Genomic DNA, 57,671 nt, shown 5'->3' with positions numbered 1-57,671 from the left:
TGGCCAAAAAATCTCACCCTGTGCGTAACGACGGCCCAGCGGATCTGACCCTGTGGGAAGTCTTGGCAACTGCTTTTGCTGCGCGCGGTGAAGACCTCACTCGTTCGGTTTGGGACGCTTACCGCGATCCTTCTGGGCAGTGGGTTGTCAGTGTGAAGTGGGGCCCAGAACTAGGCGAAACGGTAGCCGAATGGTCCTATCACCGGCACGGCACCAGCGCTGCTACTACTGTTGCACGCAATGCGGTTGCAGCAGACCTCATCGATCCGGAGTTCTCGCAACCAGTACGCTCATTATCTGCTGTTGCGACAGGGCGACCACACTTGGTTTCTGCAGAAAGCGAAGCAGAACAAACTCGCGACGACCTCATGGCTATCGACGACTCCGCATCTGCACCTACCGATACCCAAGAACCAACCACAGAGGTATCCGGTGATGACTTCGCACAGCACTCCCAAGATGAACACAAACAAGGTGGCAAGAGGCGTCGTAAAGCAGTGACCCCGCACTGGGAGGATGTGCTTTTGGGTGTTCGTACCAATACCAAGCGACCACGGAAGTAACTTGAGGGGACTCACGAGCCATGGAAAATGCGCCACAACATAGCGCCGTTGTCACGCTGTGGTTTGTCACCACTGCCCATCCCGAAGCGGTCATCGCCGCTTCCCCGCGTGCCGACCGTGGTTTCGGGCGCAAATTATTGGCGCAGATGAATTCCCGTTGGCCGATTACCCCCATCGGACAATTTTCACTCAACCGCTCTGCGCAAGCCTCCCCAGGCGAGTTTTATATCGCAGGTTTTCCAGGCCTTTCTGTAATTCAAACTGTTATCACCGATGCCCGCGATATTTCAGCGATTGACTCCAAACTACGAGGTGCTATCCCCGCAGCAGACGTCTACGCCTTCGCGGTCAACTCAGAATCGGGTTTGGGAGCCTTCGCTCACTGGTCTGGAGACACAGTCAAGCGTGCGTTTTCGGCGCGCCGCGAACGCGTCTACGAAGACACCGGCCTGCCCGAACCTTTTGAAAATGCTTACTGGGCCGGCGAAAAAGCCGAACAAATCGGCGGCATCGCACTACCATTCCAGCCGATCGACCTTGTCGCTGAAGCGCAACGCCATTGGCTAGGCTTTGATATCGATGCCGCCCAAGATATCAACGTGGTGGCCTATGCCATTGACGGGCGCCCCGAGCCGAAACTGGTTACCCACCCAAACAAAAAGAAATTGTCTGCCGATCGTATTGCGCACCAAGCATCTGCAAAACTGGGGCTTGGCGAATCGCGACGCGACTACGACGATTACGAAGAACACAACGATTCCACAACGGAAGTTGAGCTGGTCCGTTTCGCGGATGCTGCCGAAAATACATATCGGCGCACCCGTCGAATCTTATCGGTAGCGTCGGACGTGGCGGTGAAAAAGTACCGCGCCTTTATCCATGTGCTACGCCACACAGATAAGCCATCATCTGATTAACGTAGTGAGCGATCCCGCTCATAAAAAGCAATCGCTGCCGAGGTTGCAAGGTTGAGGGAATCAGTACCTGGTGCCATGGGAATGCGCGCGCGTTGATCCGTTGCCCGCATAGCGTGCTCGGTAAGCCCTGGCCCTTCTGCCCCGACGAGTAGTGCAACCTTGGCATATGGCGCACCGTTGGTATCAACTAAGGCGTCTGCTAGATGGTCGGCTTGCGGATTCGGAGTCAGCGATACGATATGGAATCCAGCATCGCGAAGTTCTTGCAGTTCACGCTGCCACGTTGTGGATTTTCCGCCAAAATGCGCGAATGGTGTGCGCAGGACATGCCCCATTGATACTCGAACCACACGACGATAGAGCGGATCCGCACAGCCATTGCCAAAGAGCACAGCATCGACGCCCATACCTGCGGCGTTTCTAAACATCGATCCAATGTTTTCGTGATCGCCCACGCCCTCGAGAATGACCACGGTGCGCGCGCCGTCAATAGCTTGCGCAATGCTCATTCCTGCTACTCGGTCTGCAGAGGCAAGAAGACCACGGTGCATGTCAAAGCCAGCTACTTGTGCGAGAGTTTCTCGGTCCACGGAGAACACGGGGACGCCGACAAGCCGGGCACGCAGGTGTTCATTAGCGAGGAGTTTTTCCAGTTTGTTGGGAAAACCTACAAGGCAGCGCACTGGAAAACGGGAGTCGACTAGTCGTGGGATAACCAGTGGTCCTTCAGCGATGACGAGCCCTTTGCCTCCCGGTAGATCGGGGCGATTATCCGAATGGTTAAGATCACGGAAATCATCCAATCGTGGATCAAGGGGATCGGTTAGGTGCTCAATATGGATGTCAGGGCTAATCACGGTGACTATGTTAGTGAGACTGCCCGCTAAATACACGAATCCCCCTTCCCAGTACGCTCCGTGGCTGCTTGCAACCGCATGTTGAGAAGGGGGGTTCGGTGAAAAGGCTACTGATTATGAACCGATAGCGTTCAAGATTGGATCCATGGCAAAGTACACCACGAATAGTGCCGAAATCAGCCACATGATCCAGTGGATCTGCTTAATCTTTCCAGCAAATACTGCCAGCAGGGTAAAGGAGATGAATCCGACGCCGATACCGTTCGCAATCGAGTAGGTAAATGGCATGATCACGATGGTCAAGAATGCTGGCAACGCGATATGGAAGTCGGTGAAGTCGATGTCTCGGATCTGGCCGATCATAAGAGCACCGACAACCACGAGAACAGGTGCGGCAGCCTCGATAGGTACGATCTCATACAGCGGTGTCAAGAACATAGCCAGCAAGAACAGTACGCCTGTGACCACGTTGGCAAGTCCTGTGCGAGCGCCATCTGCAATGCCTGCTGCGGAATCCACATAGACAGTATTTGAGGAAGCTGACGCTGCGCCACCGATGATTGCACCGGTGCCTTCGATGATCAGAGCCTTCTTCATGTCTGGCAGCACGCCGGAATCGTCGACAAGCTCAGCTTGCTTACCCAGTGCGGTCATGGTGCCCATGGCATCGAAGAAGTTAGCCAGCACAAGAGTAAATAGCAACAGTGTCGCACCAAGTGCGCCGACGCGAGTAAATGCACCGAAGAGGGAGATGTCACCGATCAAGGACAAATCTGGCAAGCCGCCCAAGCCCTCAGGTGTGGTAGGAACAGCGAGGCTCCAGCCGCCGGTTGGGTTATCTACCGAGGAGCCAGCGCCAGTAATGGCCTCGACGATCATGGCGATGATGGTGGTAACAACAATGCCAAGGAAAAGACCACCGCGGACGCGGCGAACAACCATGAAACCGCAGATGAGCAAGCCCATGATGAATACGAGGGTTGGCCAAGAAGAAATAGATCCGCCGGTGCCAAGCCCCACGGGGACTGTGGTGTGAGCCGCGTCTGGGAGACGGCGAACAAAGCCTGCGTCGACAAGGCCGATCAAGGCGATGAACATACCAATGCCGACACTCATGGCGGCGATCATTGGCTTCGGGATGGCAGAAAATACAGCGGTGCGGAAACCAGAGATCGCAAGCAGCACGATGATGATGCCGTCGAGGACAACAAGACCCATGGCCTCTTCCCACGACAGGCCTTCGGTTGCCACCATGGTGACTGCCACGAGGGTGTTAATACCAAGTCCTGCCGCAATACCGAAGGGGTAGCGCGCGATCAGGCCAAAGGCGATGGTGGCAACACCGGCGGCCAGTGCCGTTGCCGCTGCTACCTGAGGAATCCCCAGCACTTTGCCGTTGATGTCCTCACCCGTTCCTAGGATCAACGGGTTAAGGATGATGATGTAGGCCATCGCGAAGAAGGTCACTACGCCTGCGCGAACCTCGGTGCCTACTGAGGAACCGCGTTCACTGATTTTGAAGTATCGGTCAAGCGCGCTGCGCGGCTGCGAGGTGCTAGCCGTGGGCGCTGAGGTTTGCGACTGAGGGGCCGTCGATGCCATCTACTTTTGCTCCATACAAGTACAGGGGGAACCGGAATTTCATCCGCATTCGTAGATAGTGGCATGCATTTGACCTGCAATCAAACCGAAAACCAGTACCAGACAAGCCCTTGTTATAACCAGTTGCCCGACGTGGCCGCCCTCTCCCCCGCCCCCAACGCCTTCGGAAGCACCTAAGAAATGGTGTCTACACTTACTGGGTGCTCATCATCAAAAGGCCGTAATTCCACTACACCGAGGGGTTCTACAGGCGGAGTATCAGTATGAGCACCGCAGCCATATCGAGAGTGAACGATATGACCATCCGCCGAGTACTCATTAGTACAGACCCCGAAATTTTTTCCTACCGGATCCGTCATAGGAACGTAAAAAGCGCAGGTATAACACGGAAGCTTCGCTTTTTCCGCATACTCAGACCGCGGGCCAAAAGCTCCGTTTTGCCACCGAACTTTGGTTCCGTTAAGCCCTGCCTTCGAAAGCTTTTTCGTGGTACCAAAATCCATCGCCGCAGTCTGCTCGTCCGCGGTGAGGCGGGGGTCGTCGTCACGCGGCGGCATGACGTCGTTAGGCCCTAGATCACCTGGGCGCACTCGTTCGTGATATGGCACCCACCGTGGCGGCTGGAGCGCAGATCCACCTGGTACCAATGCCACTTCGCTCAAGGTCACGTATTTCGAGCCGGGAACGCACGCTACCACTGCATTCCACTCCCAGCCGTCATACCCAGGCACTTCCGCCGCAAAGCGGTGGGTCGCCGATTCAAGGCTCACCTGCTGAACACCAATATGCTCACCGACTGCGCCCTCCCCGAGTTCTTCAAGCCCACGTCGCGCAACTGCGACCGCATTCTTGCCGATGAGTGGCGTGGACGGCATACCCTTTTTACGCCGTTTGGTATGGCTTCTCATTCTTTTCTTTCGGGGTGACACGTCCCCCATTATTCAACACCCCGTTACTATTTCTGCGATCAACCACGCATGCAATGCATGATAGATGCTATGCGATCGATCTTCTCGTTAATATCTCATGCCACTTTAGCGCTTGCAGGATCACTTGCCGTTGCAGGTTGTAGCCTATCACCACAGCCCAACCATGATACCGCAGCTACAACCCCAGAACGTTTAGAAGCACGCATCCACAAAGTTCACCGCTTTGACCCGCAAGCTTTTACCCAAGGGCTCGAACTCGATGGCGACCGCCTCCTAGTCAGCACCGGTTTTTATGGCGAAAGCGGCATGTTTTCCATGAAGGTTGGCAACAGCCCACAGCAGCGCACCCCACTCACCCCTGAACTTTTCGGCGAAGGAATCACAAAAACCGGCGACCACATTTGGCAATTGACGTGGCGTGATGGGATCGCTTTTAAACGTGACGCCACCACTTTTCAGCAGCTCAGTACCGTATCTTACGAGGGCGAAGGCTGGGGTCTTTGCCACTTTGATGATCGCATAATCATGTCCAACGGCTCCGATGAGCTCATCATCCGCGATCCCGAATCGTTTGACGAGCGCTCTCGTATCCAGGTAACCAACCAAGGAAACGGAGTTTCCAATCTCAACGAGCTCGAATGCGTCCCCAATGACCCGGCCACCGGTAAGGACACCATCTACGCCAACATTTTCCTCAGCACCGACATCATGCGTATCGACGCCACCACCGGTGCGGTCACCGGCATTATCGACGCCTCCAACATCCCCAACAATGCCGTCGCCGATAGCAATAACGTACTAAATGGAATCGCTTGGATCCCAGATTCGGATCGCTTCTATATCACCGGCAAAAGGTGGCCGGACCTCTACGAGGTCACATTTGTTAGTAAGATGAACGACCATGGCCAGTCGTAAGACCCGACGTAAGAATCTCATCCAACTGTTGTCACTCGTTATCGCCGTTGTGGTGGTAGTGCTGTGCTCTATTGCGTTCCAAAGCTGGTGGAATAGCCGCCCAGGCCCAGAACCCAACACGGTGACCATCACCGTATCCTCCGGAGACGTTTCCCAAGACATCACCCCGTTTAGTGTCTGCGAACCAGGTGTACCGTGCGATGAAAACGAGGTGCCGAATATCGCTGTAGATAAAGACGGCGAGCTTAAAATCAGCGTGCCTAAGGAAGTATCGGACCATGACTGGTCACTGTTGAAGATCTACGATGATCCAGCTGCCAACGACCAAAGCTTCTTTGGGGCCAACGAAGCAACAGAGGCGACAGTGGCGGGATCTGTCGATCCCGTGGGGAAGAAAGACGACAAGCGTCCTCGCCTCGTCGTTGCTGAGGTGACCTCGGTTCTTATCGGACATGATGCCCAAGGAGTAGAAACGCCTTACACCGTCACATGGTCGGTTTCGGCAAAGTAATAAGCGTTTTTGTCTCTCATATGAATAAGAGCGGGACATCGCGCCTACAGTTTGTAGGAGGATGTCCCGCGTTTGTTATATGTAACCCTCTTAATCACACGGGGAAGCTACATATCGAGTTCTTTGGCAACAGCGCGCAAAATGTTAGCAACCTGTCGACCTTCTTTACGGTCGGGGTATCGCCCGGCGCGTAGCGACGGCTGCACTTTGATCTCCAGCAGTGTAGCCAGATCAGAGATCATGCTGTTGAGCTCTTCGGCAGAGTACTTATGTTGTGCTGGGCGGCGAAGCCTAGGGGTGTCTAGGACCTTGATGCGCAACGCTTGTGGACCACGACCACGCGCAACGTAATCGAATTCAACGCGCTGACCTTTTTCTAGCTTCTGTACGCCTTGAGGCAAAACGTCCTTGCTGACAAAGCAGTCGTCTCCTTCGGGGTTGGACACAAATCCGAATCCCTTATCAACGTCGTACCAAAGCACCTTCCCTTGAGGCACTGCACTCCTCTCCCTTCTTTACGATCCCATGAGCCCAGTGCACCTTAAATAAGGTACAGGAGATCCGGCTTGGATCCACGGCTGCAATTAATAGTCGTGCATAGTTTTTAAGGATCTGGGGAGTTCACTTACACCGAAGATCCTCACATTTAGCAAACTAAAAACTATAGCCCATTATTCCGTTAACCAAAACCACTATGCCGCCCCATCACTGTCCAACCTCATGAGTTGCAAATAATCACAGCAAAAACATCGACTGCGTGCACCTTTAAACACAACGGCCGAATATAACGAATTGTGACCTAAAATTTCAAAACCCCTCAACGCCGAAACGACCTGCGGTTTTTCCAACAGTTTTCTAGATTTTCTAGCGCATCACCAAAGAAAAACGTGACAGAAACGTTATAAACCGCTACCGTGGGTGAACAAGCACAGCATCGTGCCATACGTGAATATCTTCGCCAGCCACTGTCTGGATATTTTCCGGTCGATGCATTATGTGCACGAGTACATGCCCACGTTCGAAGCAAGACAATCGTTTTGCCGACTACCAAAACACTACTCAGCAGACAGTGGCCCAACACGTGTAGACATTCACGTGCGCATCGCATTCTCGGTGCCATGTCATGGTGCACACTTTCGTTGGTTTTGGGCGGCAATTCGAGAGGAAAACAACCCTAATGGCACGTCACGCTCGCAAGACCGCTTCCACGAAGGCAAAATTCGCAGCTTCTACCGTTGCATTCGGCACCGCCGCAACCCTTCTTGCCCCTACCGCTTCCGCAGCACCAGATTCCGACTGGGATCGCCTCGCAGGATGCGAAGCCGGCGGCAACTGGGCTATCAACACCGGCAACGGCTTCTTCGGTGGCCTGCAATTCACCGCTAGCACCTGGAACGCCTACGGCGGCGGACAGTACGCTCCAACCGCCAATGGTGCTACCCGCGAACAGCAGATCGCTGTTGCAGAAAAGGTCTTGGCAGGCCAAGGCTGGGGCGCATGGCCAGCATGCTCTGCAAAACTGGGACTGAACTCTGCCCCTACCCCACGCGACGTTGTTGCTAACGCACCTGCGCCCGTCCAAGCCGCAGTCGCCGGCGCACAAGAGTACGCAGCTCAGGCAGGCCTTAACACCGAAGAGCTCGCAGTCGACGCCCTCTATAACGCCATCAAGGCACGCTTGGCAGGCATTGGCCTAGGTATCCCACCTCAGATTGAGGCTTTCTACCAAGCTAACCGCGCTAACTTCAACGGCTTCTACATGGCTAACCGCGGCGCTATCGACTTCATCTTTGGCATGTAACTTTCAAAGCTGATCCGCTTGTTCAAAGAGGGGGTTTCTCGTATTTGTACGAGAAACCCCCTCTTCTTGTGTTTCCGCATCTAGACCGCGAACAGGGCAAGGATTGAATCAGTCGAAAGCACTCCTGCGAAGCTAATACAAAAAGGTGGGTGTCAGCTCGTTAAAAACTGGCACCCACCTTCCAAGCAATACTGCTTGAGGTTGGTTTTACTTGTTCACACGGGTGTAAGGGTGAACGTAACCGGTCTGCTCCGCAGGAACAGGGAATTCGATATCGCCCCAAGGGCTGTTGGCGCCAGCAACCTTAGCAACCATCTCAGTAACAGCGTGACCGCCACCAGGGACGTGCTTTGGCCAGCCCGGATCGACGTAACCTTTTTTCTCCATGTTTGACATAGGCTCTATTGTTTCAAATCCGCTGGCCAAAGTCACCTGAACAACCAACTAAACTATGGAGTCATCATGACCAGTTCCAACGATTCCACCTCAACCACTGCGATTTTCCGCCAATGGCTATACAACTTAGACGAGGATGCACTCCATCGCGTCCTTGAGCACCGTCCCGATACGACACATCCGCTACCTCCGGGAATCAGCTCTTTAGCAGCACGTTTATCCCTGCGGGCGTCGATCATGCGAGCTCTGGTGCGGTTAAATGCACGCGAACTCGCTGTGCTCGAGGCTGCCAGCATCGTCGGCGCAGAAATCGAACCTGTGGATGCCCCCAAACTGGTGGAACTCGTGCGTTCATATAGCGAGCAGAATACCCACGGAACCGACCACTGGATCCCTAGTGGGTCTGAACTGCTAGCGACAATAGACACCTTGCGCGACTACGCGCTACTTTTCGGAGAATTGGCTGCGCTACGAATCGCCCCCGGCGTTATGGACGCACTGCCAGCGGGATGGCAGCTTTTGCCCTCAGCACACGTGCCCAACGCCACCGAGCTTCCAGAGATACTCGAAGGCCTCACCACCAAACAACGCAGCATCTTGCGCACCCTCGCGCACTCTGGTGGCACCGGCGTAACAAAAGATGCAGCAATCGATGCTGACCCCACCCGACCAATCCCGCAGCTTATAGCTCTCGGCTTGATCACCCGACATAACAGTCACACGGTTACTCTTCCCATGTCAGTGCGTTTTGCACTCAGTGGTAAACCTGCGCCCATTTTGCCGCTGTGCCCAGTAGCAGTATCAGAGGAAACCTCCTTGAAACAACGAGTCGAAGCACAAAGCACCGCAGCAGGTCTAGAAGCGGTACGACTCACACGTGTTCTTATCGACGTCCTCAGCGATTCCCCCGTTGCCTTATTAAAAGACAATGCCGTGGGAGTACGCCCTGTAGCAACGCTGTCGCGTGCACTGGGTGTAGAAGAAACCACGCTCTATCGTATCATCGCTGCTGCTATGGGAGCTGGGCTTATTGCCAAAGGCGTGCCCGATCCGCTTCCAGCCAACGACACCGGCGGAAACTACCTAGCGCCCACCGGACGTGCCGACGAATGGAACGCCCAGCCGCTATCTGTGCAATGGGCATGGCTCATGCTCGGTTGGTGGGAGCACGCAACGCTCAATGTTGCAGCAATTGGGCAACCAGACGAGAAGAACAAACCACATCGTCTGCTCAGTGCCGCAACCATCTTAGATAAGTTGCCTAGCACTCGCGCGCTTGTCCTACGCTCCGCGGCTGCGCATGCGTTTCCCCACGGAGGAGATAAAGGCGTCTTGCTAGCAAACTTCGGTTTCGATTCTCCTATCAGAGCTTCACGGCTTGCTCGCGACGTTTTTGATGACATCACGGACACTGCTCAATTCTTGGGAATTCTTGGGCCTCGGTGGGAACCCACCACAGTGCTGCTCCTCCTTGCTCACAAAGACCATCATGAGGATCCTCTAGGGCAGCTCTGCGAAGCCACCGCGGGCCTCACCCCCGCTGAATCCGATCAGCTGATCCCCCAAGGTGACATGACCATCTTGGCACCAGCACCGCTTCCTTTCGAGGTCCACACCATGATGGCGCTCATGTCAGATACCGAATCCATGGGGTTGGCCACCGTGTTTAGGCTCAATAGCACCAGCGTCCGCCGTGCTTTGGACGCTGGTAAAACGGATACGGACCTTGTCGGATTTCTCAAAGACCACACGATCGGCGATCTGCCACAATCCTTGGTCTACCTGATTACCGACACCGCACGCCGCCACGGGGCACTTCGCGGCGGACCAGCGCTGAGCTATGTACGTTGCGACGACCCTGCGCTCCTCCTAGAGGTTTCTCGCATTGAGGCCGCAGACGATCTAGGTTTTCGAATCATCGCCCCGACAGTCTTGATTGCCCAGGCCCCGCTGGCACAAGTACTAGAGGCAATCCGATCAGCAGGTTTTGCACCCGCCGCTGAAAACGCCCAAGGGCTCAGTATCGACATCCGCCCCCACCCCACGCGAGTGGCAACCCCAACCATGCGCTCGACTGCGCCACAGGAAGATTCGGGGCACATTCGACAAGCACTGCTCACGCTGCTTCGGGATCGCCACACTTCCCGTGGGGAAACTCATGGCATTGAAGGTTCCGACGCCGTCAGCGTGCTCCATTCCGCCATGCGGGCTAATCGTCAGGTCCACGTGGGAATCGTCGATAAGCAAGGCCAAGCGTTGCGCTACACCGTAACGCCGGTGACGATCACAGGCGGGCACGTCAGCGCAGTCGACGCAGTCTCAGGCGAGGTCATTCACTTCATGTTGCACCGCATAACGGAAGTCGCACTCGATTCCGGTGCATAATAGAGTGTTCATCAACTCACATGTTCTAGTTTCAGGAGATACTCCGTGGTACTTGGCGACGGCCCGCTGATCGTCCAATCTGACAAAACCGTGCTGCTTGAGGTGGATCACCCCCGCGCACAAGAAGCCCGCATCGCTCTAGCGCCTTTCGCTGAGCTCGAGCGCGCTCCCGAGCACGTCCATACCTATCGAATTACTCCGCTGGCGCTATGGAACTCCCGCGCAGCTGGTCACGACGCCGAACAAGTAGTACACGCACTTGAAACTTATTCGCGTTTCCCCGTCCCCCAGGCCCTGCTTATCGACGTCGCCGAGACGATGTCACGCTACGGCCGAGTGCGCCTGCACAAGCACCCCGCCCACGGACTGATCTTAGAATCCGAAGAACCAGCAATCCTGGCCGAGCTTCTTCGCCACAAAAAGATCAAACCGATGCTGGGTGCTCGTATCGACGACCAATCCATCATCGTCCACCCCTCCGAACGCGGACGCTTAAAACAAGAACTCCTGAAAGTCGGTTGGCCAGCAGAAGACCTAGCAGGCTACGTCGACGGTGAGGCTCACACCCTCGCATTGTCCACCGAACATGAGCAGTGGGAACTTCGCGACTACCAGCGCATGGCTGCAGACTCCTTCTGGGAGGGCGGCTCCGGAGTCGTGGTACTGCCCTGTGGCGCTGGAAAAACCATGGTCGGTGCCGCTGCCATGGCAAAAGCCCAAGCCACCACACTGATCTTAGTGACCAATACCGTAGCCGGCCGCCAGTGGCGTGACGAGCTCCTTCGCCGCACCACCCTCACCCCCGAAGAAATCGGGGAATACTCAGGCGAGAAAAAAGAAATCCGCCCCATCACCATCGCCACCTACCAAGTAGTCACTCGCAAAACGAAAGGCGAATACCGCGCACTCGAGCTCTTCGACTCCCGCGACTGGGGACTCATTATCTACGACGAAGTCCACCTCCTCCCCGCCCCCGTCTTCCGACTAACTTCAGACCTCCAATCACGTCGCCGCCTTGGACTTACCGCAACACTCGTCCGCGAAGACGGACGCGAAGGCGACGTATTCTCATTTATCGGCCCCAAGCGTTACGATGCCCCATGGAAAGACCTAGAAACCCAAGGTTTTATCGCCACCGCCGAATGCACCGAAGTGCGCACCACCATGACCGAATCAGAACGCATGGTCTACGCCACGGCCGAAAATCAAGACCGCTACCGCCTTGCAGCCTGCGCTGCCAGCAAACTGCGCGCCGTCGATAAGCTCGTAGCGCAACATGCAGGACAGCCCACCCTCATCATCGGCGCCTACGTCGACCAACTGGCAGAAATCGGTGAACGCCTGCACACCCCCGTGGTTGATGGTTCCACGTCCAATAAAAAGCGCGAAGAACTCTTCTCTGCCTTCCGCAACGGTGAAATCACCACCCTCGTTGTGAGCAAAGTAGCAAACTTCTCCATCGACCTGCCCGAAGCCGCCGTAGCAATACAAGTCTCCGGAACCTTCGGATCCCGACAAGAAGAAGCCCAACGACTCGGCCGCCTACTACGCCCCAAAGCAGACGGTGCCCACGCCCATTTCTACACAGTGGTAAGCCGCGATAGCCTAGATAGTGACTACGCGGCCCACCGGCAACGATTCCTCGCCGAACAGGGCTACGCCTACCGCATCATCGACGCCGCCGACCTGCCCGCACTCACCAAGGACTAACACCATGGCACACTTCTCCTTCCCCATCGACGCCGACTTCGCCGCAAAAAACAACGAGCTGCTCAAAGACACCAAACGCCTCCAACTCTCCGCTGGTCTATTTGGAATCATTCAGATCCTCATCGGCGTGGGCCTTTACTTCTGGCTCGGTGGTGCATTCGGCATCATCTGTCTTGCAGTATTCACCATCATGGCACTGATTAGTTTCGCCATGATCTTCGTTGTGCCCAAACAAGTAGGAAACGCACAACACCTCTACGACAACTACGACCTCGTCCCCGCCATGATCGCCGAAGTCAACCCCCGCGACATGGTTGTGATGGCACTGGTCAACACCAACGTCGACCCCACCCTTCCACCCCGATGGGCACTTGCAACGCGCAACATCACCGCAATCCCAGGCATCGAAGGCGACACCCGAAAAGTAGGCACCCGCATCCCAGCAGTGGCCGTCACCGGCCAACGCTCCGTGGGGAACCAAGACTCATGGGACCAAATTTCCCCCATGCCCATTGCATGGGCTACTCCAGATTCTTCAGTGATTGCTCGGGCAGAATCGACGATTCCTTCCGAACAATGGACCACATTGAGCAAGAACCTGAATAAGCTAGATCAAGTACGCGAAACAAAATTTGATCTACTGGAGTTGTAACTCAATGCCCCACCCCGTTGGAATCCATCGTCTCGCTGAATTCGGCGAGACGATTTTTGCTACTATGAGCACCCACGCGCAACAACACGGTGCCATTAATCTAGGTCAAGGCTTCCCCGATTATGACGGCCCCAAGGACATGCTGGGCATAGCCTGTGACCAAATCGCACGAGGAAATAACCAATACGCACCAGCACAAGGATTTCCAGTACTACGCGAAGCAGTTGCACGACACCAACGCGATTATTACGGCATGAGTGTGGACCCAAATACCGAAGTCCTTATCACCGTAGGAGCCACAGAGGCGCTTACAGCTGCCATTATCGGACTTGTGGAACCGCATGAGGACGTGATCGTCTTCGAGCCGTATTTCGACTCCTACGCCGCAGCCATTGCATTAGCAGGCGCGCACCGTATCGCAGTGCCTTTAGTCCCCAACAATAATTCGTGGGACCTTGATATCACAGCGCTTCGCGACGCCATCACGCCCCAAACGCGAATGATCATCGTGAACTCGCCACACAATCCTACTGGGGCTGTATTTAGCACGGCAGCAATTACCGAGCTTTGCGCCCTAGCAATTGAACACGACCTTATCGTGGTCAGCGATGAAGTCTACGAACACATGCTTTTCGACGACACCACGCACCGCCCCATTGCTACCTACGAAGGTATGCGCGAAAGAACAATAACGATTTCTTCTGCAGCCAAAACCCTGTGTGTGACAGGTTGGAAAACAGGCTGGGCAATCGCTACCCCACCATTAATCGCAGCGATCCAACGCGCGAAACAATACCTCAGCTTTGTCGGTGCTAGTCCGTTCCAACCAGCCGTCGCTTACGCCCTAGATAACGAGCGCGAATGGATTGCTAACCAACAACGGATGCTCCAAGGCAACCGCGACTTATTATCGCATGCGCTCAAAAACGCCGGATTCCAAGTAAGCAACACAAAGGGAACGTTTTATATCGTCGCAGATTCTTGTGATTTATCTACTAGCGACGGTCCGGACTTCTGTTACAACCTAATTACTGACTACAACGTCGCCGCTATCCCTATTTCTGTGTTCACCGACCACCCAGAACCATGGCGTACCAAACTTCGTTTCACCTTTGGTAAAAAGCAAAGCGTCATCGAAAAGGCTGCTCAAGCTCTCATTAGTGCCAGCCGATAAGAACCACGGATTTTACGAAGTCTCTTTACGAAAGGGGGCGGTGTTTGCATAAGCACCGCACTTAACAATCAACCGAACACACACCAAGGGCTGTTTCTGGTGTTGGTGGTGTGTTTGGAATCTCCACCACGAATCCGTGATCACGAAAACCCCAACACCACCCCACCCACACCCCAGCCCGGCCATGGGTTTACGTAGTCTCGAATACGAGAACACGAAAAAACCAACCCACCCCTTACTGCGGGCATAAAAAAAAGGGGGCGCACCCCGCACACCCCCACACGTGTGGGTGCACAAAAAAATGGTGTAGCAAGCAAAACACACTGCTTCTCTTGCTACACCATCAACTATCATTTTTTAAGTTTTAGGTTGGCGGCGACCTACTCTCCCACACCCTCCCAGGTGCAGTACCATCAGCGCAATCGGGCTTAGCTTCCGGGTTCGGAAAGGGACCGGGCGTACCCCCGACACAATAACCACCAACACACACAACCAACCACCCACACGAAGAAGGCGTGTCATGCCAGACACTGCACAGCAGACGCGAGAAACACTTTCATACCTTCACTATCACCCAACAGGTGACACGCTCAATAATGCTATATATTTTTGCTCGTTACACACAATGTTATTACTCGGTCATATTAGTACCAGTCACCTTAACGCATTACTACGCTTCCAGATCTGGCCTATCAACCCCCTAGTCTAGAGGGAACCTCAAAAGAAACCTCATCTCAAAACAGGCTTCCCGCTTAGATGCTTTCAGCGGTTATCCCTCCCGTACGTAGCCAACCAGCCCTGCCACTGGCGTGACAACTGGCACACTAGAGGTACGTCCGTCCCGGTCCTCTCGTACTAGGGACAGCCTTCTTCAAGTTTCAACGCGCGCGGCGGATAGAGACCGAACTGTCTCACGACGTTCTAAACCCAGCTCGCGTGCCGCTTTAATGGGCGAACAGCCCAACCCTTGGGACCTACTCCAGCCCCAGGATGCGACGAGCCGACATCGAGGTGCCAAACCATCCCGTCGATATGGACTCTTGGGGAAGATCAGCCTGTTATCCCCGGGGTACCTTTTATCCGTTGAGCGACACCACTTCCACAAGTAGGTGCCGGATCACTAGTCCCGACTTTCGTCCCTGCTCGACCTGTCAGTCTCACAGTCAAGCTCCCTTGTGCACTTACACTCACCACCTGATTGCCAACCAGGCTGAGGGAACCTTTGGGCGCCTCCGTTACACTTTAGGAGGCAACCGCCCCAGTTAAACTACCCACCAGGCACTGTCCCCAACCCAGATCATGGGCCAAGGTTAAGGTATCCAATCCGATCAGAGTGGTATTTCAACTTTCGACTCCACAACCACTAGCGTGACCACTTCACAGTCTCCCACCTATCCTACACAAACCGAACCAAACACCAATACCAAGCTATAGTGAAGGTCCCGGGGTCTTTTCGTCCTGCCGCGCGTAACGAGCATCTTTACTCGTACTGCAATTTCACCGGGCCTGTGGTTGAGACAGCAGGGAAGTCGTTACGCCATTCGTGCAGGTCGGAACTTACCCGACAAGGAATTTCGCTACCTTAGGATGGTTATAGTTACCACCGCCGTTTACTGGGGCTTAAATTCTCCGCTTCGAACCACAAAAAGTCCTAACAGGTCCTCTTAACCTTCCAGCACCGGGCAGGCGTCAGTCCGTATACATCAACTTCCACGTTTTCGCACGGACCTGTGTTTTTAATAAACAGTCGCTTCCCTCTATTCTCTGCGACCACCACCAGCTCAACCACGTCGGTCACCAGCAATGGTCCCCCTTCTCCCGAAGTTACGGGGGCAATTTGCCGAGTTCCTTAACCACAGTTCACCCGATCGCCTTAGTATTCTCTACCTGACCACCTGTGTCGGTTATGGGTACGGGCCATATATGCACTCGCTAGAGGCTTTTCTCGACAGTACAGGATCACCAACATCAACCAAACGGTCTACGCATCACGCCTCACCCACAATGCGACACGGATTTACCTATGCCACGGGCCACACGCTTACACCACAATCCACTAAGTGGCTCAGCTACCTCACTGCGTCACCCCATCACTTGGCTACTACCAACGAAGATCCCACGCACATCACCACCAACCACACAAAAAGCATGACCAGAAGATCAGCGGATGGTTAGTACCATTGATTCACCACTGGGCGCACATACACGGGTACCAGAATATCAACTGGTTATCCATCGACTACGCCTGTCGGCCTCGCCTTAGGTCCCGACTCACCCTGGGAAGATTAGCTTAACCCAGGAACCCTTAGTCATCCGGCGGAAAAGTTTTCCACTTTTCATTCGTTACTCATGCCTGCATTCTCACTCGCACACACTCCACACCATCAAGTCACCCAGGTGCTTCACAGCAGTGCACGACGCTCCCCTACCCAACCAACAAAAAATGCTGACTGCCGCGGCTTCGGCGGTGTACTTGAGCCCCACTACATTGTCGGCGCAGAACCACTCGACCAGTGAGCTATTACGCACTCTTTCAAGGATGGCTGCTTCTAAGCCAACCTCCTGGCTGTCTTCGCGATCCCACATCCTTTTCCACTTAGTACACCCTTAGGGGCCTTAACCGGCGATCTGGGCTGTTTCCCTCTCGACCAACGGAGCTTATCCCCCGCAGTCTCACTGCCATGCTTAACATTACCGGCATTCGGAGTTTGGCTGACATTGCTAAGATTGTAGTCCCGCTCAACCAACCAGTAGCTCTACCTCCAGCAAGAAACACACAACGCTGCACCTAAATGCATTTCGGGGAGAACCAGCTATCACGGAGTTTGATTGGCCTTTCACCCCTACCCACAGCTCATCCCCTCAGTTTTCAACCTAAGTGGGTTCGCGCCTCCACAACCTCTTACAGCTGCTTCACACTGGCCATGGGTAGATCACCCCGCTTCGGGTCCAGGACATGCCACTAACAACACCCTCATTAGGATTCGCTTTCGCTACGACTACCCCACACGGGTTAACCTCGCGACATGCCGCTGACTCGCAGGCTCATTCTTCAAAAGGCACGCCATCACCCCACAAAAAGGCTCTGACGGATTGTAAGCACACGGTTTCAGGTACTATTTCACTCCCCTCCCGGGGTACTTTTCACCATTCCCTCACGGTACTAATCCGCTATCGGTCATCACAAGTATTTAGGCTTACCGGGTGGTCCCGGCAGATTCACAGCAGATTCCACGAGCCCGCTGCTACTCGGGAACATCATCCACTCGCATGCATGCACTTTCACGTACGGGACTCTCACCCACTACGGCAGGCCATTCCAAACCACTTCCGCTAACACACACATATCACAAGCGAGGAGCCGGCAGCCTCCTCCAACAACGCCCCACAACACCACACACGCAACCCCTGCCAGGTATCACACGCATACGGTTTAGCCTCATCCACGTTCGTTCGCCACTACTAGCAGAATCATTAATTATTTTCTTCTCCTACGGGTACTGAGATGTTTCACTTCCCCGCGTCACCCCCACACCAGCTATGAATTCACTGATGGGTAACCACACATAACCATGGCCAGGTTTCCCCATTCGGACACCCTCGGATCAACGCTCTATTGGCAACTCCCCGAGGCCTATCGCGGCCTTACACGTCCTTCATCGGCTCATAATGCCAAGGCATCCACCGTGTGCCCTTAACAAACAACACGAATATAACAAACAAAACACCAAGAACAATTAAAGAATAAAGATTACTCGCGTCCACTATACAGTTCTCACACAACACACCAACCACAAGACCCCATGACAGCACAACCAGCACACAACCAGCCACACCACACGAAACCACGTGAGTGATCAACCAGAACAACCACGTTGTCCCAGACACCCAACAGCGCACCAACACACAAACCTTAAGAAAAACACACAACAACACAACACACACAACAACCATGACACCCCACACCACACAGTGCAGAAAAACCATCACAGGTCACACGCATCCACCCGGATAAAAAACAAAAACAGGTAACAACTGTCACCCAACAATAAAAACTCCTTAGAAAGGAGGTGATCCAGCCGCACCTTCCGGTACGGCTACCTTGTTACGACTTCGTCCCAATCGCCGATCCCACCTTCGACAGCTCCTCCCACAAAGGTTAGGCCACTGGCTTCGGGTGTTACCAACTTTCATGACGTGACGGGCGGTGTGTACAAGGCCCGGGAACGTATTCACCGCAGCGTTGCTGATCTGCGATTACTAGCGACTCCGACTTCATGGGGTCGAGTTGCAGACCCCAATCCGAACTGAGGCCGGCTTTCAGCGATTCGCTCACCCTCACAGGCTCGCAGCGCGTTGTACCGACCATTGTAGCATGTGTGAAGCCCTGGACATAAGGGGCATGATGATTTGACGTCATCCCCACCTTCCTCCGAGTTAACCCCGGCAGTCTCTCATGAGTCCCCACCATCACGTGCTGGCAACATAAGACAAGGGTTGCGCTCGTTGCGGGACTTAACCCAACATCTCACGACACGAGCTGACGACAACCATGCACCACCTGTATACAGACCACAAGGGAAAACGTATCTCTACGCCGATCCTGCATATGTCAAGCCCAGGTAAGGTTCTTCGCGTTGCATCGAATTAATCCACATGCTCCGCCGCTTGTGCGGGCCCCCGTCAATTCCTTTGAGTTTTAGCCTTGCGGCCGTACTCCCCAGGCGGGGCGCTTAATGCGTTAGCTACGGCACAGAAGTCGTGGAAGACCCCTACACCTAGCGCCCACCGTTTACGGCATGGACTACCAGGGTATCTAATCCTGTTCGCTCCCCATGCTTTCGCTCCTCAGCGTCAGTTACTGCCCAGAGACCTGCCTTCGCCATCGGTGTTCCTCCTGATATCTGCGCATTCCACCGCTACACCAGGAATTCCAGTCTCCCCTACAGCACTCAAGTTATGCCCGTATCGCCTGCACGCCCGAAGTTAAGCCCCGGAATTTCACAGACGACGCGACAAACCACCTACGAGCTCTTTACGCCCAGTAATTCCGGACAACGCTCGCACCCTACGTATTACCGCGGCTGCTGGCACGTAGTTAGCCGGTGCTTCTTATCTAGGTACCGTCACAAAAAGCTTCGTCCCTAGCGAAAGAGGTTTACAACCCGAAGGCCGTCATCCCCCACGCGGCGTCGCTGCATCAGGCTTGCGCCCATTGTGCAATATTCCCCACTGCTGCCTCCCGTAGGAGTCTGGGCCGTATCTCAGTCCCAATGTGGCCGTCCACCCTCTCAGGCCGGCTACCCGTCGACGCCTTGGTAGGCCATTACCCCACCAACAAGCTGATAGGCCGCGGGCTCATCTCGTACCGAAAAAACTTTCCACCACACACACTAAAGCATGGTCCTATCCAGTATTAGACCCAGTTTCCCAGGCTTATCCCGAAGTACGAGGCAGATCACCCACGTGTTACTCACCCGTTCGCCACTCGAGTACCCCAGCAAGCTGAGGCCTTTCCGTTCGACTTGCATGTGTTAAGCACGCCGCCAGCGTTCGTCCTGAGCCAGGATCAAACTCTCCATAAAAAAAATCAGTCAAAAGACCAACCTTCAAGCTGGAACAAGCCCAACCAACTGGCTAAAAACCACCACAAACAACAATTGTTTGCAACTGGCAAAATAAAAAAATAATGATTTGCTCTATCAAACATGGTCACCATCCCTTGACGGGGAAAAAATAACAATGACCACCAATACAACAATTCACAACAACCACAAATGTTATTTACAAGCCATGGCACACTTGCCGGCCGTATGACACATCATGCCTGTTATCATTGCATGTATCTTTTCTTACAATCCAACCCCCACCCAAGATCAATCAAGGATGGGAATCAAAAGTACATTGGCACACTATTGAGTTCTCAAACAACACGCACACACAACACCAACCACCATCACAATGACGATCAGAACTTTGCGGTGAATGAAACGTTAAACCCTGATGAACATAAAGTCAAACAGAATCAACACTATTTCTAAAAATTTTGTCTTATCCGAACAACCTCTCAGCGTCGGCGACTCGCTATAAGTTACACACGTTCATACAAACACACAAACCCGCAGGTAGACAAGCTATCTACGGGATTAAGTAGCGAGTTTCAGTCAAGCAATTTGCGATACCAACGGCGCCCATGGACTGTTGAGGTGGGCGCGAGCCTTCAAATCGCGATTCATCAACATAGCGGCTGGCTCACCAACCTCGGCGGTGCCTTCAACAATAATCGCAACTTTTGGGCGACTTGGTAGGCAAGATCAACGTCGTGGGCGCACACCACAACCGCAATGCCCTCATCCCGAAGCTGATTAATCACAGCCACTACTTCTGCAGTACCTACGGGATCAAGCCCCGCGAAGGGTTCGTCGAGAAGCAAAATGCGAGGTCACATAGCCAATGCGCCTGCCAGTACTACCCGTTTCCGCTGACCGAAGGTCAAATGGTGCGGCACCCTTTCCGCCAAGTGCGCAATGCTAGTGGCTGCCATGACTTTTTGGACACGCAATTCGACCTCATCGGGGCTAAGACCAAGGTTGATCGGCCTATAAGAAACTTCAGCGCGAACCGAAGTAGCGAAAATTTGGTCGTCGGGTTCCTGTAACACGAGGTGAACGTTTCGTCGTATGGTGTCTCGACCTCCGCGAGCATAGCTATACGGTTTACCGTCGAGAGTGAGAATTCCGACGCTCAGCTTCCACGATGCGGAAAGTAGTCGAAAAAGCGTCGATTTGCCCGCTCCGTTTCATCCAAGTAGTGCTGTCACCTTCTACCTACTATTAGGACATAACAACGGGAATAAGACCGACTTCTGCTACGACAATCAAAATGCCGACAATCGCTAGACAACGAGGTAAATGCACTGGTTGATCGGGAACCGTCATGGCCATAGCACTGGGATTTGCACGAAGCTCTAAGCCTTCGCCCAGCCTGCGCGCACGGTCCAAAGAAATTACGAATAACGACGCCCCCCCCCTGCGATGCAATCCAACGCTTACGGCTGGAATGTCCTAAGCGCATAGCTTGGGCCTTCCACATAGTGCGCGAAGTTTACATCAACGTGGTGATCATTCGGTACATCAGTGCAATCACATAAGTCAGGCCTTCTGGCAGTCCACGTTTACCCATCCACGCTAATAATTCCGAGATGGGAGTGATCAGGGTAAACGCCATCATTACGGCCGTCGCAACGATGCTTCTTTACATCACCACAACTGCTGCGGCTGCACCTTCGCTATGAAACGAGTTCCATGTGCACCGACAGTAAACATCAACGGAATAACGCCTAACGTAATAAACGCTGCAGGTGCCGAAACGCAAGCGAAATATAAATGAAGCAGAATGCGAGCCGCAATGACCAAAATGACAATTACCGCAACCACCACAGGAGTCCCCCACTGTGGTGGCAACGTGAGTACCTCGAAAATAAGGTCCAAAAGAAGCAGAAGTTTTTCTCCGACATTAACCTGCGCCCACGGGCTTTTCGCAGCAGCCCCGCTCCAGAGGATTCATAGCTGAGGTTACGCTTGCGTAGTGATGTGATCAGCCGCTTGATCCTGAACAGCGGCATCACCTTTACGACCGCGGTAGAAACCAAGCGCATATCCCAAAAGACCAGCTCCGAGTGCAGCTTGAAGAGCAAAAAGGCCAGATTCGGCCTCACCAGGCAGCTCGCCTACAAGCGGAGAGAACCACGGCTCATAATCAGGGTTATGCTCAGCCACGATTGATTCCGCACCGGCGTACGTACCATCAAATGCTTCCTCAGCATTCGGATCACCCAAGTTGAAAAACATTGGAAACGCAGCAATGGTAATCGCCGCTACGATCAAAGAAATGGTCACGGCTTTGTTGTTCTTTTTCACGGCAATTCCCCTACTTCCTATGCCTTGACCTGTGGTTTAGCTGGCGCCGCAACCGATGGAGATTGCTCAATCCCGAGTTCATCAGCATCTGCAACGCCAAGGCTGAATAGTTCCTTGGCAGCAATAGACTTCAACGAACGAACAATAAAGCACGGTCACGATTGCCTCGACGACAGCCAAAGGCGCCTGTGTAGGCGCATACAGAACTAAGGGGGAGGTAGCTGCACTGCCGACGCTATCTACGTGGTGTGCAAGTGCAAGTTGCAGCGCGGTCACAACATATGTAGACAAATCCGCAGTGAAAACCGCCAAGAAAATGCCGACTTCCAGCCCCGCGCCTAGCTTGCGCGCTAATTTCCATACGCTGTAGCCCACCCATGGACCCACGATCGTCATCGACGTGATATTGGCACCTAGGGTGGTGATTCCACCGTGGGCAAGCAGAATAGCTTGGAAGAGCAAAACGATACTGCCGATAAATACCATCACCGGTGACTTGAACAGCACCGCACCTAAGCCCGTACCAGTGGGATGCGAGGAAGAACCCGTAACTGAAGGAATCTTCAGTGCACTTAGGACGAATGTAAATGCTCCAGCAGCACCTAGGAGCAATCCAGTTTCTGGTTTCTCTTTAATTCTGCTTATTTACTTGCAAAGCACCATGCATAACAAAAGGTGCTGCCACAACTGACCAACCAATAGCATGCGAAACGGGGAGAAACCTCGGCAATATGCATGAGAATTCCTTAGGAGACCACACGCGGCTCCTCGCAGGCGTCTACGAATAGCAATCTCAGCCGGTCTTCTGACTCACGGCCATTACAACGCGCCACCCCTTCCCATCGCACGAGGCGACAGTGGATTCCCGGCGAAACCGATCAGGGCATGTGCAACTACAGCAGCCAAATACAGTGGCGAGGTCCGTTGTCGGGATCTCACCGACATTCTCGATCACTGCGATACTGAAAATGCTAATGCTTAAGTTGTTGTTTCGGGCACTTAATGCAGAAAAACACTCATATTTCCACAAAATCGGAAAAATTAGCCGTCTTAATACACACAATTGGGGCGTTGAACATCAGAAGGAAAAGCTACCCTAATCAGCATAAACGTCTCAGACAAAGAGCTTTTCGACGCCTCCTCTATCTGCTTTATTTAATCATCTGAATCAATAAATGGCGACTATCGACGTACTGGGTGTTTAGTGATGAAAATATTGCACAAACAAACAACTATCGCAGTGTTAAGCACAACAACACCGCTACTAACCGGATGTGGAATTGGCGATACAGCTGTAGATGAATCGGCGACGTAAAAACTACATCCGTTTCTACATCTGCTCCGATGCAACCGAGCAGCATAACGTCGTCTTTAAAAAACGCGACCCAGAACAGCTACCACCAGAAAATATTGTTGACCCCACGCCTCAAGATACGACTTCCGATAGCCCTGCTCAACAGGCCAGCCTAATCTGAACCAAGCCAGGAGCAGGGTTCCAGTGTGGCGGAACCGACGCTGCAATTCCAGTAGAAAAGGCAATGCGTGATCCGAGCACAGTCCCCTACGCTGAAGGTGGAACGATTGCATGAACACAAACACTGCCGAACACTATCTCGCCAATGATCCCTACCAATAATCACGTCGAGTCCATGATGATTGAACCTGAGTTACAGGGAACAAATGAGGGATATCTTGGCGGTTTTGAGGGATAAGACTGCGACCCATGGCAGTATTATTCACCCTACTGTTCACCACCGAAGCCGCAGTTAGGAGCCTAAAATTCAAGAAAACCCCCAGCTAGAACTATGTCTAACTGGGGGCACTTGGTGGAGCTGCCGGGAATTGAACCCGGGTCCTACGTCACCTCGCTAGGGCTTCTCCGTGCGCAGTTCGCGCGTGGATCTCTACTCGGCTCTCCGGCTTGGACGAACACACCCGGATGATGAGCCCAGTCATCGGTGAAAGTCCCAGTTTGCCCCGTTGACACAACAAACCAGCAAGTCTCTTAATCGATGCCAGACACTAAACCAGAGACGAATCTAGGCTGACAGACACGCAGGTCGCTGCAAATTAGGCAGCGAGGGCGTAGTCGCGCTGAGTGTTCTCTGCGCTTATATATTTGCTACGACGCTTAAAATCGGTGGTCTCTAGCCTGCACCGGCACGCTTCCCCTAGCTTAATGCACGCAGTCGAAACCAAAATCAGCCCCGTTGGTGCTTCTACAGTTGGGTCGCCGTACAACGAATAACTGTAGAACCGCAATGTTAGCTGGCTGGAGTGAGCTTTTCAACCCCTGCTTCTAAGCGTGGATTCCCTTGACACGACGCCCCAGATCGCGAACCACTTCGCGTTCTTCGGTGCGACGCTTGATGTCTTGGCGCTTGTCGTAGTCTTGTTTACCCTGTGCCAGTCCAAGCTCCACTTTGAGTCGCCCTTCCTTGAAGTACAAGGACAATGGAACCAGAGTTTTATTTCCGTCACGCACCTTGCCCATGAGCGAATCAATTTCGCGTCGGTGCAGAAGAAGTTTTCGGGTGCGCATTGGTGAGTGGTTGGTCCACGATCCGCGGGAATAGATCGGGATATTGAGATTACGGATCCAGGCTTCGCCTTCATCGATAGTGGCAAAGGAGTCGGTGAGGGATACTTTGCCCTCGCGGATCGACTTGATCTCGGTTCCCAGCAGCACGATTCCGCACTCGAAGGTGTCCAAAATCTTGTAGTCATGCCGCGCTTTGCGGTTAGAAGCAATAACTGGATTGCTATTCTTCGCCTTTTTCTTCTTTGCCATAGTGGCCTCGATAGTACCCGTAAATACACCACATCCCCAAGAAATTCCACGGTAAAGATACGTGGTTTTCTTGGGGATGTGCAGCGCGTACAAGAATGCAGTGGTTACTTACGCACGTACCACCGTAATGTTGCCTGAGCAGTGATAGCCGCAAAGATAATGCCAATGACTGCAACGACAGGAGCCACTGCCCAAATATCGGCATTGCTTACTCGTGCGATGAGCTGCGAATCATAAAGACCTTTGAGGGTCTTATCAACCACCCACACTTTGCCACCGAAAAGCGCAAAGCCAGACAAGATTGCACCGAACAGCGCTGCCACCATTGCTTCGATCACAAAGGGAGCTTGGGTGTACCAGCGGGAAGCACCCACCATGCGCATGATGGAGATTTCTTCACGACGATTAAATGCGGCGATCTGGACCATGTTAACGATCAGGAAGATGGCGGCAATCGCTTGGATAGCAGCGAAAATGAAGGTGGAGTTTCTAATCGCGTCGAGATTGTCAGTAGCACCGCGAAGGTCATCGACTTGGTCGACGATGGTGTCTACCTGCTCCATGTCGCGAACCTGGTCAAGAGGCTTTGTGTCTAGGGGGTCTTCGAGACGAACGTGGAGTGCCGCGGGAAGCGCGTCTGGTGAAGTTTCTGCGACCAGCTGGGGGTCGGTGTCTTTGAAAACTTCAACGAAACGGTCATAAGACTGTTGACGGGAACGATAGGTTACTGTCTCGATACCCTCGGCACCATCGAGCTTATCTCGCACGTCACGGCACGCTTGACTTGAACAATCCTTGTCATTAGCGGAGATGTCCTCGTTGAGCTGAACCATGACCTCCACACGGTCAAGGTAAATATCTTTCGTTTCTTTGGTCATGTTGGTAACCAAAAAGCCGGTTGCCAGCAGCGCGAGCGAAATCGCGGTGGTAATGATCAACGCAATGGTCATCGTGATGTTTCGGCCGAGGCCTCGGAACGCTTCACGGAATACAAATCCAAGTTTCATCGTGTGCACTCTCCTCCTACTGTGCCTCGCCGTAGACGCCGTGGGCGTCGTCACGCACGAGCGTGCCCAAATTGAGCTCGATCACGCGTCGACGCATGTCGTTCACCGCTCGTGCATTGTGTGTCGACATAACTACTGTCGTTCCGGTCTTATTGATCTGGTTGAGCAACACCATGATGCCGTCGGAAGTTTCGGGATCAAGGTTGCCGGTGGGCTCGTCAGCAAGCAAAAGAAGCGGTCGGTTAACAAACGCGCGCGCGATAGCTACTCGCTGCTGTTCGCCACCGGAAAGCTCATGCGGCATACGGTTGGCTTTGCCAGAAAGGCCCACGAGCTCAAGGGTTTCTGGGACGAGCTTGTCGATGCGCGCCTTCCGTGTACCGATGACCTCGAGCGCGAACGCTACGTTGTCATAAACATTTTTTTGTTGGAGCAATCGGAAGTCTTGGAAGACGTAGCCGATATTTTGACGCAGCTTGTTAATTTGTCGGCCGCGAAGTTTATTCACATGGAAATCCGACAAGTACAGGTCGCCGCTGGTTAGATTCTCCTCTCGGATCATCAGCTGCAGAAATGTGGACTTCCCGGAACCGGAAGGCCCAATGAGGAAAACAAATTCGCCCTTATTAATGGTGAGCGAAATGTTGTTGAGCGCTGGTCGGGTCGAGGTCTTATAGAGCTTGGTGACATTGTCGAACGTGATCACAAACGTCCACCTTAGCTAACATCCCCACCAATGGAAACAACAGTCACAATTTTTACATTCACACTGCTCTGTCATCGACTCCGGGGAAACACCCCCGCATAGCAAAGCCTATGACCATCGTCACATCATCGCCGGTACACTGGCGGGCATCATTGTTGCCGACGATCGGAGCCCAGAAATGAGCACGACCACGACCACACCGCCCCACAAAACTGCCCCTTCTGGCTTTCTTGGGCGAATAGAACAGCTAGGCAACCGCCTACCAGACCCCTTTTGGATATTCGTCTTCCTCGCCATCACTGTGGCAATAAGCAGCTGGATGGGATCGACCATCGGCATGACTGCCGTTAACCCTCAAGACGGATCGACAGTAGAAGTAACCAACCTGCTGACCAAAGAAGGTGCCACCAAAATGGTGAGCGAAGCAGTACACAACTTTGTTGCCTTCCCACCATTAGGCGTCATCATTACCGTCATGTTGGGCGTTTCCGTGGCCGAACACTCCGGCTTTATCAGCGCACTAGTACGTGCCATGGTAGCCAAAGTCGGCCCGAAGACCCTGACATACGTTGTCGCACTGGCAGGTGTTACAGGCTCAATTGCCTCCGATGCTGTCTATGTGATCCTCATTCCGCTTGGTGCCATGAGCTTCCGTGCCCTCGGCCGCTCCCCCATCGTGGGCGCCATGGTCGCCTTTGCCGCCTCGTCAGCGGGGTTTAATGCCAGCTTGATTCTCAACATCACAGATGTTCTCCTTGGCGGAATTTCTACCTCCGCAGCGCAACTGGTTGATCCGGAATATCACGTTTCGCCCCTTGCCAACTACTTCTTTGTTGTCGCTTCCGCCCTCGTCCTTGCGTTGATTATCACCGCAGTGACAGAACTGTTCGTTAAAAACAAGGCACGCCAGCTTGTCGATCACGACCACATCGATCACTCGGAATTAAGCTTTCGCGACGACGACCATCCAGATCCCGGTACGAAAACCGATGAGGAACTAGCCGAAGAAATAGCACTGCATTCAGGTGAAATCCGTGCACTAACAATTGCAGGTGTGGCCTTTATCGGCATGTTAGCCGTATATTTTGCACTGCTGTTTGTGCCTGCCTCGCCGTTTTATTCTGAGGAATCAGCGATGTCGAGTCCCCTCGTCAAGGCTGTTACTGTTCCAATCTCCTTGATGTTTTTAGGCCTTGGTGTTGTTTATGGGATCACGATAAAAAGCATCACGTCTCTAGGGGACATTCCGACATTTATGGTCAAGGGTTTGACCACTTTAATTCCCATGGTCGTGTTGTTCTTTATGGTTGCCCAATTCCTCGCTTGGTTCCAATGGTCCAATTTGGGCATTTGGACTGCGATTAAAGGCGCCGAGCTGTTACAACGTTGGGATCTGCCGGTCTATGTTTTATTTGCTGCCGTAGTGCTTGCTGTGGCGATTCTTAATCTCACGATCACATCGGGCTCTGCGCAATGGGCATTAATGGCACCTGTGATTGTGCCGATGATGATGTATGTAGGCATATCCCCTGAAGTCACGCAGATGCTGTTTAGGATTGGTGATTCTCCCACTAACATCATCACTCCGATGAGCCCTTATTTTGCACTCGCGTTGACATTCTTGCAGCGCTACTACAAACCAGCAGGTGTGGGCACCTTAGTGTCGCTTGCATTGCCGTATTCCATCGCGATGATTGTTGGCTGGTTTGTCTTCTTTATCGTGTGGTACGCACTAGGGATTCCGCTGGGGCCTGGAACCCCTATGCACTTCCAACAAGGTTAGTTTTCGGCTTGCTGCTCTGCCATACGCCAGCGAATACCTGCCTCTAGGAGGCCATCGATGTCGCCGTCGAGAACCTTCTGGGGGTCATTGACCTCGTAATTCGTTCGTAGATCTTTCACCATTTGGTATGGGTGCAGCACATAGGAGCGCATTTGGTTGCCCCATGAGGCGTTACCGCCTGCGCCGAGCGCATCAAGTTCGGCACGTTCTTCTTGGCGCTTACGCTCCAAAAGTTTCGCCTGCAGAACGCGCATGGCTGATGCCTTGTTCTGAATCTGGGACTTCTCATTCTGACACGTCACGACGATGCCCGTTGGGATGTGAGTGAGGCGCACGGCAGAGTCTGTGGTGTTCACGGACTGTCCACCTGGGCCCGAGGAGCGGTAGACGTCGACACGCACTTCGGAATCAGGGATATCGATGTGGTCTGTTTGTTCAACAACGGGGAGAACCTCGATCTCAGCAAAAGAGGTCTGGCGACGCCCCTGGTTATCAAAAGGACTAATGCGCACCAAGCGGTGAGCACCCTGTTCGACCGATAATTGTCCGTACATGTACTCACCATGAACTACGAATGTTGCAGACTTAATGCCTGCTTCTTCGGCATAAGAAATGTCATAAATATCCACTTTGTGGTCGTTTTTCTCAGCCCAGCGGGTGTACATACGCATGAGCATTTCCGCCCAGTCAGCGGCATCCACGCCACCGGCGCCAGAACGGATATTGATCACTGCCTCACGGGAATCGTACTCGCCAGACAACATAGTCTTTACTTCTAAGGCTTCAACGTCAGCGGTCAGCTCGGCGAGTTCTTCGTCGGCAAGCGCTAAGGCATCCTCGCCCTCCTCGTCGGCGAGCTCGTACATCACGGGGAGGTCGTCGATACGCTGGCGCAACGTGATGAGCTTTTTCAGCTTGGCTTGAACCGAAGACAGCTCCGTGGTCACTTTTTGCGCGGTATCAGGATCGTCCCACAGCGTAGGATCGGAGGCTTGCTGTTCCAACTCGCGAACACGCGACTCCAACTCCTCGGGATTCATCACTTTTTCGATGGTCGTCAAAGTCGAGTCGAGTTGAGTTACAGCAGATTGAGTTTCCGGTCGCATAAGCGATAATTCTAGCGTGTCTGCCCGCCGTGCTTGCTACTGGCCTGATCTCCCCCTCAAGTGGGCAGACCCCCGTGAGGAAATGTTGGCTCCAGTCCTAAGAGCCATGCACAATAGACCACATGGAGAATTCATCCGACTCACGCACGCAATCAGCAGCGACAGCTTCCCTCTCGGAGATGATTGCCACCATTACTAAAACGTTCATCATCGCTCACGTTAACGATTCAGATGAGCACCTAGCGCAGGCGTTGGTGTACAACGCTGGCCGACTAGCATGGCGTATGCGTGAACAAGGTGTCCACACGGACTACAAAACATCCCTATCAGACGTGGTAACCGACGCCGACCGCGCCGCGGAAGAATTCGTTTCCGGAGTACTTACGACCCTGCGCCCCGAAGACGGAATTGTCGGCGAAGAAGGCGCTACGCGTGATAGCACCTCAGGGCGCACGTGGGTGATCGACCCAGTCGACGGCACCTACAACTTTGTTAATGGATCAGATTTTTGGTGCTCCGCGCTCGCCCTGATCGAAGGTGAGCCGGAAGACCCCACCCGCGTCATTTTCGGAGCAGTCCACCGCCCCGCCATGGGATACACTTGGTTCGGCGGCCCAGAGATCGCCACAACCCGCGACGGGCAACCAGTTACAAAGCTGGAAAATAAATCCACCGAGCTAATCAACTTTGCTACCTATCTCAACCCGCCGTATCTTCAGCAGCCAGAGATCGTCACCCGCTGGCTCACCATTGCCCAAGCCTTTTTGAGCTGGCGAATGATGGGATCCGGTTCCGTGGAACTGGCCAACGTTGCCGATGGCATTATTGGAGCCTACGTACAGCACTCGGTAAAGGAATGGGATTGGTTGCCTGGTCGCGCACTTGTTGAAGGCGCAGGCGGAAAGTGTATCAAGGTAGAATCAGGTGGCGTGACGTGGTCAATTGCTTCCAACCCACAAGCAGTCGATGAAGTCGCAGCGATTTTGTCTCGCTAGAACTTTCCTTACATCTCTCTTCAGTTTTCCGGCTATTTCTAGGAGCATGTATCACGCATGAGTTACCACGACGATCTTGAGTTTGCTCTCCAGCTCGCAGATGCCGCAGACGCCATCACCTTGGCACGATTTGCATCCTCTGATCTGCGGGTTTCCTCTAAACCAGATATGACGCCGGTCAGCGATGCCGATATCGCCACCGAACGTAAGCTTCGCGGTCTTATCGCGCAGCGCTTCCCCGAGGACGCAATCCTCGGCGAAGAATTTGGTGGCACCGCCGAGTTCACCGGCCGACAGTGGATCATCGACCCCATCGACGGCACAAAGAACTACGTTCGCGGAGTGCCCGTGTGGGCAACGCTCATCGCATTGCTTGTCGACGGTCACCCAGTCGTGGGCGTGGTATCCGCACCAGCCATTGCACACCGTTGGTGGGCGGCTCAAGGCGAAGGCGCGTGGCGCAGCAACCCATCCCAGCAGTCACGTCGCCTCAATGTCAGCAATGTAGCCCAGCTCAGCGACGCCTCCGTTTCGTTCTCTTCTCTCGATGGCTGGAAAAAACGCGGTCTGTTGGACAACTTTGTCACGCTTTCCGACGACACTTGGCGTTTGCGTGGTTTTGGCGACTTTTTCTCCTACTGCCTCGTTGCAGAAGGCGCAGTCGATATCGCTGCTGAACCAGAAGTATCCCTGTGGGATCTAGCTCCGCTTGCTATCTTGGTCGAAGAAGCCGGTGGGGTGTTTAGTGCCCTCAATGGAACCCCAGGACCACATGGCGGCAACGCACTTGCTACCAATGGGCTGCTCCACGATGAAGTCCGCACAATGCTGACCTCATCGCGATAGCGACTCCCCATTACGTTCTGAGTAGTTCCACCAGAAAGCCCCATCGTCTTCTGCACCGATCAGATTCCACGAACCTTCACAGCAATCCCACAAACAAAAGCGAAAAGAAAACAAAAGACACAACACCACCGTCGTCGTCTTATCCTGCAGACAGCTCCAAGTCTTATACGCCATAACACGCAACGAAAAGCCCCACCACAAAACCGCACCGGAGATCACCACAGCAGCATAAAGCCCCAGATACAAAAACCGACTGGGTAAACCCCAGTCAGCCCCTCAGCGTGCCGTTAATCAAACAAAGTCAAACACCGCGATCACCCCTGAAAACTCCTCCCACGGACCTGACTAACTAAATAGCAACACCCCGAAGTAGACAACCGCAAACGGGGCAGACCACGCCAAGTCAGCGCTTAATTTAGAAAAGTTTGCAAAAACTCTCAACAGAGAAGTTCAACTACGGTAGCCTGTGACGCAAGGCACCTTTTATTTAAGGCGCTCACCTCCGGAAACCACTGTGACCAGGGAAATCCTTGGCCAGATCGTTCCATCGACCGGGCCAACCGTCCCCAACGCCACGTAAAGAGATATCGATGCCACAAATAAATAGATTTTCCAGCCGCTGGATAATCGCCATCATCGCTGCGATCTCTACTGCAATGATGTTCGTCATCAGTGCACCTCACGTGTCTGCGAAAGAATACGTACCCACGACTGGACTGTCACCAGATGGCAATCAATACAGCATTGGCTGGGAAGTGCCCTCCATCCAAGAGCCAGCAGGACGCTCTAAGCGCGCCACGAAAGACTACACCTTCGAAACGAACCAACTCGAAAACGGAATGCAGACACTTATCCATATCGAGAATTCAGAGGCACCTACCGAGTACCGCTTCCCGCTCAGCCTCCCGCAAGGAGCTGAAGTCATCCCCTTTAGCGAAGGAAGCGAAGACGCTATGGGAGTTTTCCTAAACGGAAGCTTGATCGCAACGATCGCCGCCCCTTGGGCTATCGACGCTAATGGCGCTCCCCTCCAGACCTCCCTTCATATTGAGAATGGAACCCTCGTGCAGATTGTTGAGCACAACTCTGACACGGCTTTCCCGGTCACTGCAGATCCGCAGATCGATTGGGGATGGGAGAAAACCACCATCAAGTTAAACAAGAAAGAAACGCAAGCAACTGGAGCAGCAGGGGGTGCCGGTGCAATTGCTGCCTTCCCCTGGATGACCGTACTCGACGCTACAGGACCTGTGGGATTGGCAGTCCTGGCAGCGGCAGGAAAGCTGGGGTACGACGCAGTTCGAGCACACCGTAACGGAAAGTGTCTTGGGATCGTTGTGAGCACAAACGTACTAAGCCACAACGGCGGTATCTCAACATTTGAGTACAGTTGCGCATAATGTTCCCGCAAAATAAATGGCACCGATCTCAAAAAAATAAATGCATAGCAGGGGTCTGTGCCGGGATAGCTGAAGTATATGAAACCTCTGCAAATACCGTCAGGATTATTTACGTAATCGCTACGCTCTGCGGAGTTCCCATGGTTGCCGTCTACCTACTGCAATGGCTCATCTACCCAAAAAGCGATAAGTAGCAGCTAAAGATACGGAAACCCACTTTCGTTACTATCGTTTCCGCTTCTTCTTGCGCTTGCGCTGAGAGCCACTAAAAAGCCTACGCTCGACCTCTTGTTGGCGCGTGAGCTTGACCATGTCCGCCAACGCCACGACATCCGCAACAAACGGCTCATCCCCATTACGTTCTAAGCAGTTCCACCAGAAGACCCCAAGGATTCATCACATCCCCCAAAACAGGGCAGATTATCTCTACTCCATTCCCCCATCCCTGAAGTGCCTCGGGTTTTGTTCCTAGGCATTTGCCTTGTGTTTTACTATGTCGTGACTTGGGTGGTGTTCCCAAAACTCGGTTTCCACTTCAGCCGGCGTATGGTAGCCGAGGCTCTGGTGCAGTCGTGATTCGGTTCCACCAATTCACCCACGCGAACGTGGCTATTTCCACGTCGACCACATCGTTCCATGTGCGGGTATGGATGATTTTCATTCTTGTGAGGAGCCGTTGACGTTCACAGCCAAAGCATTGTCATAGCAATCACCCACCATCCCAGTAGACGCTACGATACCGTGCTCAACCAAGCGCTTATTGTAGACAATACTCACATACTGTCAGCCGTGGTCGGAATGATGAATCAAACCCGTCGTTTGCTTCGCACACACGATCACCTGATTGAGTGCCTGCAACGGCAACGCCTCGGTCCGCATCAAATCCGACAACACCCATCCAACGATCTTCCTCGAGAACACGTCGGTAACAAAAGCGGTGTACACGAAACCTTTCCTGGTGCGCACATAGGTAATGTCAGTCACCCACAACCGGTTAGGGCTTAGGGCTTTGAACTCGCGGCCCACCAAGTCTGGACGTGTATCCGGGCCTGTGGGTTTGCGGGTCGTAACCGGAGCACCACCTTTGCCCTTTGCCAGTAACTCCTGCAAGGCGCATGAGGCGGGCAGTCTGCTCATGTCCCATGTCGATTCCCTCGCGGCGAAGGACGTGCCACATCTTGCGGATGCCGTACACACCGTAATTCGCGGCGTGAACCTCGCCAATGTGCTCTACCAGGGTAGCGTCACGAAGACTGCGAGCACTCAGGCCACGGGCTTTGGATTGGCGGTAACCACGCAAGCTAAGAAAACCGCCTTCACGGTGGGTGTTTAACGCCTGGCAGATGAACTCGACACTGAAACGATCCCGGTATTTATCGATGAACTGGATCATTTCTTAACGTTTGGGGTCTGGTTCGGATACGAAAAAAGCCGAGGCGGCTTTCAGTAACTCATTGGTGTCGCGTAGTTCCTGGTTTTCTCGGCGCAGCCTGACATTTTCAACAGCGAGGTCCTCAGGCATGCGTTCGGGAGCAGTACCTTCGCGACGTGCCTGCTGGGGCCATTGCCGGGCGGTGTGCCAGGAAACGCCTAGTTTGGGTGCCACGATCTTGCACGCTTCCTGCATGGAAATACCTTCTGCCAGGATGCGATCCTCAACTAGGCGGACCACACGGTCTTTGGCATCCTGATCAAATTTTTCTTGGTATGTTCGAAGATTTTCCCATCTACTTAAACGGAACAAAACCTAGGACACTTCAATCGCAGCAGCATAAAACCACAGATACAAAAACCAACTGGGTAAACCCCAGTCAGCCCCTCAGCGTGCCGTTAATCAAACAAAGTCAAGCACCACGGTCGCCCCTAAAAACTCCACCCACGGACCTGACTAACTAAATAGCAACACCTCCCCGTTTTGCTCGGCTTTCTTTAGGAGTGAGCGAGCCGGAAACCATGGCCGACTGATTTCTTAGCATTGAGGTCGGACACAATTGCATCCATATTGGTGCTGATAGTGGGCACAAAGAACGGCCCCTGCCATGGGGTGGTGCATGGGTAGTTCACATTGGGAATCATGCCACCGTTGATAATGCCCACTACACGGTCGCCTACCAACATTGGCGCACCGGAATCTCCCTGCATAGCGCAAACTTGGGAAGCCGTAGTGCGGTGGTCGTGATTCCATACCAATCCACAACTAAACCCAGTAGCAACGCCCTGTTTGCAGGCTGTATTGCCTGTGACAGGCATGGGACCACCGACTGAATTAACGCGGATGTTGTTGTATTTTTGGGTGACTTGAGCATTAGATCCAAGCTCTACGACTGCATAGTCCAAGTTGGAGCCTTTAGCCACTACAGTGCCGCTTGGGCCTACCTGCCACGAATCAGCGGAGCTGACCGCATCTCCTATTTTTCCGCAGTGTCCTGCCGTAATAGCGATTTTCCGCCCCTCTGCATCGTAGCCAGAAGCACCCACTGTGCATAGGCGGTCTTTGCCCACGTAGATCGGGGTGCCAGGGCCATACAGAGATACCCCCTGAGCTTGCGCCTGCAATGATTCTTCTGGGATGTCTGGCGCACTAAACCAACTACCCTGAACTCGGTGCAGCACAGGCCCAGTTTTTTGAGCCATAACCTGCGAAACAGGGTCATTCGTCCAGTGATAGTTGGGGCCATCAACTGGGCGTTGCACCGGCTCGTGGTGCTCAGGGACCGGTGCAGCCACATGAGGATCTGCATAGGGCATGCCAGGGGCCACGAATGCTTGGACTTGTTGGGCAAGCGTATCGACGGCCGCCGCAATCTGCGGATCGATTGCAGGTGCCGGAATACCCCAACTGTTAACCATTGAGGTGACAGTCTGAGTGAGCGTTGGCACAGGCTGTGGCTGTGCTACTGGTTGGACCTCATCAGCGTAAGCAAGAGGGCCTGCAAAAAACGCAGCACCGGTGGTTGCAGCGGCGAATAATAGTGGACGGCACAGGCGCGAAAAACAAAGGTGGCGCATAAGATTTAATGGACCTTCACGTGGATTGTGGGAGTGAATAACAACGGCGATCTCCCCTATATAACCACGTGTGGAGTGAAAACTTAAGTGCCCTGAATACCCCTCCCCTAAATGCGCAAACGCGCTGTGCAAGTCCCTGAAAAACAGGGAGTTTTGCACAGCGCGCACGTGTCACACAGGTGTGGTGCACACCTAGTTTGATTAGTCGATGGTGACCAACGCTTGGCCGCCTTGGACGGACTCGCCGACCTCGACACGGATGCTGTCGACCTTGCCAGCATTTGGAGCGGTGATCTCAGTTTCCATCTTCATGGCCTCCAAGATCAGCAGAACCTGACCGGCTTCAATCTCTTCGCCTTCTTCGACCAAGATCTTGAATACTGAACCCGCAAGAGGTGCGACCACTGCGTTAGCGCTCACACCGGACACGCTGGCAGTAGCTGGTTCGGAGTGGGTGGCACCGCCACCGGAGCCGCCGCCGAAGTAGATTGGCGCAATCTGGCGCTTTTCTTCCTCGACTTCGACTTCGACGGAGTAAGCGATGCCGTTGACTGTCACGTTAAGTTTCATGATTTACCTTCTATCCTCGGCTGCTTACAGCGTGCCCGGAATATGATGCTGGACGCTCTGACGACCCTGAGCGGCCCACGTGCGGTGACGCGAGTACTTCACGGCCTTGATCTTGCCTCGGTTACCCAAGAATGCGGAGACTGCTGCAGAAATTGCAATGATGACGTCTTCTGGGATGGACGCATCAGAGCGCTTACGCAACTCTTTGATCTCTGATTCTGCGGAATCGAGACGCGCGCTTAACTCGTTGACTAGTTGAAGCAGTTGCTCGTTGTTTAAATCGCTCATGACTGACGCTTCCTTACACTGGTCCCAAGCCGTGCTTCTTAGCAGGGCGGGTAACGCGCTTGTTGGTCAGAACCTCAAGTGCATTGGCGATGTGCAGGCGAGTGTCTGCTGGGTCGATGATGTCGTCCACCAAGCCACGAGATGCGGCCATAAATGGTGTAGAGAACGTATCCTTGTAGAGCTGGATAAGCTCTTCGCGCTTTGCTTCCTTGTCTTCGGCAGCCTCAATTTCCTTACGGAAGACCACATTGACGGCGCCTTCTGCACCCATCACTGCGATCTCAGCAGTAGGCCATGCAAAGACGCGGTCTGCACCGAGGTCCTTGGAGCACATGGCCAAGTGAGCGCCGCCGTAGGACTTACGCAGCTCGATGGTGACCTTTGGTACAGATGCTGCGGAGTATGCGTAGAGCATCTTCGCACCGTGGCGAATGATACCGCCGTGCTCTTGAGCAACACCTGGCATGAAGCCTGGAACGTCCACGAAGGTAACGAGTGGGATGTTGAAGGCGTTGCAGAAGCGGATGAACTGGCTACCCTTGTCAGACGAGTTGATGTCTAGGACACCCGACATGACGTTTGGCTGGTTAGCAATGATACCGACGGTACGACCGACGATACGTGCGAAACCGACCACGATGTTTGGAGCGTAGCCTGCTTGAACCTCGAGGAAGTCGCCGCGGTCGACAACGCGGCTGATGATGTCGCGAACGTCGTAGCCCTTCTTGCCTTCCACAGGAACGATGTCACGCAACTCTGGATCAGGCTCAACAACTGGATCAGGATCCACCACTGGTGGTTCCTCAGTGTTGTTCTGAGGTAGGAAGCTCAGCAACTTCTGAGCAATCAGCACTGCTTGCTCGTCGTCGTCAGCGATGAAGTGGATGTTGCCGGCCTTGGTCATGTGTGCGTCTGCACCACCAAGAGCGTCCGCGGTGACCTCTTCACCGGTGACGGACTTGATCACGCCTGGGCCAGTGATAAACATGTTGGCCTTGCGGGTCTGGATGATGAAGTCAGTCAGCGCTGGCGAGTATGCTGCACCGCCGGCGCAAGGGCCAGCAATGATCGAGATCTGCGGTACCAGCCCCGATAGCAGCACGTTTTGGTAGAACACCTTGCCGTAACCGGACAGGGAGTCGATACCTTCCTGCACACGAGCTCCGCCGGAGTCGTTGATGAAGATGAACGGTGTACCAGTGGTGGCCGAAGCCTCCATCATTGCAGCCACCTTGTTGGACTGCGTCTCACCTGCAGAACCACCCATGACGGTGAAGTCCTGAGAAGCGATGTGGACTGGGCGACCAAACACAGCGCCGGAACCTGTGACAACGCCATCTGCTGGGGCATTTGCCTTGTCCATGCCAAAGTGGGTGGTGCGGTGCTTAGCAAACATGCCAGTCTCGAAGAAGGTGCCGCCGTCGACAAGCGCGTCGATACGCTCGCGAGCAGTAAGCTTGCCCTTCTCGTGTTGCTTATCAATCTTGGCTTGGCCACCACCAAGGCTTACCTCGGCCTTAGCAGCTGCCAGCTTTTCGAGGCGCTCGGCCATCGACAATTCTTTAGCCATTAGTCAAACTCCTTATTCAGCTGGCTCAACCTTGACGGTCTGGCTGCGACCGCCCACGGTGACCTTGTAGGTGATTGGTTCCAAGACCGCCTGATTATCGCGGGTCTTGATCTTCGATGGATCCTTGCCCACGTTCTTTGGCCCCTCTGGGCGGGTCTTAAAAAACCCTGGTGCAACACCTGGGAACAGTGCGTTGGTAAGCACGTCCTCATCGGTGCCATCAAAGCCTTCCAGTTTGGATGCTTCTTCGACAAGGTGATCCCACTCTGGCTCGAGAAGATCTGCAGGACGAACAGTGATCTGTTCCTTCTTGGTTTGAGCCTTTGCTTGCTCAACCAATTCGGCGTTGCGCTCACCGATGCACTCGCCGTAGTAACCCAGCATCAAGTCTGCGAACTCTGCGGTCATGATCTTGTAACGGCCCATGAGGACGTTGAACACGGCCTGCGTGCCGACGATCTGCGAAGAAGGCGTCACGAGTGGTGGGTAACCAGCGTCTTTACGAACGATTGGCACTTCGCGCATCACTTCGTCGATACGGTCGCCCGCACCTTGAGCCGTGAGCTGGCTTTCCATGTTGGAGAGCATGCCGCCAGGGATCTGCGAAAGGAAGATGTTGGTGTCCACCAAGGTCTTCGACTCGAACTCTTTGTACTTCGGACGAATTGCCTTGAAGTGGTCACGAATCTTGATCAAACGATCAATATCGAGATCCGTGGTGTACTCAGTACCCTCAAGCATTTCTACAAGAGACTCGGTGGGGTTGTGGCCTGGGCCGAGCGACAAGGAAGAAATTGCGGTGTCGACGACATCGGCACCAGCCTCAATGGCCTTCATCAAGGTCACCAAGGTAACACCAGTAGTCGAGTGGCAGTGGACGTTAATCTGGGCGTCTTCGCCGTATGTCTCCTTGATGCCGCGGATGACATCATAGGCAGGCTGTGGCTTCAAGAGTGCAGCCATGTCTTTCAAAGCGATGGAATCAGCACCCATGTCGAGCAAACGACCTGCTTGCTCAATGTATCCCTCTACAGTGTGCAGTGGCGACACGGTGTAGCAGATTGTACCTTGGGCATGGCCGCCCACTTTCTTCACCGCTTGCATAGCGCGTTCCATGTTGCGTGGATCGTTCAAAGCGTCAAAGACACGGAATACGTCCATGCCGTTTTCTTTGGACTTCTCCACAAACTTATCCACCACAGTGTCCTCGTAGTGGCGGTATCCCAGAAGATTCTGGCCACGAAGCAGCATCTGTAGCTTCGAATTAGGCATCAACTTGCGGAAGGTGCGCAAGCGCTCCCATGGATCTTCATTGAGGAATCGGATGCAGGCGTCGTACGTTGCGCCGCCCCAGCACTCCACACTCCAAAAGCCTGCGTTGTCAATGTCCTCGCATGAGGCAACCATGTCTTCCATTGCCATGCGGGTTGCAAACAAGCTCTGATGTGCGTCGCGCAGAGCGACTTCGGTCACTCCAATTTTTCTCGGGCTCATAACTCACAAATTTAGGCATTTTTGTCCTGTAACGCACGTTGAAAACACTAGGAAAAGATCACAAAACCAACCAAACCCAAACATATGACCATGTCCACTTTTTGTTTTAAGTGGTCATAACGTGTTTCCCGCTGGACAAACCTCGAAATTGTCACTTTTAGTCATAGATATGAGTTTTTTCACTACCTACGTAAACGCCGAACGAACACACATAATTGCCTTGTTTCTCGCCAAAAATGAACGAGAACAATCACCCTCGAGAAACCGGTATCTTCGAGGTTCCAGCGCAAACACGAAGCACATCGTTACGCGAAAGCTCAGCGTCAATAGCATTCCGCTGAGCCTCCATCGCATCCTTCGCATGCGCCAGAGCACTTGGCTGCCGCAAATCGATCCCCCAACCTAAACGCTTGTGCGGAATACACCTGGTCCCCCGCTACTATCGCGTCCCTACGAAGGTCGTGAACTGGGATATTCACAGCAATCCCATGCAGCAGCACACCAAGATCGACACCATATGCATCATTGGTTGCTTTAATAATTGCATCCGACTGTGCAGCAATGACACTATCCACACCTTGATAGGCGCCAAAATCCGCCCACATCGCTCCACTATCTTTAACGGCCTGAGCTAAATCAACCGTGAGATGAGCGTTGTATGCAGTAAGCGCCGCACTCGGCGAACCACAATCAGCTACCACTAAATCAAAATAATGTTTCCAATACGCAGGTGGTTGCCCGCCCGGAAACTCAGCATGCACAGCGCTCAAGTAGGAAGTAATGAGGTTCAAACTAATCCGAGCGATTACTGGACATGCTGGATCAAAAGAGTTCCCCTAATATTGAGTGTCTTTTTCGCTTCTTACGCGATGGGCGGCATCCTTAGCCCAGTTGTAATACTTGCAAAGATCGTGTTGCTCCTCACCAAAGGTCTTATGACACCATTCGTGCGAATGCCGTTCTGGCGAATGCGTTGTTGCCTGTGCCAAAGAAGTGGCAAGTGCACCACCAGCAAGGATCGATGCGCCTGCCACCCAAAACATACCTACGCCAAAACTAAGAGACAGAAAACACAAGAAGACCCTCGGTTCACATAAGAAAACCGAGGGTCTTAATAGTAGCGGGGGCAGGATTTGAACCTACGACCTCTGGGTTATGAGCCCAGCGAGCTACCGAGCTGCTCCACCCCGCGACGGAAGCGAAGAACAATTTCTTTTTATTACTGTTCTCTGCAACGGGATGTAACTTTACATACATCCGGCAAACAACACAAATCCGCTGTTCACCGGATGTTTCTAGCTCAATTTCTCACTAGCAACAGCAACTGACTACTACTGCCCCGCAACCTTTCGGTATTCCTCCACGGCTTTGTCTAGCTCGTCAAGAGCACGGCCATACTCTTCGTTAGAACCATTCTTTGCCGACTGCAGTTTGGTCAGTGCGTCGTTAATCTTGCCAATTGCCTCACCGGTCGTACCCGTACCCGATGCTGGAGCGGAAGGGGTGCTTTGCCCCTTGTTTTCCTTGTCTCCTGGCTTATCAGCGTTCTGGGCCTCCGGCTTGAGCCCCTTAGCCTCTCCTAGATCCTGAGCTTCTTTAGGGTCAATACCTACCTGAGAGAGAGCTTCAGCGATCGTCGGGGCATACCCCACCTTGCCTTGGTACGAAACCAGAACACGCAACAACTTAGGGAATGCCGAGGCTTGGTTCTTACGCTGCGAGTACAAAGGCTCCACGTACAAAATGTCGCCATCACCTACTGGCAGAGTTAACAGGTTGCCGTTAAACAGATCGTTGGTGTCTTTCCACAAGGTGCGATCAGACGCAATCTGATCAGATGACATCATGGTGTCTTGGGCCTGCTTTGGTCCCTGCGTCAGGGTGTCGGTTGGCAGAACGCGGACGGTGATCTTGCCATAGTTATCTGGGTCCGAGCTCACCGACATGTGCGCTGCCAAGTACTCACGCTGGAGGCCACGGAATGGCGTGATCAGCTGGAAGCTAGGCTTTCCGGTATCTGGATCAGCAGCGACAACATAGTATGCCGGCTGTGCTACATCTTTTTGACCTTCAGTTGCCGAAGGATCAGAAGGAACAGACCAGAAGCGGTCATTGGTAAAGAAGTCACGGGCATCATCAACGTGGTAACGCGCAAGCATCTTACGCTGCACTTTGAACATATCTTCTGGGTAGCGCAGGTGGTTCATGAGCTCTTCAGAGATCTCAGACTTTGCCTTCACCGTGCCTGGGAAAACACCCTTCCATGCCTTAAGCACTGGGTCTTTTTCGTCGAACTCGTAAAGATCAACGCTGCCGTCGTAGCTGTCCACGACTGCCTTAACCGAGTTGCGGATGTAACCAACATTGTCGGTGACTAGGCGCTGAGCGCTGTTTCCTACTTGTGCGGTGGTATCGTTCGTTGCTTCCGATAGCGAGGTGCGCTGGGCGTATGGCAAAGATGTCAGCGTGGTGTAGCCATCAACGATCCACTTCACACGGCCATCAATCACAGCTGGGTAGGTGGTGGAATCTGTGGTCAGCCAAGGAGCGACATTGTGAACGCGTTCGCGAGGATCGCGATCGTACAAAATCTTGGAATTGCCGTTCACACGATCCGACAGGATGAGGTTCAGCTCTTGGTAACGCATGGCAAAAGCAGCACGGTTGATCACGTTGCCGATTTTCACGCCACCTTGACCCTGATAAGTGTAGGTGGAGGAATCTGTGTCGTATTCCACCGATGAATCATTCTCGGAGCCCACTACGGCATAGTCAGCACCATCAGTAGCAGAAGCAATCACTGGACCGTAGTAGATGCGAGGTTCCTTGACCACGATGCCGAGTTCTTGAGCTTCTTTGTCCGTAGTCTGCAGATCAGAGACTGTGTAAACGGGGTAACCGCCACGAGCTGATCCCACATCGCGCGCAACTTCATCAACCTGGTTTGCTTGTGCCGCAACAATTCCGTTGCCGTGTGTATACACAGTGTGTCGGTTGATCCAGTCACGCTGGTTTTCTTTCAGAGCATTGGGGTCGAGCTCGCGGGCAGCCACAACAAAATCGCGCAATTCACCGTCGATAACGTAACGGTCCATCGCAAGCGACTTGGGGAATCCATAGAAGTTACGCAGCTGCTGTTGCTGGGTAAATGTTGGAGAAATGATCTCTGGGTCCAACAGACGAATGTTGCTCACCGTTGCAGAATCCGAAGCGACCTTTTCTGAGGAAGCACCCTTGGCTCCCCAGTTATCTTTATAGGTCACGGCATCGTCGGTAATGCCATAGGCGTAGCGGGTTGCCTCGATATTGCGAGAAATGTATTCGGATTCTTTTTCGGCGCGGTTTGGGGAAACAGAGAAACGCTCCATCATGATTGGCCAGGCGTTACCGATAGCCAACGAGCTCACGATCATCAACACTGTAGAGATTGCAGGAATACGCAAATCTTTGGTCACGATCACAGAGAAGAACGAAATTGCCACGACTGCTGAAATAACTAAGAGCACAATCTTGGCAGGCAGCACAGCGTTGATATCGGTGTAGCTACCGCCGGTAAAAGTCTCGTGAGAATTGTTCAACAAGGAGTATCGATCCAACCAGTAGCTGACCATGCGAACCAGCAAATACAGCCCACCGGTGACAGCAAGCTGCACCTTGGCATAGTTGGTGATCGATCCTTTCACGCCTGCGGCTTGGTTACCCGCACGAATGCCACCCAGCAGGTAGTGCCCCACCAACGCAATGAGGAATGCTACGACCAGCAAAATAGAGAACGTACTGACTACCAGACGCAATGCCGGCAGTGTGAACGCATAGAATCCGTAGTCCATCCCAAACTGTTGATCAGAAACGCCGAAGTCTTGGCGGTTGAAGAACAACTGAACAGTTTGCCATGCCTGCTGGCCAAGGAATCCTGCGGCAACGCCGATGACTACAGGCAGCACGATAAGGAAGCGGTGCACTCCCTTTTCTACGGCTGCGCGGTATTGCACGACGGGGCTGTCAGGATCGAAGAACTCAAGTTCATCGGGACGGCCACGGTATGTGAACCAACCGGCGAAGAATGTCACGATTCCGGCGAGAAGCCCGAACCCTACAAAGAGCCCGATGCGGGTGGCAATGACCTTGTTAAACACCCCCCTAAAGTCAACTTCACCGAACCACAACCAGTCGGTGTAGAGGCCAACAACGGTAGGAACGAGTGCTCCCAAAATCATCAATAGTGGAATCAACCACGTTAATCGCCGTTGCGGCCGCTTCGGTGCAGCAGCTGGGCGCGTAAAGCCGGTCGCCAACTTGGAACTCCTTAAATTATTTTTCAGTTAGGTTTTGTCCACCATAGCGTTGCCGAGCAAGCAGCCCTAAAACTGCGCGCTCATGACAACCCAGGTGCCACCTTTCTGAGCTAGCAAAGGTAATGTCCTACTTTACGATAGTTTGCCGTCACGTGATTGCGAAGGAATTGATATGAGTGGCATGCAGTACCCACCTCAGGCGTTAAATAAGGCCATGCTCGAAGCCGTCGACTTCATCCATGCAGAAGGCTGGGATGCTCCCCCTACCCTGTTCGCGTTGGTTCCCGCCGAACTCATCGGCCAAGCGCTGCCTGATGACGATGACTCCCCGCTCGCGCTTGTTGTCCAAGACAACCTCCCTGAGCACATTCGCCCTGGTTCTGAAGAACTGGGCGACTACGTTTCACGGATTACTTGGCCGGAACAGGTTGTGGGTGCTGTGCTCGCACAGGAGATCATGTTTCGCGATTCTTCCGCAGAAAACGCTGAGGCACGCCCGGCGCGGTTGTATAGCGGAGTACTGCGTGGCGACGCCGACCTGACCTTGCTGCAGATCCGCCCAACAGAGGAAGAACTCGCAGAACGCGGCCCCTTTGCAGAAGATGACATCGAATTGCGTGGTGGCCCAGGTGTAGCCCCTGGCGTTATCGCCGCGCTGCGCGCCACTCTCGATTAAGATAGTTCTTTATAGTTTGTGTCCTCACCCCTTCATTAAAGATTGGTCTTGGTGTCTTTCGTGCCTTTAGGTTTTGCTACTGTGCAGCGCTCTAGCGTGGTGGTCCGTTGCGTTAGCGCGTGCGCTGTTGTTGTCGCGCTTAGTGGTGTGAGCGCATGTTCTGGTGATAAGCCAGACGCACCACAAACGACTCCACAAACTGCGCAATCTCCATCTGCAACCAGTAGTGCTGCACCTAGTTCCGCTACATCGAGTAGCTCTTCGGCAAATAGCACAGCACAAACATCTGCGCTTTCTTCACAGGCCGAAGCATCAACCAGCGTGCCTCCGAAGTTGGATTCAAAGCACAAAAATGTTCAGCAGGCATTTGAGCAGTTCGGGGCGCTAGCTCCGGAATCACTTTTTGCCCAGTTTGATACCTGCGATGCCAACGGAGTACAAAACTCGATGGCTTGCTCGGGGCATGCTGTCGGCCAGTTCCAGTTTTTCAAATCCGATGCTAAAGCAGCTTCGACGACTCAACTGTTAACCGAGCTGCGTAGTTCTCGGGTTATTGAGGACACTGGCCGCCGCGTGGTGGGATGGTCCACTCTTGGCGGTACTGCGGTTATTACCGTGGTAGATAACGATAATGGGCTTGTCATGCAGCAGATGGTGTCCACTGACGAGGTCGATCCTGCCGAGCACATTTATGAGTTGGGTCTTGCACAAGCACCAAAAAAGGAGTCGACTGCGGAACCGACTCCTTCCTCAAAGTAAAACGCTGCTTTTTATGAGCAGGTTTTTACTTCTTTACCAGCTTTGAAGTTATCCAGCTGGTGGATGGCGTCGCTAAGCGAATCAACGCTGATGACCACCATGTCACCTGGCTTTCCTTTGATTGCCTCGCTGCAGTTTTTCTCTGGGGCGAGGAATACCTCGGCGCCGGCGTCACGCGCTGCGCGTACTTTATGGCGAATGCCGCCAATGGGACCGACTGTGCCGTCGTCGTCGATGGTTCCGGTTCCAGCAACGAATTTACCTCCGTTGATTTCGCCTGGGCTAAGTTTGTCTACTACCGCGAGGGAGAAAATCAAACCTGCAGAAGGTCCGCCGATATCTTCAAGGTTATAGTCGACGGTGATTCCGTCGGCAGGCCGTGCTGTCATGCTCACGCCAAGGAACGCGACTTTGTCGTCCTCGGGGTGTTTGCCTAACGTGACTTCCCTAGTCAATTGCTTGCCATCGCGAAGGAAACCGATGGAGATCGTCTCGCCTGGTTTTTTCGCGCGCACCGCATCGCGCACTTGGCTTGGTCCGATTACTTTAGCTCCTGCAACCTGCGTAATCACGTCTCCTTCTACCATTACCTTGGCAGCTGGGGCTTCGGGGCTGATCTGCGCGACCACGGTGTCTACTGGTTTATGTAGTTGATTCATCGCGGCGATGGTTGCCGATGCCTCCGAGGTGCTAAAAGCGGCCTTGTTTACCTCGTCAACTTCCTCAGGCGTTTTTCCTTGAGGGAAGATCTGCTCAATGGGCACGAGTGTGTCGTGGGCGATTAGCCACCGTCCCAGCGCTTTGCCAAGGGTCAAGTGTGTGCGCACGGAAACGGTGGTCATGTTGAGGTTTCCAGTAGTTTTATCAATTTCTGCACCAGAAACATTGACTACGGGTTTGCCATCAACTTCACCCAAGGTATTCACGGTGGGGCCTGGGCCTTCAGCCGCATAGGGCACGGTGAGATCAATGTCGGTGCCTGGAATATGGTCCAGAGTTACCAAAGCTGCCAATGCGACCACGGGGATTGCGCCGAGGACGAGAGTGTTCACGCGTCGTTTCACGAGAGACAAGGTTACATGTTCGCTGACAGCGTTGTACCAATCATGGCGCCAGCGTCGGGTTTTTCTGTACCGTTTATGCCATGAATAGCAATGGCTTCGGATTCTCCTTCAACTTCGGTGGGCGCGGCGACGACGATGACAACTCCCGTGGCTCCAACCCGTTTGGTTCCGGCGGCTTGGGGGACATGCTTAATCAATTCGGACAGATGCTGTCCGGCATGGGTTCGTCCATGAATTCCCCCGAAGGGCAAGGCGCTGTCAACTACGCTCTAGCAGAACGCATTGCCCGCCAGCAGATCGAATCGGCGAAGGCTTCTGCCGCCACAGAGGCAGATACCAAGGCCGTCACCGAGGCCGTTAACCTCGTGGAACTTTGGCTTGACGACGCCACCATCTTGCCTACTGCCAGCAACAAAGTCGAGGCGTGGTCGGCTAACGATTGGCTCACGCACACCCTGCCGATGTGGAAACGCATGGTCACTCCTGTTGCCGAGCATATGGCCCAGGCTCAGCTCGATTCCCTTCCTGAGGAAGCGCGTGAAATGGTCGGCCCCATGATGCAAATGATGAATCAGATGTCGGGTATAAACTTTGGCATGCAACTGGGCCATGCTCTAGGCGATCTTGCTACTCAGACCCTTTCTGGCACCGATTTTGGTGTTCCTATCGCACCGGCTGGTGTTACTGCGCTGATGATCAATAACGTGCGCAAGGAAACCCAAGGACTCAAGATCGAACAGCGTGAAGTGCTGGTATACCTTGCTGCGCGTGAAGCTGCGCGTCAGCGATTGTTGCGTCACGTTCCATGGCTTGCTGAACAGATCGTCGCCTCCGTTGAGGAGTATGCTGCCGGTTTGGTCATTGACACCTCCCATATCGAAGAAGCTATGCGCGAAATGAACCTCGAATCCGGCGATCCTGCCGCCATTCATGAGGCAATGGAGCGTATGCAGAACTTGGATATGAGCCCTCGCATTACTTCTCGTAACGCTAATGCGGTTTCTCGTCTTGAAACCCTGCTCGCGTTGATCGAGGGCTGGGTCGAACACGTTGTCACCGAGGCAATGGGATCCCGTGTTCCTTCGACTGCAGCGTTGAATGAAGCATGGCGGCGGCGTCGCGCAACTGGCGGTTCCGCTGAAAAAGCATTCGCCCAGGTGGTGGGCATTGAATTCGGCGCTCCCAAAGTTGCAGAAGCCCAAGAGCTTTGGCGTCGTGTAGACGTAGCCGTGGGGATGGAGAAGCGCGACCACGTGTGGGACCACCCCGATTTCCTCCCTGTTGCTGAAGACCTAGACAACTCTGCGGAATTTATCGACGGCCTACTCGATACCGCCTCAGCCGATGAATTTGATCCCATCGCAGAGATCACCAAGCTCGAAGAAATGCTCTCCCAGCAGTCTGAAGAGCAACAAAAGGAACAGCGAGAAAACCCCTCCGATCCTGATGAGGATTCCCCCAAGAACGACTAGCCAACGTCCCCCATGCGCTGCCACGCCTCAAGATATCCCTTGGCGCGTTCAGCTTTGGGGGCTTTGTCTGCCCACTGCCAAAATTCTGGGGAATGACCACCTTCGATAAAGGTATGCACCATCTCATGGATGATCACGGCATCGAGAACATAATCTGGTACGCCTTGTAACCGGTGCGAAATGCGGATGTCGTTCGTCGTCTGAGAACACGACCCCCAGCGCCGTGTTTGGTTGGTTACCCACCGAATGGACCCGATCGTGGCACGGTTTTCTAACACCGTGCGGTTAAGGTGCTGTGCACGGTGAAGTAATGCCTCATCTGTAGGGGCTGATGACTGCGTTTTAGTGCGCACTTTATCCACCATTTCAGCGACGAATTTTTTCTCGTCCTTCTTTGACATCGACGCTGGGATTCTGATGAGAATTTTGCCACCCACTAAGCGTGCCGACACAGTCCGAGTACGTCGATCCGACCGGATCACTTCGACCGGATAGGTGGGGGTTGTTCGCTTGGACATGACAGCAACCCGCTTTCTGTGGTGCAATAGTGGACATGAATCAGGGGGGACTCATAAGCCTTAGCCCGCACGCCCAAGTGCTGCTACGGCCAGAAGGTATTCAATTTGGACTCGACTCAGCCAACGCAGGCATTTTTGCTGCGCCAGAAAGCCTTATTGTTGCGATCGTACAAGTATTACGCGGTTTCTGGCAGCCAATTGCAAAAACAACCGCAATCGAACAGCTAACAGAGGCCGGATTACAACCCGTGGCGGCCCGCGGGCTTATCGACGATCTCCTGCATCACCGAGTCCTCTCGACCGTAGCAAGAAACCTCACTGTTGCTGTCGGCGGATTCGGACCGCTGGTCGCGCCGACAAAAGCGGTGCTGGGCAGTGCTGGTATCAGTGTGGTCCAAGCACACACTATTCAACGCTGTATGACTTTGGAATCCCTGTTATCTCGTGAGGTTCCTCTTATCTGGGTTAACTCCACTCCCAGTTTTTCTCATATCGCCCAAGAACTGGTGGAAGTAAAAACCATGATTCCTGTGGGCTTGATGGATAACCATGCCATTATCGGACCGGTGCGTATCGACGGCCGCGGCCCCTGTGGACTCTGCACAGATCTCTACCGTAGCGACGCAGATCCGCAAAGGCCGGCACTGTTAAAAAATGCCGCTGCTCCCCTAACGGCACCTGCGGCATTAACATATGCGACCGCCGCACGTGTAACGCGGTTGGTAGAACAGCTGAGTGAACCTCGCCAACGCGTCACGGTCACAGCGGGGCTGGTTATCCGCGTCTCCCCCGACGGGGAGCTTTCTTCTGAAATCATGAGTCCGCATTCTCGATGCCCATTATGTTGGTCGAGCCGTTGGGATTGTGATCCGCTTACTGGAACTGAGCAAGCGTTTCTAGCAGACCTGGGCCAAAACGTTCTACTTTGACCTGCCCTATTCCAGAAATCTGCATCAGCTCTTCGGCGGATTGCGGAAGATTTTCGGCAATCGCATGCAAGGTGGCATCGGTGAACACAATATAGGCCGGAACGTTGAGTTCACGGGCTGTGTCCGCTCGCCATTTCCGCAGAGTTTCAAACACCTCTCCGTCAACTCCGCTGGGGCATTGGTCGCAACGTCCTACGATACGTTCGGCAGGACTATTCAATGTGGTACCGCATACACGGCAGCGCTGGCGCCGTTTAGAGCGTGGTGGTACGGAGGAAACATCGAGTTCAGGAACTATGCTGTCCAAAAAACGAGTCCGCTTTCGTGTTGCACGTCCTCCTTCTTGGCGAGCTTTTGCCCACGAGCAATACAAAATCTCTCGAGCGCGGGTCACACCTACATAAAACAGTCGACGTTCTTCCTCGATGGCATGATCACCCGCTTTCATCGCATGAGAAATCGGCAGGGTGCCGTCGACAAGCCCGACGAGGAATACCGCGTCCCATTCCAAGCCTTTTGCTGCGTGCAAGGAGGCCAAAGTAACTCCCTGCATGGTGGGAGGATGTTTCGCGCTTGCTCGCTGGTTCAGTGCAGCCAACAGCCCTTGGAGGTTTAAGTCTGGTGTTGCTTGGCCGATCTCCAAGCTCAATTCTGCAAGGGCTTCCAAGGACTGCCAACGCTCGCGTGCACGGGCGCCTTCTGGCTCATGTTTACTTAGTCCCAGCGGGGCTAAGATTGCGCGCACAATGCGCTCTAGGTCTACTCCTCGGGCGTCGGGAAGATCATCGCGTTGGGTAGCCCGAATGATCTCTGACATTGCTTGTTTGATTTCCGAGCGTTGGAAGAATTCCTCACCGCCACGAACTTGATACACAATTCCGGCATCATCGAGGGCTTGTTCGAAAGTCGCAGATTGAGCATTAATCCGGTACAAAATTGCGATCTCGGAAGCAGGCATGCCTTGTGCTAGAAGCTGCTTGATTTTCAAGGCGACGGCGTGTGCTTCTGCGGGTTCGTCGCTGAACTCTTGGAATTCTGGTTGTGGTCCTGCTGTACGCATTCCTTCTAATTCCAACCGAGTACCTGCGATTCGGCCTACTGCTTGGTCGATCACGCGGTTGGCTAGGTCCGTGATCTGCGGAGTGGAACGGTAGTCTCGTTGCAGTTTCACCACCGTGGCGTGGGGATACTTGCGAGAAAACCCCAGTAAGTAGTCTGGTGACGCACCTGTAAACGAGTAGATCGTCTGATTGGCATCGCCCACCACGGTTAAGTCATCACGCTCACCAAGCCATGCGTCTAAGACCCGCTGCTGTAGTGGTGTCACGTCCTGGTACTCGTCGACAACAAACGTGCGGTATTGTTGCCGAAATTCCTCTGCGATAGCAGCAGAATTCTCGATGGCTCCGGCCGTATGAAGCAGCAAGTCATCAAAGTCGAGCAGCATTCCTTCCGGTGCTGTTTTCGACTGCTCGTATCTCCGATAGACTTCCGCAACTTTTTCCGCCGCTACTGGGGTCTTGCGCCCGTTGAGACGTTCCACATAGTTATCGGGAGTGATCAGTGCTGCCTTGGCCCACTCAATTTCGCTGAGTAGATCCCGAACATTTTCGGTTGATGATTCCACCCCGACGCTACGAGTCGCGCGACCTACAAGGGAAAATTTGTTGTCTACAATCCGCCATGGCAAATCTCCGGCTACTTGTGGCCAAAAGTAACGCAGCTGTCGCAGCGCTGCGGAGTGAAATGTTTGGGCTTGTACACCTCCAACGCCCATCAGCCCAAGACGGTGCCGCATTTCCCCAGCAGCGCGACGCGTAAAGGTCACTGCGAGTACGCGGTGCGGGCTTGCCATGCCACGGTCAATCAAGTGCGCTATCCGGTAAGTGATCGTTCTCGTTTTGCCTGTTCCCGCACCAGCCAAAATGGCTACCGGACCACGCGGCGCCTCGGCGGCTGCTCGCTGGTCATCATCAAGATCATCCAAGTTAATCATGTTGTCCCACCCATTCTGTGATCAATTGGAACGCTAAAGAATTTCGATGTGGCAAGGTAAAAGCACCTTCACGAAGCTCACGTCGCGACGCCCATGCTATCCTCGCGAGCTCACCATCAAGGGGTTGTATGGGGTGCTCATCGGTTGTGGTTGCCACCATGCCCATCATGAGGGCCCCGCTATAGGGCCAAGGCTGACTGCGCACATAGCGCACCTGGGTAATGCGACGTCCGGTTTCTTCGAGGGCTTCTCGCGCCATGGCTTCTTCGCAGGTTTCTCCGAGTCCCACATAGCCTGCGATGAGTGAAAAGAAGCCTGGGCGCTGTGCGTTTTCAGCGATGAGAATGCGGCCTTGTCCTGCAAGTTCTATAAGCCCGATCACTGCAGGATCGATACGGGGAAAGACTTCTGCCCCTGCTTCGGTTTCTCCTGCTATGCGATCGGGGTGAAATGTCAGTGGACGGCCGGTAAGCGGATCAAAAAGAGTGCTCTCCCGATGGCGAAGTACGGCGATAGCTTCCATAACCCAGCTATCTGTGACTCGTGCGCTTTCTCCTGTAACGGCCTTCGCCTCAGCTGTTGATACACGCTGAACACAGAGCGTACTTGTCACTGGGTAGGTAGCACCGCTATGTGAGCAAGCTGTACTGGTCACCGGCGTGCCGTTCACTACCGGCACGCGTCCTGCAGAATCGACACGAAGGCAGGTGTTAATCGCGAACATCCTCACTAAACACACGACGAACATAGAGCAGACGATCACCTGGTTCTACTGTTTCTGCTTCTGGGGAGTCAATGCGGTACAGCTCTCCAGAACGAACCACTCCGAGGACGATGTCGGCGAGGTGGCGTGGGTTAGCGCCTACTTCGTCCTCACCAATGGGGCGCTCTGCAACAGAGAAGCCTTCGTCTGGGGACAGCAGGTCTTCCATCATCTCCACAACCGATGGAGTTACGGTAGCAAGTCCCAACATGCGGCCTGCGGTTTCGGAAGAAATGACTACAGAATCGGCTCCCGATTGCTCAAGCAAGTGCTGGTTTTCCGATTCACGCACGCTTGCAACAATCCATGCGCTAGGGGAAAGCTCTCGTACAGATAGCGTGACCAGCACGGCAGTATCGTCAATGTTGGGGGCTACCACCACTGCTTTTGCTTTAGGAACGCCGGCGAGTTTGAGCACTTCCGATTTAGTAGCCGAACCGTTCACGGTGACTAGACCAGCGTTGTTTGCTGCTTCCAGCGCTGCGCTGTCGGTATCAACCACCACGATGTCTTTGGGGGCTACACCGTCAGCCAGCAGTGCAGCAATGGCCGAGCGACCTTTGGTTCCGTATCCGATAACAACTGTGTGGTTACGCATTCGTTTTCTCCAGCGTTGAATCTTCCATGCACGACGTGATTCTTCTGTCAGCACCGACAAGGTGGTACCGACCAAGAGGATCACGAATGCGAGGCGCAGCGGTGTAATGATAATGATGTTGAGCAATCGGGCGCTTTGAGTAATGGGGGTGATATCGCCATAGCCGGTGGTTGATAGCGATACCGCTGAGTAGTACAGCGCATCGATAAAGGTCAGGTGCTCGCTGTACCCTCCTTCGTCGAGATACACCACTAGCGCCACGATGATGATGAGCGCAAGCGCATAGCCAAATCGCCGTGCGATCAGACGAATAGGGCTGACCAAGGGGTTACCGGGGATACGAATAATGTTGAGCAGTGTGTGCTCGGGCAGCTCGGTGAGCTCGTCGTTTCCACGGAACCTGTAGGTTTCGCGATTAGGCAATGGCTTTGCCGACATATTCGTTGAGTGCTCCTAGAATCTTTCCAAATTGCTAGTCAAGACTACACGCTTGGGTCTAGTTTCAATGCAAGTTCTTCCCCATCAGGTAATTGTTGTGGCCTGTATGTCACATTTCTGCCCACATAGTGGAATACTGCGTCGACTCGATCCACATCAATTCCTTGGAGTCGTGCCCATGCGAGTCGATAAACTGCCAGCTGCATCGCTACCGATTCTTTTTCGTGATTGTCTGTAGGCGGCTGACCGGTTTTCCAATCGACGACTATCCATCGTCCGTCGGGGTTTTTAAACACTGCGTCCATGCGCCCACGAACTATGTGGTGCCCAATTGATACTTCAAAGGGGTGCTCAACGTGCTCTGGTGTACGGTCTGCCCATTCACTTTCAAGGAATGCTTCTTTCAAGCTATCGAGGTCAGAATCGTCGAGTTCTTCTCCAATTCCTGGCAGTTCTGATTCATCAAGTAAGGCCTCTGCACCAAAACGATTCTCCAACCATTCGTGGAATGCTGTGCCTCGCTTAGCATAGGAATTAGGTTTGAATGGCACAGGGCGTCGTCTGCGTTGAGCAAAGTTCTCCGGGCTCTTGGCAAGGTTGACGATATCGGTAGCGGTAAGTTCTACTCCAATATCGACGGTGACGACAGGTGCAGAGAGCTGCTCATGTTCTTCGATCAGCGCGCTTACTTCTTTTTCCCAGCGTTCAAACAAGTCATCGTCGCTGATCAGATCTGGCGGATTCTGCATAGCGGCAAATACTTCTTCTGCCCCCGCAACTGCATAGTTGGGTGGAAATACGGCTTCTTCAGGTGCCGGTGGAACATAATCTTGTGATTCACTACGTTCATGCCATTCTTCAACGCTGTCTGGGAAATCATTGTGCAGCATGGTGAGATACTCGTAGGGCAAGACTGGTCGTTTCTTTGAAGGGTCCGCAGATGCTGTAACAAGGACTTGTTGTTCTGCACGGGTGATCGCTACGTAAAACAGGCGCGCATTTTCTTCTGCGGCTACTTGTTTAAAGTCCGCAATATGCGCTTTTCCTGCTTTTGTCAGTTCTGCAGCGGTTTCTGGGGTATCGATTTCAAAAACGGGCGCGCCTACAAGATCCTCGTCGCCTTTTGCATCACCGCGGAGTGCTGAAGGCACAGCTGAAGCGTTTGTCAGCCATGTCGAAGCTTTGGCCACATAGGTGTTGGCGTCGGCATGCAAAACCGCAACGTGTTGCCATTCCAGGCCTTTGGCTTTATGCACGGTAAGGATCTGGACACGGTCAGCTGTAACTTGTACTTCACCAGGTTCAAGTCCGTTTTCTTCAGATTCCGCCAGGGAGAGGTAGTCCAGAAGCAGACCAAGGTTGGCGCCTGGGATGCGTGAGAAATCTTGAACAACTTCTGCAAACCGGTCTAGATGCGTTGTTCCGGTTGCTCCGTCACTACGAGGGTCTTCTCGTTGTAGTACCTCGGTGCGAATGCCGAATATTCGTTCAATGTCTGTGAAAAGATCAGGCAAGGAATTGCTTAGACTGTTGGTGCGTAGGTAGCGCAGTCGTGCGGCAAGCGCTCGTAACCGCTCACTGCCTTTCGCGCTGTATCGTGGCCCATCGCTGCTGTCGAGGCGTTCATCGAGGTCAGCCACTGCTTCTGCAAGACCCACTATAGAATCTTGGTCACTGGGAATTGTATCGGCAATGATCTGCTTTAACCGTTCAAGAGGATCACGCGATAATTTGGTTGTGACACGCCGATCTCGGCCACTGAGGTTGTAGGCGCGATCGCTCAAAGCCATGAGGTCGGCCATGCCAAGTCCAACGCTGGGTCCTGCCAAAATACGCATAGCGGCTTGAGTATCGTAAGGACGCACCAGCAACGTGGCAATAGCTACTAAATCCGCAACTTCAGGAATACCGAGTAGTCCTGCGAGTCCGACAATTTCTACTGGAACCCCACGTTGTTGTAATTCCAGAGCAATCGCAGCCGAGTGCTTGCGTTTGCGAACAAGCACTGCCGCGGTAAACGGATGCTCACTGCTGCGCTGCTCATAGGCTTGCGCTAATTGGTCAGCAACATAGGAGCGCTCTTCGTCCATCGATGGGAAAAAACCCAATCTCACTGTGCCTTTTAATGCTGCAGGACCTGGTTCGAGGGGTTGCACTGGTCGTCGCGGGTCTTCGGGTACGCCCAGCAGCTCCCGAGATACTCGGTTAGCTAAGTCGAGAACCTCAGGAGGGTTTCTAAACGACACGGTGAGTTCTTTTTTGGCAGCGGGAGCACCATCACATCCGAAGTCTGTGAGGAATCTTTCAAGGTTGGCTGCAGTAGCGCCACGCCAGCCGTAGATAGATTGCATGGGATCACCAACTGCGGTGACCGCAGTGCCAGCAAATAGACTTTTAAGAAGCACGCGCTGTGCGTGGCCGGTATCTTGATATTCATCAAGCATGATGATCTGATACCTATTGCGTTGCGACGCTCCCACCTGTGGGTTTTCTTCAGCAAGACGGGCTGCTAATGACATTTGCTCGCCGAAGGTCATGAGGTGGTTCTCTGCTAGATAAGCTTTCAGCTGTACAACTAGCGGCAAAAGTTCATTGCGCAGTACCTGTGTGTCGCGCCATTTATACACTTCTTTGCTTGGTGCCCGTTTACTTGTTGCTTCGACATCTTCGATCATGGCAAGAAATGCCGCTGATTCTTCCTCGATGTCTGGGGGCGACACCATGTGGTTGTCCATTTCCGAAACCAAAGACATCAGCGTAGAGGTCACGGTGTTGGGGGAATTCGAGGTGTTGAGTGCACCTGTGTGAGCAGACACTATCGAATGCGCAATCTGGAATAACTCTGTTTGGGAGATAAGACGCGACGAAGGTTCTACAGGAAGCAACAAACCGTATTCGCTGATCAGGCGCCCTGCATAGGAGTCGTAGGTGGATACGGTGGGAGCAATCGCTTCTAGCTTTGTAGCCAATGCGCCTGTCGGATCTAGATCGCGCAGGTTATCAATGCCTGCTAGTTGTTCAAGACGATCACGGATACGTTTGGACAGCTGCTGTGCCGCTTTGCGCGTAAATGTCAGTCCTAAGACACGATCGGGGTCGACGAGTCCACTAGCAACGAGCCACACTACTCTGGCGGCCATCGTTTCCGTTTTTCCTGCACCTGCTCCAGCAACCACGAGTGTGGGGGCAAGGGGTGCACTAATAACATCTGCTTGTTGCGGCGTGGGGGGAAACTTTTGTCCCAGTGCTCGTGAGAGTTCCTGAGGGCTTAGCATTCTGGGATCATCTTTCCTTCGGGTTGAACGGGGCACATCGTTTTGATCTTGCACTGCTCGCACCGTGAATTAACACGTGCGATGAGTTGTGGACCAGACAAGCTCTCAAGGAGCGCCGGCAACGTAGCAGAGAATTTTTCTAGTTCTTCTGGTTCTTTGGGAGCTTGTTCCCTCGTAGTCACTGATTTGGTATCAGTTGCGGGATAAACCAACACTGCCTGATCAACGGCAAGACCTTGTTGTTCAGGTGCGGTTACGATCGCTGGTTCATCGTCTCGGTGTACAAGCTGCCCACGATGCAGTGCTAGCTGATACGCCAAGAGCTGTTTATTATCATTGGCTTCTTCTTTGGTCGCGGCTTGTTTACCAGTCTTAAAGTCGACAATGTGATATTCATCAGACTCGTTTCGCTCAAGGCGGTCAATGCGTCCTCGTAGTTCAACTCCAGGGGCAACTGTGACGTTGACTGGGACTTCTACGCCGATGAGGTCGCGTTGTGCGTTTGATACATCGATCCAATGAGCAAGCCGCTGAAGCATGGTGGACCATTGCGCCATGTGTTGCGGGAGACTCCATGCTGGGGCATCAAGCAGTACCTCGAGCGCTTGGGTCACAAGCTGTTGTGCTTCGGCAGGATCTGCTCCCCTTCCGATGGCTTCGGCAAAAGCATGCGCAAGGGTGCCCTTGAGCATGTGAATCGGCGTGTTTTCTTCTTCTACCAATCGTTCCAACCGCGCTCGCAGAGGACAGAGCAAGGCATTTTCGATCAACGATGGGGACACCTTACTGATGTCCAATGATGTGGTTTCTGATGGCCCACCAAATCCCCACCACTGTTCAGGCCGAGCGCCTGGAACTTGATGGAGTGCCAACCGCGCAAGTTGGCGTGCTGCCTGCTCACGACGTCGCTGGGGTGAGTCTGAATTGGCTAACTCACGACGTAATTCAGCAACAATCGATGGAACACTGAGCAGACGGACGTATTGATCGAG

General features: G+C 53.5%; 52 protein-coding genes, 1 tRNA gene, 3 rRNA genes, 1 other RNA gene, 1 pseudogene and 1 riboswitch (2 of these 59 cut by a window edge). Of the genes and pseudogenes, 20 read left to right on the top strand and 38 right to left on the bottom strand.

All coding sequences use genetic code 11. The features are described 5' to 3' along the window. A protein-coding gene (gene sepH, locus CIP100161_RS03855) for a septation protein SepH (protein WP_155872029.1) crosses the window boundary here: on the top strand, positions 1-563 show its 3' portion. It extends 493 nt beyond the left edge of the window; the window shows 563 of its 1,056 coding nt (coding positions 494-1,056); the start codon falls outside the window, past its left edge; it ends in the stop codon at positions 561-563. A 20-nt stretch (positions 564-583) separates the two neighbouring features. Next, the gene (locus CIP100161_RS03850; protein ID WP_155872027.1) at positions 584-1,480 is read left to right on the top strand and encodes a DUF6928 family protein; all 897 of its coding nucleotides are present in this window, start codon (positions 584-586) and stop codon (positions 1,478-1,480) included. On the opposite strand, the gene CIP100161_RS03845 is transcribed toward CIP100161_RS03850, so the two are convergent. The 3 genes from CIP100161_RS03845 to CIP100161_RS03835 all read right to left on the bottom strand — a co-directional run bounded on the left by CIP100161_RS03845 (position 1,477) and on the right by CIP100161_RS03835 (position 4,877). Continuing rightward, positions 1,477-2,373, bottom strand: coding sequence for a TrmH family RNA methyltransferase (locus CIP100161_RS03845; RefSeq protein WP_174775773.1), 897 nt, complete (start codon positions 2,371-2,373; stop codon positions 1,477-1,479). The genes CIP100161_RS03850 and CIP100161_RS03845 overlap by 4 nt on opposite strands. 78 nt (positions 2,374-2,451) lie before the next feature. Next, positions 2,452-3,939 carry an NCS2 family permease gene (locus tag CIP100161_RS03840; RefSeq protein WP_155872025.1) on the bottom strand — a complete coding sequence of 496 codons (1,488 nt, stop codon included), beginning with the start codon at positions 3,937-3,939 and terminating at the stop codon, positions 2,452-2,454. 173 nt (positions 3,940-4,112) lie between these two features. Next, complete coding sequence (locus tag CIP100161_RS03835) at positions 4,113-4,877, bottom strand: DUF3027 domain-containing protein (RefSeq protein WP_155872023.1); 765 nt, start codon at positions 4,875-4,877, stop codon at positions 4,113-4,115. A 39-nt stretch (positions 4,878-4,916) separates the two neighbouring features. Between CIP100161_RS03835 and CIP100161_RS03830 the strand changes: the two genes are divergently transcribed. Further along, positions 4,917-5,783 (top strand): glutaminyl-peptide cyclotransferase, encoded by an 867-nt coding sequence (locus CIP100161_RS03830; RefSeq protein ID WP_155872022.1) that lies wholly within the window; start codon positions 4,917-4,919, stop codon positions 5,781-5,783. Next, on the top strand, positions 5,770-6,294 hold the full coding sequence (locus CIP100161_RS03825; RefSeq protein ID WP_155872020.1) for a DUF2771 domain-containing protein: 525 nt from the start codon (positions 5,770-5,772) through the stop codon (positions 6,292-6,294). The genes CIP100161_RS03830 and CIP100161_RS03825 overlap by 14 nt, the downstream gene beginning before the upstream one ends. A 107-nt stretch (positions 6,295-6,401) precedes the next feature. On the opposite strand, the gene CIP100161_RS03820 is transcribed toward CIP100161_RS03825, so the two are convergent. Continuing rightward, positions 6,402-6,791, bottom strand: coding sequence for a cold-shock protein (locus tag CIP100161_RS03820; RefSeq protein WP_003850654.1), 390 nt, complete (start codon positions 6,789-6,791; stop codon positions 6,402-6,404). A gap of 680 nt (positions 6,792-7,471) precedes the next feature. On the opposite strand from CIP100161_RS03820, the gene CIP100161_RS03815 reads away from it, so the two are divergent. After that, the gene (locus CIP100161_RS03815; RefSeq protein ID WP_155872018.1) at positions 7,472-8,095 is read left to right on the top strand and encodes a resuscitation-promoting factor Rpf1 domain-containing protein; all 624 of its coding nucleotides are present in this window, start codon (positions 7,472-7,474) and stop codon (positions 8,093-8,095) included. Positions 8,096-8,302: 207 nt separating this feature from the next. On the opposite strand, the gene CIP100161_RS03810 is transcribed toward CIP100161_RS03815, so the two are convergent. Beyond that, positions 8,303-8,491 (bottom strand): hypothetical protein, encoded by a 189-nt coding sequence (locus CIP100161_RS03810; RefSeq protein WP_014301577.1) that lies wholly within the window; start codon positions 8,489-8,491, stop codon positions 8,303-8,305. Between the two features lie 66 nt (positions 8,492-8,557). Here CIP100161_RS03810 and CIP100161_RS03805 point away from each other — a divergent pair, with 66 nt between their 5' ends. Genes CIP100161_RS03805 through CIP100161_RS03790 form a run of 4 tightly spaced genes read left to right on the top strand, consistent with a single transcriptional unit; the run spans position 8,558 to position 14,412 of the window. Beyond that, a complete protein-coding gene (locus tag CIP100161_RS03805) occupies positions 8,558-10,876 on the top strand; it encodes a helicase-associated domain-containing protein (RefSeq protein ID WP_155872016.1) in 2,319 nt (772 codons plus the stop codon). A gap of 45 nt (positions 10,877-10,921) precedes the next feature. Next, entirely contained in the window at positions 10,922-12,586 is a 1,665-nt protein-coding gene (locus CIP100161_RS03800) for a DNA repair helicase XPB (RefSeq protein WP_155872014.1), read from the top strand. A 4-nt stretch (positions 12,587-12,590) separates the two neighbouring features. Then, on the top strand, positions 12,591-13,238 hold the full coding sequence (locus tag CIP100161_RS03795) for a DUF3239 domain-containing protein (RefSeq protein WP_082261494.1): 648 nt from the start codon (positions 12,591-12,593) through the stop codon (positions 13,236-13,238). 4 nt (positions 13,239-13,242) lie between these two features. Next, positions 13,243-14,412 carry a pyridoxal phosphate-dependent aminotransferase gene (locus CIP100161_RS03790; protein WP_155872012.1) on the top strand — a complete coding sequence of 390 codons (1,170 nt, stop codon included), beginning with the start codon at positions 13,243-13,245 and terminating at the stop codon, positions 14,410-14,412. A 367-nt stretch (positions 14,413-14,779) separates the two neighbouring features. On the opposite strand, the gene rrf is transcribed toward CIP100161_RS03790, so the two are convergent. The 10 genes and pseudogenes from rrf to CIP100161_RS03745 form a co-directional block, all read right to left on the bottom strand. Beyond that, a 5S ribosomal RNA gene (gene rrf, locus CIP100161_RS03785) occupies positions 14,780-14,896 on the bottom strand. A 139-nt stretch (positions 14,897-15,035) separates the two neighbouring features. Continuing rightward, a 23S ribosomal RNA gene (locus tag CIP100161_RS03780) occupies positions 15,036-18,120 on the bottom strand. 355 nt (positions 18,121-18,475) lie between these two features. Next, positions 18,476-19,997: ribosomal RNA gene (locus CIP100161_RS03775) — 16S ribosomal RNA — on the bottom strand. Together the 16S, 23S and 5S rRNA genes form the textbook arrangement of a ribosomal RNA operon. Before the next feature lie 650 nt (positions 19,998-20,647). Then, positions 20,648-20,845, bottom strand: a complete 198-nt coding sequence (locus tag CIP100161_RS03770; RefSeq protein ID WP_155872010.1) for an ATP-binding cassette domain-containing protein — start codon at positions 20,843-20,845, stop codon at positions 20,648-20,650. Positions 20,846-20,854: 9 nt separating this feature from the next. Next, positions 20,855-21,199, bottom strand: a pseudogene (locus CIP100161_RS03765) (ATP-binding cassette domain-containing protein); the annotation flags it as partial. 46 nt (positions 21,200-21,245) lie between these two features. After that, the gene (locus CIP100161_RS12105) at positions 21,246-21,452 is read right to left on the bottom strand and encodes a hypothetical protein (protein ID WP_232053082.1); all 207 of its coding nucleotides are present in this window, start codon (positions 21,450-21,452) and stop codon (positions 21,246-21,248) included. A gap of 64 nt (positions 21,453-21,516) precedes the next feature. After that, on the bottom strand, positions 21,517-21,660 hold the full coding sequence (locus CIP100161_RS12350) for a CbiQ family ECF transporter T component (RefSeq protein ID WP_269472954.1): 144 nt from the start codon (positions 21,658-21,660) through the stop codon (positions 21,517-21,519). A gap of 11 nt (positions 21,661-21,671) precedes the next feature. Next, complete coding sequence (locus CIP100161_RS12345; RefSeq protein WP_155872004.1) at positions 21,672-21,974, bottom strand: CbiQ family ECF transporter T component; 303 nt, start codon at positions 21,972-21,974, stop codon at positions 21,672-21,674. A 12-nt stretch (positions 21,975-21,986) separates the two neighbouring features. Beyond that, positions 21,987-22,331, bottom strand: coding sequence for an energy-coupling factor ABC transporter substrate-binding protein (locus tag CIP100161_RS03750; RefSeq protein WP_155872002.1), 345 nt, complete (start codon positions 22,329-22,331; stop codon positions 21,987-21,989). Positions 22,332-22,412: 81 nt separating this feature from the next. Further along, positions 22,413-22,943: an energy-coupling factor ABC transporter permease gene (locus CIP100161_RS03745; RefSeq protein ID WP_332068164.1), complete on the bottom strand. Its 531-nt coding sequence runs from the start codon at positions 22,941-22,943 to the stop codon at positions 22,413-22,415. A 166-nt stretch (positions 22,944-23,109) separates the two neighbouring features. Beyond that, a riboswitch (cobalamin riboswitch) is annotated at positions 23,110-23,313 on the bottom strand. Positions 23,314-23,629: 316 nt separating this feature from the next. Between CIP100161_RS03745 and CIP100161_RS03740 the strand changes: the two genes are divergently transcribed. Then, positions 23,630-23,806, top strand: coding sequence for a hypothetical protein (locus CIP100161_RS03740; protein WP_155872000.1), 177 nt, complete (start codon positions 23,630-23,632; stop codon positions 23,804-23,806). A 349-nt stretch (positions 23,807-24,155) separates the two neighbouring features. Here CIP100161_RS03740 and ssrA read toward each other — a convergent pair. The 4 genes from ssrA to ftsE all read right to left on the bottom strand — a co-directional run bounded on the left by ssrA (position 24,156) and on the right by ftsE (position 26,835). Then, positions 24,156-24,540: a transfer-messenger RNA gene (gene ssrA, locus CIP100161_RS03735) on the bottom strand. A gap of 90 nt (positions 24,541-24,630) precedes the next feature. Beyond that, positions 24,631-25,122 (bottom strand): SsrA-binding protein SmpB, encoded by a 492-nt coding sequence (gene smpB, locus CIP100161_RS03730; protein WP_003850600.1) that lies wholly within the window; start codon positions 25,120-25,122, stop codon positions 24,631-24,633. A 104-nt stretch (positions 25,123-25,226) separates the two neighbouring features. Beyond that, entirely contained in the window at positions 25,227-26,129 is a 903-nt protein-coding gene (ftsX, locus tag CIP100161_RS03725; RefSeq protein WP_155871998.1) for a permease-like cell division protein FtsX, read from the bottom strand. A 16-nt stretch (positions 26,130-26,145) separates the two neighbouring features. Then, entirely contained in the window at positions 26,146-26,835 is a 690-nt protein-coding gene (gene ftsE / locus CIP100161_RS03720; RefSeq protein WP_014303094.1) for a cell division ATP-binding protein FtsE, read from the bottom strand. Positions 26,836-27,013: 178 nt separating this feature from the next. Here ftsE and CIP100161_RS03715 point away from each other — a divergent pair, with 178 nt between their 5' ends. Next, positions 27,014-28,618, top strand: coding sequence for an AbgT family transporter (locus CIP100161_RS03715; protein WP_155871996.1), 1,605 nt, complete (start codon positions 27,014-27,016; stop codon positions 28,616-28,618). Here CIP100161_RS03715 and prfB read toward each other — a convergent pair. After that, entirely contained in the window at positions 28,615-29,724 is a 1,110-nt protein-coding gene (gene prfB, locus CIP100161_RS03710) for a peptide chain release factor 2 (protein WP_155871994.1), read from the bottom strand. The genes CIP100161_RS03715 and prfB overlap by 4 nt on opposite strands. A 179-nt stretch (positions 29,725-29,903) precedes the next feature. Here prfB and CIP100161_RS03705 point away from each other — a divergent pair, with 179 nt between their 5' ends. The 4 genes from CIP100161_RS03705 (at position 29,904) to CIP100161_RS03690 (ending at position 33,159) form a co-directional block, all read left to right on the top strand. Beyond that, a complete protein-coding gene (locus CIP100161_RS03705; RefSeq protein WP_155874518.1) occupies positions 29,904-30,719 on the top strand; it encodes an inositol monophosphatase family protein in 816 nt (271 codons plus the stop codon). 57 nt (positions 30,720-30,776) lie between these two features. Further along, positions 30,777-31,565, top strand: coding sequence for a histidinol-phosphatase (gene hisN / locus CIP100161_RS03700; protein WP_155871992.1), 789 nt, complete (start codon positions 30,777-30,779; stop codon positions 31,563-31,565). A gap of 590 nt (positions 31,566-32,155) precedes the next feature. After that, entirely contained in the window at positions 32,156-32,965 is an 810-nt protein-coding gene (locus CIP100161_RS03695) for a hypothetical protein (RefSeq protein WP_174775772.1), read from the top strand. Next, positions 32,965-33,159 carry a PspC domain-containing protein gene (locus tag CIP100161_RS03690; RefSeq protein ID WP_155871990.1) on the top strand — a complete coding sequence of 65 codons (195 nt, stop codon included), beginning with the start codon at positions 32,965-32,967 and terminating at the stop codon, positions 33,157-33,159. The genes CIP100161_RS03695 and CIP100161_RS03690 overlap by 1 nt, the downstream gene beginning before the upstream one ends. 589 nt (positions 33,160-33,748) lie before the next feature. On the opposite strand, the gene CIP100161_RS12530 is transcribed toward CIP100161_RS03690, so the two are convergent. Both CIP100161_RS12530 and CIP100161_RS12525 read right to left on the bottom strand, forming a co-directional pair. Continuing rightward, positions 33,749-33,910, bottom strand: coding sequence for a hypothetical protein (locus CIP100161_RS12530; RefSeq protein ID WP_408609471.1), 162 nt, complete (start codon positions 33,908-33,910; stop codon positions 33,749-33,751). 49 nt (positions 33,911-33,959) lie between these two features. After that, complete coding sequence (locus CIP100161_RS12525) at positions 33,960-34,160, bottom strand: IS3 family transposase (RefSeq protein WP_408609470.1); 201 nt, start codon at positions 34,158-34,160, stop codon at positions 33,960-33,962. Between CIP100161_RS12525 and CIP100161_RS12090 the strand changes: the two genes are divergently transcribed. Then, positions 34,101-34,298, top strand: coding sequence for a hypothetical protein (locus CIP100161_RS12090; RefSeq protein WP_232053080.1), 198 nt, complete (start codon positions 34,101-34,103; stop codon positions 34,296-34,298). The genes CIP100161_RS12525 and CIP100161_RS12090 overlap by 60 nt on opposite strands. Before the next feature lie 63 nt (positions 34,299-34,361). Here CIP100161_RS12090 and CIP100161_RS03675 read toward each other — a convergent pair whose 3' ends face one another. The 9 genes from CIP100161_RS03675 to CIP100161_RS03635 form a co-directional block, all read right to left on the bottom strand. Next, positions 34,362-34,709, bottom strand: coding sequence for a transposase (locus CIP100161_RS03675; protein ID WP_174775771.1), 348 nt, complete (start codon positions 34,707-34,709; stop codon positions 34,362-34,364). Between the two features lie 185 nt (positions 34,710-34,894). Continuing rightward, complete coding sequence (locus tag CIP100161_RS03670; protein ID WP_155871984.1) at positions 34,895-35,974, bottom strand: S1 family peptidase; 1,080 nt, start codon at positions 35,972-35,974, stop codon at positions 34,895-34,897. Between the two features lie 201 nt (positions 35,975-36,175). Beyond that, positions 36,176-36,544 (bottom strand): biotin/lipoyl-containing protein, encoded by a 369-nt coding sequence (locus tag CIP100161_RS03665; protein ID WP_155871982.1) that lies wholly within the window; start codon positions 36,542-36,544, stop codon positions 36,176-36,178. A gap of 24 nt (positions 36,545-36,568) precedes the next feature. Then, positions 36,569-36,832 (bottom strand): hypothetical protein, encoded by a 264-nt coding sequence (locus CIP100161_RS03660; RefSeq protein ID WP_003850577.1) that lies wholly within the window; start codon positions 36,830-36,832, stop codon positions 36,569-36,571. Between the two features lie 13 nt (positions 36,833-36,845). Then, positions 36,846-38,402, bottom strand: coding sequence for an acyl-CoA carboxylase subunit beta (locus CIP100161_RS03655; RefSeq protein ID WP_155871980.1), 1,557 nt, complete (start codon positions 38,400-38,402; stop codon positions 36,846-36,848). Between the two features lie 12 nt (positions 38,403-38,414). Next, positions 38,415-39,896, bottom strand: coding sequence for a methylmalonyl-CoA carboxytransferase subunit 5S (locus CIP100161_RS03650; protein WP_155871978.1), 1,482 nt, complete (start codon positions 39,894-39,896; stop codon positions 38,415-38,417). Between the two features lie 323 nt (positions 39,897-40,219). Beyond that, positions 40,220-40,666, bottom strand: a complete 447-nt coding sequence (locus tag CIP100161_RS03645; protein WP_232053079.1) for a hypothetical protein — start codon at positions 40,664-40,666, stop codon at positions 40,220-40,222. 348 nt (positions 40,667-41,014) lie between these two features. Beyond that, positions 41,015-41,088, bottom strand: a tRNA-Met gene (locus CIP100161_RS03640). Between the two features lie 139 nt (positions 41,089-41,227). Continuing rightward, positions 41,228-44,191 carry a UPF0182 family protein gene (locus CIP100161_RS03635; RefSeq protein WP_155871977.1) on the bottom strand — a complete coding sequence of 988 codons (2,964 nt, stop codon included), beginning with the start codon at positions 44,189-44,191 and terminating at the stop codon, positions 41,228-41,230. A gap of 172 nt (positions 44,192-44,363) precedes the next feature. Here CIP100161_RS03635 and CIP100161_RS03630 point away from each other — a divergent pair, with 172 nt between their 5' ends. Next, positions 44,364-44,867 carry a PPA1309 family protein gene (locus CIP100161_RS03630; protein WP_155871976.1) on the top strand — a complete coding sequence of 168 codons (504 nt, stop codon included), beginning with the start codon at positions 44,364-44,366 and terminating at the stop codon, positions 44,865-44,867. Positions 44,868-44,918: 51 nt separating this feature from the next. Beyond that, positions 44,919-45,626, top strand: a complete 708-nt coding sequence (locus CIP100161_RS03625) for a hypothetical protein (RefSeq protein ID WP_155871975.1) — start codon at positions 44,919-44,921, stop codon at positions 45,624-45,626. 11 nt (positions 45,627-45,637) lie between these two features. Here the strand turns inward: CIP100161_RS03625 and CIP100161_RS03620 are convergent, their stop codons facing one another. Beyond that, entirely contained in the window at positions 45,638-46,690 is a 1,053-nt protein-coding gene (locus tag CIP100161_RS03620) for a YlbL family protein (protein ID WP_155871974.1), read from the bottom strand. Between the two features lie 80 nt (positions 46,691-46,770). On the opposite strand from CIP100161_RS03620, the gene CIP100161_RS03615 reads away from it, so the two are divergent. Continuing rightward, a complete protein-coding gene (locus CIP100161_RS03615; RefSeq protein WP_155871973.1) occupies positions 46,771-48,162 on the top strand; it encodes a zinc-dependent metalloprotease in 1,392 nt (463 codons plus the stop codon). On the opposite strand, the gene CIP100161_RS03610 is transcribed toward CIP100161_RS03615, so the two are convergent. After that, positions 48,159-48,680, bottom strand: coding sequence for a M48 family metallopeptidase (locus tag CIP100161_RS03610; RefSeq protein ID WP_010934510.1), 522 nt, complete (start codon positions 48,678-48,680; stop codon positions 48,159-48,161). The two genes, CIP100161_RS03615 and CIP100161_RS03610, sit on opposite strands and share 4 nt — an antisense overlap. A 35-nt stretch (positions 48,681-48,715) precedes the next feature. Between CIP100161_RS03610 and CIP100161_RS03605 the strand changes: the two genes are divergently transcribed. Then, positions 48,716-49,609: a hypothetical protein gene (locus CIP100161_RS03605; RefSeq protein WP_155871972.1), complete on the top strand. Its 894-nt coding sequence runs from the start codon at positions 48,716-48,718 to the stop codon at positions 49,607-49,609. Here the strand turns inward: CIP100161_RS03605 and CIP100161_RS03600 are convergent. The 5 genes in view from CIP100161_RS03600 to CIP100161_RS03580 are tightly spaced (at most 44 nt apart) and all read right to left on the bottom strand, a layout consistent with a single transcriptional unit that may run on beyond the window. Continuing rightward, on the bottom strand, positions 49,554-51,605 hold the full coding sequence (locus tag CIP100161_RS03600) for an ATP-dependent DNA helicase UvrD2 (RefSeq protein ID WP_155871971.1): 2,052 nt from the start codon (positions 51,603-51,605) through the stop codon (positions 49,554-49,556). The two genes, CIP100161_RS03605 and CIP100161_RS03600, sit on opposite strands and share 56 nt — an antisense overlap. Beyond that, complete coding sequence (locus tag CIP100161_RS03595) at positions 51,598-52,284, bottom strand: NAD(+) diphosphatase (protein WP_155874516.1); 687 nt, start codon at positions 52,282-52,284, stop codon at positions 51,598-51,600. Before CIP100161_RS03595 ends, CIP100161_RS03600 begins: the two co-directional genes overlap by 8 nt. Positions 52,285-52,315: 31 nt before the next feature. Then, the gene (locus CIP100161_RS03590) at positions 52,316-53,404 is read right to left on the bottom strand and encodes a potassium channel family protein (protein WP_155871970.1); all 1,089 of its coding nucleotides are present in this window, start codon (positions 53,402-53,404) and stop codon (positions 52,316-52,318) included. Between the two features lie 44 nt (positions 53,405-53,448). After that, complete coding sequence (locus CIP100161_RS03585) at positions 53,449-56,679, bottom strand: ATP-dependent helicase (protein WP_155871969.1); 3,231 nt, start codon at positions 56,677-56,679, stop codon at positions 53,449-53,451. Beyond that, a protein-coding gene (locus tag CIP100161_RS03580) for an ATP-dependent DNA helicase (RefSeq protein WP_155871968.1) crosses the window boundary here: on the bottom strand, positions 56,673-57,671 show its final stretch. It continues 2,184 nt past the right edge of the window; only the last 999 of its 3,183 coding nucleotides appear in the window; its start codon lies beyond the right edge, outside the window — the gene reads right to left on this strand; its stop codon occupies positions 56,673-56,675. Before CIP100161_RS03580 ends, CIP100161_RS03585 begins: the two co-directional genes overlap by 7 nt.

The sequence above is a fragment of the Corynebacterium rouxii genome (assembly GCF_902702935.1).
GTDB lineage: Bacteria > Actinomycetota > Actinomycetes > Mycobacteriales > Mycobacteriaceae > Corynebacterium > Corynebacterium rouxii.
Note: the sequence above shows the minus strand (reverse complement) of the source record. Positions and strands in the feature narration are given on the sequence as shown.

Coding starts and splice junctions, on each gene's coding strand:
- CIP100161_RS03850 (WP_155872027.1), top strand. CDS start 584: ATGGAAAATGCGCCACAACATAGCGCCGTTGTCACGCTGTGGTTTGTC.
- CIP100161_RS03840 (WP_155872025.1), bottom strand. CDS start 3,939: ATGGCATCGACGGCCCCTCAGTCGCAAACCTCAGCGCCCACGGCTAGC.
- CIP100161_RS03835 (WP_155872023.1), bottom strand. CDS start 4,877: ATGGGGGACGTGTCACCCCGAAAGAAAAGAATGAGAAGCCATACCAAA.
- CIP100161_RS03830 (WP_155872022.1), top strand. CDS start 4,917: ATGCAATGCATGATAGATGCTATGCGATCGATCTTCTCGTTAATATCT.
- CIP100161_RS03825 (WP_155872020.1), top strand. CDS start 5,770: ATGGCCAGTCGTAAGACCCGACGTAAGAATCTCATCCAACTGTTGTCA.
- CIP100161_RS03815 (WP_155872018.1), top strand. CDS start 7,472: ATGGCACGTCACGCTCGCAAGACCGCTTCCACGAAGGCAAAATTCGCA.
- CIP100161_RS03810 (WP_014301577.1), bottom strand. CDS start 8,491: ATGTCAAACATGGAGAAAAAAGGTTACGTCGATCCGGGCTGGCCAAAG.
- CIP100161_RS03805 (WP_155872016.1), top strand. CDS start 8,558: ATGACCAGTTCCAACGATTCCACCTCAACCACTGCGATTTTCCGCCAA.
- CIP100161_RS03795 (WP_082261494.1), top strand. CDS start 12,591: ATGGCACACTTCTCCTTCCCCATCGACGCCGACTTCGCCGCAAAAAAC.
- CIP100161_RS03790 (WP_155872012.1), top strand. CDS start 13,243: ATGCCCCACCCCGTTGGAATCCATCGTCTCGCTGAATTCGGCGAGACG.
- CIP100161_RS03740 (WP_155872000.1), top strand. CDS start 23,630: ATGAATCGGCGACGTAAAAACTACATCCGTTTCTACATCTGCTCCGAT.
- smpB (WP_003850600.1), bottom strand. CDS start 25,122: ATGGCAAAGAAGAAAAAGGCGAAGAATAGCAATCCAGTTATTGCTTCT.
- ftsX (WP_155871998.1), bottom strand. CDS start 26,129: ATGAAACTTGGATTTGTATTCCGTGAAGCGTTCCGAGGCCTCGGCCGA.
- CIP100161_RS03715 (WP_155871996.1), top strand. CDS start 27,014: ATGAGCACGACCACGACCACACCGCCCCACAAAACTGCCCCTTCTGGC.
- prfB (WP_155871994.1), bottom strand. CDS start 29,724: ATGCGACCGGAAACTCAATCTGCTGTAACTCAACTCGACTCGACTTTG.
- CIP100161_RS03705 (WP_155874518.1), top strand. CDS start 29,904: ATGATTGCCACCATTACTAAAACGTTCATCATCGCTCACGTTAACGAT.
- hisN (WP_155871992.1), top strand. CDS start 30,777: ATGAGTTACCACGACGATCTTGAGTTTGCTCTCCAGCTCGCAGATGCC.
- CIP100161_RS03695 (WP_174775772.1), top strand. CDS start 32,156: ATGCCACAAATAAATAGATTTTCCAGCCGCTGGATAATCGCCATCATC.
- CIP100161_RS03690 (WP_155871990.1), top strand. CDS start 32,965: ATGTTCCCGCAAAATAAATGGCACCGATCTCAAAAAAATAAATGCATA.
- CIP100161_RS12090 (WP_232053080.1), top strand. CDS start 34,101: ATGTCCCATGTCGATTCCCTCGCGGCGAAGGACGTGCCACATCTTGCG.
- CIP100161_RS03670 (WP_155871984.1), bottom strand. CDS start 35,974: ATGCGCCACCTTTGTTTTTCGCGCCTGTGCCGTCCACTATTATTCGCC.
- CIP100161_RS03665 (WP_155871982.1), bottom strand. CDS start 36,544: ATGAAACTTAACGTGACAGTCAACGGCATCGCTTACTCCGTCGAAGTC.
- CIP100161_RS03660 (WP_003850577.1), bottom strand. CDS start 36,832: ATGAGCGATTTAAACAACGAGCAACTGCTTCAACTAGTCAACGAGTTA.
- CIP100161_RS03655 (WP_155871980.1), bottom strand. CDS start 38,402: ATGGCTAAAGAATTGTCGATGGCCGAGCGCCTCGAAAAGCTGGCAGCT.
- CIP100161_RS03650 (WP_155871978.1), bottom strand. CDS start 39,896: ATGAGCCCGAGAAAAATTGGAGTGACCGAAGTCGCTCTGCGCGACGCA.
- CIP100161_RS03630 (WP_155871976.1), top strand. CDS start 44,364: ATGAGTGGCATGCAGTACCCACCTCAGGCGTTAAATAAGGCCATGCTC.
- CIP100161_RS03615 (WP_155871973.1), top strand. CDS start 46,771: ATGAATAGCAATGGCTTCGGATTCTCCTTCAACTTCGGTGGGCGCGGC.
- CIP100161_RS03610 (WP_010934510.1), bottom strand. CDS start 48,680: ATGTCCAAGCGAACAACCCCCACCTATCCGGTCGAAGTGATCCGGTCG.
- CIP100161_RS03605 (WP_155871972.1), top strand. CDS start 48,716: ATGAATCAGGGGGGACTCATAAGCCTTAGCCCGCACGCCCAAGTGCTG.
- CIP100161_RS03600 (WP_155871971.1), bottom strand. CDS start 51,605: ATGATTAACTTGGATGATCTTGATGATGACCAGCGAGCAGCCGCCGAG.
- CIP100161_RS03590 (WP_155871970.1), bottom strand. CDS start 53,404: ATGTCGGCAAAGCCATTGCCTAATCGCGAAACCTACAGGTTCCGTGGA.
- CIP100161_RS03585 (WP_155871969.1), bottom strand. CDS start 56,679: ATGCTAAGCCCTCAGGAACTCTCACGAGCACTGGGACAAAAGTTTCCC.